Below are 43,491 nucleotides of genomic sequence, written 5' to 3'. Positions count from 1 at the left end.
CCCCCGGCACCCCCGCCCGCACCCGCGTCCGCCTCGCCCTCACCCCCCACCTCGCAGAGGAACTCGGCGGCCCGGAGGGCTACCGCCTCACCACCACCCCCCACTCCGTCACGCTCACTGCCGCCGCGGAACCCGGCCTCTTCCATGCCGCCCAGACCCTGCGTCAGCTCCTCGGCCCCGAGGCCTTCCGCCGCGCCCCCGTCACCCCCCGCCGGGAGTGGCCCGTCCCGGCCGTCACCCTCCACGACAGCCCCCGCTTCCGCTGGCGCGGCCTCATGCTGGACGTGGCCCGGCACTTCATGCCCAAGGACGGCGTCCTGCGCTACCTCGACCTGATGGCCGCGCACAAGCTCAACGTCCTCCACCTCCACCTCACGGACGACCAGGGCTGGCGCATCGAGATCCGCCGCCACCCCCGCCTCACCGAGGTCGGCTCCTGGCGGGCCCGTACCAAATTCGGCCACCGCGCGTCACCCCTGTGGGAGGACAAACCGCACGGCGGTTTCTACACGCAGGACGACATCCGCGAGATCGTCGCGTACGCCGCCGCCCGGCACATCTCCGTCGTCCCCGAGATCGACATACCGGGTCACTCCCAGGCCGCCATCGCCGCGTACCCCGAACTCGGCAACACGGACGTCGTCGACACCTCCTCCCTCGCCGTCTGGGACAACTGGGGCATCTCTCACAACGTACTCGCCCCCACTGACACCACCCTCCGCTTCTACGAAGAGGTGTTCGAGGAGGTCCTGGACCTGTTCCCGCCGGACGCGACCGCGTTCTCAGGGGGCTCAGAGGGCTCAGAGGGCTCAGGGGGCTCAGGGCCCGCGGGGTTCGCGGGGTTCTCGTCCTTCTTCCACATCGGCGGCGACGAGTGCCCCAAGGACCAGTGGCGCGACTCACCCACCGCGCAGGCCCGCATCAAGGAACTGGGCCTGGCCGGCGAGGACGGGCTCCAGGCATGGTTCATCCGGCACTTCGACGCCTGGCTGGCCGCACGCGGCCGCCGCCTCATCGGCTGGGACGAGATCCTGGAGGGCGGCCTCGCACCCGGCGCGGCGGTGTCGTCCTGGCGCGGCTACGAGGGCGGTGTCACGGCCGCGCGCGCGGGCCACGACGTCGTCATGTGCCCGGAGACGGAGGTCTACCTGGACCACCGTCAGGACCCGGGCCCCGACGAGCCCGTGCCCATCGGCTTCGTCCGCACCCTGGAGGACGTCTACCGCTTCGACCCCGTTCCACCGGAGCTCACCCCGGACGAGGCCGGGCACGTCCTCGGCGCCCAGGCCAACGTCTGGACCGAGGTGATGGAGGACCAGGGACGCGTCGACTACCAGGTGTTCCCGCGCCTGGCCGCCTTCGCCGAGGCCGTCTGGTCACCCCTTCCCCCGCCCGCCGCCCGGGACTTCGCCGACTTCACCACCCGCATGAAGTCCCACTACCCCCGCCTGGACGCCCTCGGTATCACCTACCGTCCGCCCCACGGCCCCCACCCCCGCCACACCCGCCCAACCCCACCAAACGACCCCAACCCGCCCCGACCCGTAATGACCGCCCAAACCACGCGCAACCCCCGCCGGGAGGGCGAACACCCCCTAGCGGACCCCCGCATCCGCCCCCCGCGAAGATGTGCCAGAGTTGCCACGTCCGCCCTGTCGGCACGTACCGTACGGCAGCACAGGCAGGACCAGGTGGGGCAGCGGGAAGGGGCAGCCGGTTTGACCACGCACGCACCGCAGACGGCGCAGGCCGTGACGCTGCCCGGGTCACTGGACGAGGCCGTGGCGGCACTCGCCGCCACGCCCGCCGCAGTGCCCGTGGCGGGCGGCACGGACCTCATGGCGGCGGTCAACTCCGGGCAGTTGCGCCCCGCCGCCCTCGTCGGCCTGGGCCGCATCAGCGAGATCCGCGGCTGGCAGTACCAGGACGGCCACGCACTCCTCGGTGCCGGCCTCACCCACGCCCGCATGGGCCGCCCCGACTTCGCCGCGCTCATCCCCGCCCTCGCGGCGGCGGCCCGCGCGGCCGGCCCCCCGCACATCCGCAACGCGGGCACGCTCGGCGGCAACATCGCCTCCGCCGCCCCCACCGGGGACGCGCTGCCCGTACTGGCCGCCCTGGAGGCGACGCTCGTCATCGCCGGACCGGGCGGCGCCCGCCGCGAGATCCCGGTCTCGCACCTCCTCGCCGGCATGGAGATGCTGCGCGGGGGCGAACTCATCGGCTACGTGCGCGTGCCGCTGCTGCACGCCCCCCAGGTCTTCCTCAAGGCCACCGGGCGCACCGGCCCCGGCCGGGCCGTCGCCTCCGTGGCCCTGGTCCTCGATCCCGCCCGGCGCGGGGTGCGCTGCGCGGTGGGCGCCATAGCGCCGATGCCGCTGCGCCCCCTGGACGCCGAGCACTGGGTCGCCCAGCTCATCGACTGGGACAACAACCGCACGATCGTCCCGGAGGCGCTGACCGCCTTCGGGGACTACGTCGCCGCGGCCTGCATCCCCGACGCCGTCCCGGCCGAGGACGGCACGGTGGAGCAGCTGCCGCCCGCCGTACTGCACCTGCGGCGCACCGTCGCCGCGCTGGCCCGACGAGCACTGGGGAGGGCGCTGTCGTGACCGACGACCAGCACGGGGAGGACCCGCGCCCGGAGGCCCCCCGCGGCTCCTGGGAGCGGCTGCCCCAGGGGGACTACGACGACGGTGCCACCACCTTCGTCCAGCTCCCCGAGGGCGGCATCGACGCCCTGCTCGCCTCGCACACCCCGCTCGCCGCGCCCGGTCACGGCTATGTGCCGCCGTCCATCACGCCGACCCCGCAGCAGGGCGATCCCGTCGACGGCGCCGCCCACGGTGCGCCCGGCGGCTGGGGCGTCCCCGCCGGGGGCACGGGCTGGCCCGACGCGGCCCCCGGCACGGACCCGGGGTACCCGCGGCACGCGCAGCCGGCCCACCAGGACCCGTACGGGAACCCGCACCACGATCCCCGTCAGGACCCCCGTCACGATCCCCGCCAGGGTCCGGCGGGCGGTGACACGTCGGGCCACGGGTTCGCCTACCACCCGCAGTCCACCGGGCAGTGGACCTTCGAGGAGCCCGCGCACCCGGGCGCCGCGCCGGGCGACGCCGGCCCCGGTCACGACGTCACCGGCGAGTGGTCGATCCCCGTCGCCGGGGGCGATCTGCCGGACGAGTCGGGCGAGTTCACCACGTCGTCGCTGGTCGAGCAGTGGGGCGGCACCCCGCCGCCGACCCTGCCCGGCGGTGCCGCCGCGCCCTGGGCGCCCCCGGGTTCCGAGGAGCGGCCCGCCGAGGCCCCTGGCGGCCCGTTCGACGGGCCGTACGCGCCGGAGGGTCACGCGAGTACCCCGGAGGCCCCCGAGGCCGCCCAGGGCCCGTCCACGCCCACCGGCCCCGCACGCCCCGGCGCGCACGACCCGTACGCCGGGAACCGCCCCGGCACGGCCCCCTATGCCGCCCACGGGGACCCCGCCCACCCGGACCCGTACGCCGCCGGACCGGAACCGGCCGCCGGTGCCGACGACGGCCGCGCCCCCGTCGAGGAGCACGCCCCGGACGCCGAACCGCCCGCAGCGACCCCCGAGGACGCCCCTGAGGGCGACGAGGCTCCTGAAGAGGCGGATCGGCCCCAGGAGGCGGACCCGCCCCAGGAGCGGCCTTCCGCCGAGGACCCCGCCCCGCAGCCCGGGGACGAGCCCGCACCCCAGGACGCCGACGCGCCCCAGGAGGCGGACGCCCCGGACGGCACCCAGGAGGACGCCGCCCGCGTCGGCGAGGCGCCCACGTCCCTTCCCGACGAGCACCCCCTCGTCTCGTACGTCCTGCGGGTGAACGGCACCGACCGCCCCGTCACCGACGCCTGGATCGGTGAATCGCTGCTCTACGTGCTGCGCGAGCGCCTGGGCCTCGCGGGCGCCAAGGACGGCTGCTCCGAGGGCGAGTGCGGGGCGTGCAACGTCCAGGTGGACGGCCGGCTCGTCGCCTCCTGCCTGGTGCCCTCGGTCACCGCCGCCGGCACCGAGGTGCGCACCGTGGAGGGGCTCGCCGTCGACGGGCAGCCCTCCGACGTGCAGCGGGCGCTCGCCCGGTGCGGGGCCGTGCAGTGCGGCTTCTGCGTGCCCGGCATGGCGATGACCGTGCACGACCTCCTGGAGGGCAACCCGGACCCCACCGACCTGGAGACCCGTCAGGCGCTCTGCGGCAACCTGTGCCGCTGCTCCGGCTACCGGGGCGTACTCGACGCCGTACGGGAGGTCGTCGCCGAGCGCGAGGCCCTCGGCGCGGCCGAGGACGAGGCCGACGGCGGGACGGGCGACGAGGCCGGGCCCGGCGAGCCGCTCATCCCGCACCAGGCGGGCCCCGGCGCGGGCAGCGTCCACCACGATCAGTCGTACGGCCAGGACGGAGGCCAGCGTTGAGCAACGAAGCCGCCACCGCGCCCACCGCGGCGGCCGTACCCGCCCCCGAGCCGCTGCCGCACGGCATCGGTGTGTCCCTGCCGAGCGCCGACGCCCGCGCCAAGACGGAGGGCACCTTCCCGTACGCGGCCGACCTGTGGGCCGAGGGCCTGCTGTGGGCGGCCGTACTGCGCTCCCCGCACCCGCACGCGCGCGTGGTGTCCATCGACACCAGCCACGCGCGCGAGATGCCCGGCGTGCGCGCCGTCCTCACCCACGAGGACGTGCCCGGCACCCCGCTGCACGGCCGGGGCCGCGCCGACCGCCCGGTGTTCGCCTCCGAGGTCGTACGCCACCACGGGGAGCCGCTCGCCGCCGTCGCCGCCGACCACCCGGACACCGCGCGGATGGCCGCCGCCGCCGTCATCGTCGAGTACGAGGTGCTCGACCCGGTCACCGACCCCGAGCAGGCGTTCGAGGCCGAGCCGCTGCACCCGGACGGCAATCTGATCCGGCACATCCCGCTGCGCCACGGCGACCCGGAGGCGGCCGGTGACATCGTCGTCGAGGGCCTGTACCGGATCGGCCGCCAGGACCCCGCCCCCATCGGCGCCGAGGCCGGACTCGCCGTGCCGCGCCCCGACGGCGGCGTCGAGCTGTACCTCGCCTCCACCGACCCGCACGCCGACCGCGACGCGGCCGCCGCCTGCTACGGCCTGCCACCCGATCAGGTGAAGATCGTCGTCACCGGGGTGCCGGGCGCCACCGCCGACCGCGAGGACCAGGGCTTCCAGCTCCCGCTCGGCCTGCTCGCGCTGAAGACCGGCTGCCCGGTCAAACTCACCGCCACGCGCGAGGAGTCCTTCCTCGGCCACGTCCACCGCCACCCCACCCTGCTGCGCTACCGCCACCACGCCGACGGCGAGGGCAGACTCGTCAAGGTCGAGGCGCAGATCCTGCTCGACGCGGGCGCCTACGCCGACACCTCCGCCGAGGCCCTGGCCGCCGCCGTCTCCTTCGCCTGCGGCCCCTACGTCGTCCCGCACGCCTTCATCGAGGGCTGGGCGGTGCGCACCAACAACCCGCCCTCCGGGCATGTACGCGGCGAGGGCGCCATGCAGGTGTGCGCCGCCTACGAGGCCCAGATGGACAAGCTGGCCAAGAAACTCGGCGTCGACCCGGCCGAGCTGCGGCTGCGCAACGTGCTGGCCACCGGCGACGTGCTGCCCACCGGGCAGACCGTGACCTGCCCGGCGCCGGTCGCCGAACTCCTCCAGGCGGTACGGGACTTCCCGCTGCCGCCGCTGCCCAAGGACACCCCCGCCGACGAGTGGCTGCTCCCGGGCGGCCCCGAGGGCGCGGGCGAGCCCGGCGCGATCCGCCGGGGCGTCGGCTACGGCCTGGGCATGGTGCACATGCTCGGCGCGGAGGGCACCGACGAGGTCTCGACCGCCACGGTGAAGGTCCAGGACGGGGTGGCGACCGTGCTGTGCGCGGCCGTCGAGACGGGGCAGGGCTTCAGCACGCTGGCCCGGCAGATCGTCCAGGAGACGCTCGGGATCGACGAGGTGCACGTGGCCCCCGTCGACACCGACCAGCCGCCCGCGGGCGGCGGGGCCCGGGGCCGGCACACCTGGGTGTCGGGCGGGGCGGTGGAACGGGCCGCGAAGATGGTCCGCACCCAGCTCCTCCAACCGCTCGCACACAAGTTCGGCATGTCCACCGAGCTGCTCCAGATCACCGACGGCAAGATCACCTCGTACGACGGCGTCCTGTCGACCACCGTCACCGAGGCGCTGGACGGCAAGGAACTGTGGGCCACCGCCCAGTGCCGCCCGCACCCGACCGAGCCGCTGGACGGCTTCGGCCAGGGCGACGCCTTCGTGGGGCTCGCGTTCTGCGCGATCCGCGCGGTGGTCGACGTCGACATCGAGCTCGGCTCGGTACGGGTGGTCGAACTGGCGCTCGCCCAGGACGTGGGCCGCGTCCTCAACCCGGCGCAGCTCGCCGCGCGCATCGAGGCGGGCGTCACGCAGGGCGTGGGCGTGGCGCTCACGGAGAACCTGCGCACCGCGCGCGGGGTCGTGCGTCACCCGGACCTCACGGGGTACGCGCTGCCGACCGCCCTCGACGTCCCCGACATCAAGATCGTGAAGCTGGTCGAGGAGCGGGACGTGGTGGCCCCGTTCGGCGCCAAGTCGGTCAGCGCGGTGCCGGTGGTGACCTCCCCGGCGGCCGTCGCCTCGGCGGTGCGCGCGGCGACGGGCCGCCCGGTCAACCGCCTGCCGATCCGGCCGCAGGCGGCGGTGGTGACGTCGTGACGGAGCGGGAGGCGGGGTCGGACGCGGTCCCGGACGTCTCGGACGCCCCTTCCGGTGCGGCGCCCGGGGAGCGGTACGAGCCGCCGCCGAGCATGGGCAAGCTGCTGCTGTGGATCCTGGTGTTCGTCCTCGCCGCGGTGGTCGTGGTGGCGGGCGGGGTCTACTTCACCTGAGTCGGCGTCCGCGGTCGGGGCTACTTCGCCTGAGTCGGCGTCTGCGGCCGGGTCTGCTTCACCTGAGCCGGCTGTCCGCGGTCGGGGTCTGCTTCACCTGAGTCGGCGTCCGCGGCCGGGACCCCGGCGACGCTCGGTGCACCCACCCCGGTGTGCCCCAATTCACGTGCCGAATCGGCCTGTTGGGGCCTTCCGGCCGTGCGTTGTGCGGGCCGTTGTCAGTGGGGCGGCGTATGGTTTTTCGTGTCGGGGAGGCCCGCGGGGGATGTGGGCCGCCTCGCCGCTCGACGGCATGCGGCGAGGTGCAGCAGGACACGGGCCACGGTGCACGGGGGAAGCGATGAACACGATCTGCCCGAAGGGGACGGCGGACACGGCGGCGGAGCAGCTGCCGCCGTGGACGGCGGTCCGGGCGCGCACGGAGACGCGCCGGTGGCCGACGGGCCGCCCCGGCCGGCCGGGCGGACTCGCCCTGGACCTTCCGGACCGCTTTCTGGACGACGCGTTCGGCGCGGGCGCGATCGTCCGCTTCGAGGACGTCGACTTCCCGGCCACGCTCACGCACGAACCGACCCGCCGCTTCCTGCGCGAGGTCGGCCTGCCCGAGCGGGGCTACGGCTTCGAACTGGACACGGACGTCCCGCTGCCGACGCTCACGGAACACGCCGAGTACGCGGCGGAGCACGGGCACTTCGGGCCGGCCCCGGCGCCCCGTCAACTCCCGTACCTGGCCGACCGCCTGATACGCCTGGGCACCCTGCTGCCCGGCACGGAGCTGGTCCTCGACGGCGCCACGGGCGAGGTGCGGTGCTGGCGCAGCCCGGACCCCGCCCCGCACCCGCTGACGGCCGACCTGTCCACGCTCATGGTCACCATCTGGCTCCTGCACCGAGACCGCCGCACCTCGGCGGTCCGCCGGGCGTACGCCTGACCCGCCGCCCCGGGCGGGCCCCCGGCGCACACGGCCGTGCGCGGCGCCGGTCAGCCGACGTGGGTCCGGTCCACGCCGTTCAGCAGGGCGCGGACGGTCTCGCGAGCGGCGGGGACGGTGTGACCCGCCTCCAGTTCGACGAGGGCGGCCTCCGAGCCGAGCGCCATGATCAGACGGGTGCTGATCGACGCCGGAGTCAGGCCCATCGCGCGCACGCTCGGCTCCGCGAGGCCGATGAGCCGCGCCACGCGGTCGGTCATCGTGGCCGTGAGTTCGTCCCGCGCTCTCGCCTCGAAGCCGAGTGCCTTGACGCCCGGGTGGGCGAGGCACGCGTCGAGATAGGCGTCGAGCGCGGCGAGGAGGAACTCCCGGCCGGGTGCGAGCCCGGCGGTGGCGGCGGCCACGGCGTTGCCGATCTGCTCGTAGAAGCGCTGGTGGAGGGCGTCGACGAACGCGTTCCGGTCGGGGAAGTACACGTAGAAGGTCCCCTTGGCGACGCCCGCCTGCGCCGCGACGGCCGCCACGCTCAGCCCGCCGAGCCCGTCCCGCTCGGCGACCGCCTCTCCCGCCCTGAGCAGGGACTCCTTGGTGCTGCGGCCCTTCGGGGTCACCGGTGTGGAGTCGGGGCGCGGGTCGTCGGCAGGAGGTGTGGGCACGCCGTCATTGTAGGAGGACGGCACGAACATGACCACTCGGTCAGAAAAACATGACCGCGCGGTCATTAAGGTGCTACCGTCGAGCGGGACCGAAAACGTGGACCGGCGACTCGGATATGCGAACAGCCGTGCGCGAGCAGGGAGTGAGGCGTCATGAGCGGTGAGACGAGCGGTGCGAATGAGGGGACGAACGAGGCCATGAGCGGTGAGACGGTGCTGGTCACCGGCGGCTCGGGATTCCTGGGGGTGCACTGCGTCCTGCGACTGCTCGAAGCCGGGCATCGGGTGCGCACGACCGTCCGCCGGCCCGCGCAGGAAGAGACGGTCCGGGAGATGCTGCGCACGGCCGGCGCCGAGCCGGGGGAGGCGCTCGATGTGGTGGTCGCCGACCTCACGTCCGACGAGGGGTGGGCGGCCGCGGCGAAGGACTGCGCCTACGTCCTGCACGTCGCCTCCCCCTACCCGGCGACCGTGCCGCAGCACGAGGACGAACTGATCGTTCCGGCCCGTGACGGCACCCTGCGCGTGCTGCGCGCCGCGCGCGACGCGGGGGTCCGCAGAACGGTGCTGACCTCGTCCTTCGCGTCGATCAGCTACGGCCATGCCGAATGGGAGCGGACGTACACCGAGCGGGACTGGAGCAACCTCGACGGCGCGCACATCTCGGCGTACGCGAAGTCCAAGACGCTCGCCGAGCGGGCGGCGTGGGACTTCGTGGAGCGCGAGGGGGACGGGCTCGAACTGTCCGTGATCAACCCGGTCGGCGTGCTCGGACCGGTCTTCGGCCCCGACTACTCGACGTCCATCACGCTGGTCCAGCGCCTGCTCGACCGTGATCTGCCGGGCGTGCCCCGCCTGTCCTTCTGCTTCGCCGACGCCCGCGACCTCGCCGACCTCCATCTGCGCGCCATGACCGACCCGGCCGCCCGGGGCGAGCGGTTCCTCGGCTCGTCGGGCGGGCCGATGTGGGTGGCCGACGTCGCCCATGTCCTCCGGGACCGCCTCGGGCCGCCCGCCGCCCGCGTCCCCACCCGCCGCATACCCGACACGCTGGTACGCCTGGCCTCCCGCCTGGACGCCACCCTGCGTGGCTTCGTGCCGGACCTGGGCCTGGTGAGGGGGGCGAACGCCGACAAGGCCCGCGACGTACTGGGCTGGCGCCCCCGCCCGCCGGAGGAGGCGATCGTCGCCACGGCGGAGAGCCTGCTGAGGCTGGGCCTGGTGAAGAGCGCGAAGCCGTAGCGCGCGCACGGCGTCGCCCGGCAGACGGGAATTGTCGGACAGGCCCTGGCGCGCCCCTCGCGGTGAGGCGTGCGCCGGAGGCCGTGGCGGGAATCGAACCCGCGTAATTCCCCGCGGACGGAGTCCGCTGATGGATGCGCGGACGGAGTCCGCTGATGGATGCTGCGCAGGCGAATCCCCTGGGGGTGTGGAGGCCGTGGCGGGGATCGGACCCGCGTAATTCCCTGCGGACGGAGTCCGCTGATGGATGCTGCGCAGGCGAATCCCCGGGGATGTGGAGGCCGTGGCGGGAATCGAACCCGCGTAATTCGCTTTGCAGGCGAATCCCTGAACCACTCGGGCACACGGCCAAGCAGAGGCGGCACGGCTCACTCGTTCCGCCCTGGTGTCTCGACGGTACGGGGACGCGTCGGACGGGCTCAAGGGAACCGGGGGCCGTGCAACGGGACTGCCATGTGCCGTTCACAAAGCGGCGGGAGGGCAGCCCTAGGACCATGGTCGGACGGGAGCACCGCCCTCCGACAGGGGTCATTGTCGGTGACGCCCCTTACTCTGGCCGCATGAGCGCCCTCGACCCGCGCGACGCCGATGTCGCCGACGCCGTACCGACCACCACCCCGCCGCCCCCGCCCGTCGCCGCCGGGGGCGTGCTGAGCGGGCCGTACCGGGCGCTGAGCATCGGCATCGTCTCCGTCGTCCTGCTGATCGCCTTCGAGGCGACGGCGGTGGGGACGGCGATGCCGGTGGCCGCCCGGGAGCTGCACGGGGTGTCGCTGTACGCGTTCGCGTTCTCCGGGTACTTCACCACCAGCCTGTTCGGCATGGTGCTCGCCGGGCAGTGGGCCGACCGGCGCGGTCCGCTCGGCCCGCTGACCACCGGCATCGCCGGCTTCGCGGCCGGGCTGCTGCTGTCCGGGACCGCAGGGGCGATGTGGACGTTCATTCTGGGCCGGGCCGTGCAGGGGCTCGGCGGCGGGCTGGTGATCGTCGCGCTGTACGTGGTCGTGGGGCGGGCGTATCCGGAGCCGTTGCGGCCGGCCATCATGGCGGCGTTCGCGGCGGGGTGGGTGGTGCCGTCGATCGTCGGTCCGCTGGCCGCCGGGGCGGTCACCGAACAGCTCGGCTGGCGCTGGGTGTTCATCGGGATACCCGTGCTGGTGGTACTGCCGCTGGCGCTCGCCCTGCCGCAGATACGCCGCCGGGCGGGCGGCCCGGCCGAGGGCGCGTCGGCGACGGTGGCCGAGTCCAAGGCGTCCGGCCGGCGCCGGCTGCGGCTGGCCCTCGCCATCTCGCTCGGCGCCGGGCTGTTGCAGTACGCCGCGCAGGACCTGCGGTGGCTCTCGCTCCTGCCCGCCCTCGCCGGCGTCGGCCTGCTCGTACCGGCCGCGCGCGGACTGCTGCCGCACGGCACCTGGCGGGCCGCCCGCGGACTGCCCTCCGTGGTGCTGCTGCGCGGGGTCGCGGCCGGCTCCTTCATGGCGGCCGAGTCGTTCGTGCCGCTGATGCTGGTCACCCAGCGGGGCCTGTCGCCGACGCTCGCCGGGTTCTCGCTCGCGGCGGGCGGCGGGACATGGGCGATCGGCTCCTGGGTGCAGTCCCGGCCGCGTCTGGAGCGGTACCGGGAGCGGCTGGTCACGGTGGGGATGGCGCTGGTCGCGGCGGCCGTCGCGACCGCCCCGAGCGTCCTCGTCGACGGCGTGCCCGCCTGGACGGTGGCGGTGGCCTGGGCGTTCGGATGCTTCGGGATGGGGCTGGTGATCTCCTCCACCAGCGTGCTGCTGCTGAAGCTGTCCGCGCCGGAGGAGGCGGGCACGAACAGCGCGGCGCTGCAAATCTCCGACGGGCTCAGCAGTGTGCTGCTGCTGGCCGCCGGGGGAGCGGCCTTCGCCGCCCTCGGCGGCGGCACGGTCGCGCACACGGCCGCCGACGCGACGACGACCGGCGCCCACCCGGCCGCCTTCGCCGCGGTGTTCCTGCCGATGGCGGCGGTGGCCCTGGCGGGGGCGTGGGTGGCGGGGCGGTTGCGGGCGCCGCTGCGCTGACACCATGCGGTACCGCGCGGTACCATGCGGACATGGCCGGACTGAACCTTCGCTTCACCGACGAAGAACTCGACGCCCTCCGCGAACGCGCGGCCGCCGAGGGGCGCAGCATGCAGACCTTCGCTCACGATGCGGTGATCGCAGCCATAAACGAGCACTCACGGCTGTTCAACGAGGCCGCCGATCACGTACTCCGGGCCAGCGCCGAGCTGAACCGGAGGCTCGCCTGATGTACTACCTCACGCTCCCCGAGTTGCTGAACCTCTCGAAGCGGCTCGGGGCCGCCGAGGTGCGCGACTACGGGCTCCTGGACTCCGCCCTGGCACGTCCCCAGTCGAGTGTCTTCGGCCAGGACGCCTACCCGGACGTGTGGCAGAAGGCCGCGGCGCTGATGGAATCCCTCGCCCGCAATCACGCTCTCGTGGACGGGAACAAGCGCACCGCCTGGTACGCGACGTGGGTCTTCCTCCACATGAACGGATATCCACTGGACCCGGACTTCGACGTGGACGAAGCCGAACAGTTCGTACTGGACGTGTCGCAGGGTGCCCTGGACGTACCCAAGATCGCTGCTCAGCTGCCGCAGTTCGCACGCTGAGGTCGCCGTCACTTCCCCTGTGACGCGTGTCGCAGTCGCAGGGGAGGCGGCATCGTTGGCCGGGAGACCGGGCCACGCCCCCGGTAGGGTGGCCCGGTTGCCGTGCCCGCGCCCGACCCCGCCCCGGAGACCGTGACTACCACCCCCGCCCCCGCAGCCTCCTCGCACCACCTCTCGCCCGCCTTTCCCGGCCGTGCCCCCTGGGGCACCGCCGGCAAGCTGCGGGCCTGGCAGCAGGGGGCCATGGACAGGTACATCCAGGAGCAGCCGCGCGACTTCCTCGCCGTCGCCACCCCCGGCGCCGGCAAGACGACCTTCGCGCTCACCCTCGCCTCCTGGCTGCTGCACCACCACGTCGTGCAGCAGGTCACCGTCGTCGCGCCCACCGAGCACCTGAAGAAGCAGTGGGCCGAGGCCGCCGCGCGCATAGGCATCAAGCTCGACCCCGAGTACAGCGCGGGCCCGCTCGGCCGGGAGTACGACGGCGTCGCCGTCACCTACGCGGGCGTCGGCGTACGGCCGATGCTGCACCGCAACCGGGTCGAGCAGCGCAAGACGCTCGTCATCCTCGACGAGATCCACCACGCCGGTGACTCCAAGTCCTGGGGCGAGGCATGCCTGGAGGCGTTCGAACCGGCCACCCGGCGGCTCGCGCTCACCGGTACACCGTTCCGCTCCGACACCAACCCGATCCCCTTCGTCGCGTACGAGGAGGGCCAGGACGGCATCCGGCGCTCGGCCGCCGACTACACCTACGGGTACGGCAACGCGCTCGCCGACGGCGTCGTCCGGCCCGTCATCTTCCTCTCCTACAGCGGCAACATGCGCTGGCGCACCAAGGCGGGCGACGAGATCGAGGCCCGGCTCGGCGAGCCGATGACCAAGGACGCGATCAGCCAGGCCTGGCGCACCGCGCTCGATCCGCGCGGCGAATGGATGCCGAGCGTGCTGCGCGCCGCCGACCAGCGGCTGTCCGAGGTCCGCAAGGGCATTCCGGACGCCGGCGCGCTCGTCATCGCCTCCGACCAGGACTCCGCGCGCGCGTACGCGAAGCTGATCCGCGAGATCACCGGCCACAAGGCGACCCTCGTACTGTCGGACGACGGCGGGGCCTCCGACCGCATCGACGAGTTCAGCCAGAGCGACGACCGGTGGATGGTCGCCGTCCGCATGGTGTCCGAGGGCGTGGACGTGCCCCGGCTCGCGGTCGGCGTGTACGCGACGACGATCTCGACGCCGCTGTTCTTCGCCCAGGCCGTCGGCCGTTTCGTCCGGTCCCGGCGGCGCGGCGAGACCGCCTCCGTCTTCCTGCCGACCGTGCCGGACCTGCTCTCCTTCGCGGGCGAGATGGAGCGCGAGCGCGACCACGTCCTCGACAAGCCGAAGAAGCACGGCGAGGAGGACCCGTACGCCGAGTCCGAGAAGGAGATGGACGAGGCCAACCGGGAGCAGGACGAGGACACCGGCGAACAGGACATGCTGCCGTTCGAGGCGCTGGAGTCCGACGCGGTGTTCGACCGGGTCACGTACAACGGAGCGGACTTCGGGATGCAGGCCCATCCCGGGAGCGAGGAGGAGCAGGACTACCTCGGCATCCCCGGGCTGCTCGAACCCGACCAGGTGGAACTGCTGCTCCAGAAGCGGCAGGCACGGCAGATCGCGCACAGCCGGAAGAAACCGGCCCAGGAGGCGGATCTGCTGGAGATGCCGGCGGAGCGGCGGCCCGTGGTCACCCACAAGGAACTCCTGGAGCTGCGCAAGCAGCTGAACGGGCTGGTCGGCGCGTACGCCCACCAGAGCGGGAAGCCGCACGGCGTCATCCACACCGAACTCCGCCGCGTCTGCGGCGGCCCCCCCAGCGCGGAATGCACGGCCGGCCAACTGACCCAACGCATCACCAAGGTCCGCGAATGGGCGACCCGCATGAAGTAGGGGCCGCCCCGTAAGGGGCGCGGGACGTGTCCTTCGCGCGGCTCCGCCGCGGGGTGCGCGAGCGACCCCCGTGCTCCCGCACCCGCCCACCATCCCCTCGCCCCCGAGCCCTTGGGTGGGCATACGCGGGCAAACCCCGCCCGCCCCCCACTCGCCCCTGCCCGGATTCTGGACGGAGGCTTCCGCTCAGCGAACTCGCTTCGCTACTGTCCCGCTACGCACACGCCCCGTGGCAGTGCCGCCGCGGAGCGCAGCCGTGAAGCGACTCGAGGTCCGGAACCACCGGGCCGCCGGCCGATCGGCGGCCTTCACGCGCGCCACTGACGGGACATCGGTGACGCATCCGCCGGCGCGGAGGCCCGCCGACCTCACCACTGAAGGAGTGGGCGTCGTGACCGCGGAGACATCCCAGACGCTCGATCGGGGCCTGAAGGTCCTGAAACTGCTCGCCGACACCGACCACGGGCTGACCGTCACCGAACTCTCCACCAAACTGGGCGTCAACCGGACCGTCGTGTACCGGCTGCTCGCCACCCTCGAACAGCACTCCCTCGTCCGCCGCGACCTCGGCGGCCGCGCCCGCGTCGGCCTCGGCGTGCTGCGCCTGGGCCGCCAGGTGCACCCGCTGGTACGGGAGGCCGCGCTGCCCGCGCTCCGCGCGCTCGCCGAGGACATAGGCGCCACCGCCCACCTCACCCTCGTCGACGGCACGGAGGCACTGGCCGTCGCCGTCGTCGAGCCGACCTGGACCGACTACCACGTCGCCTACCGCGCCGGCTTCCGCCACCCCCTCGACCGCGGCGCCGCCGGCCGCGCCATCCTCGCCGCCCGCCGCACCCCGCCCGACGACCCCGGCTACACCCTCACGTACGGCGAGCTGGAGGCCGGGGCGAGCGGCGCCGCGGCCCCGCTGATCGGCGTCACCGGCGTCGAGGGCAGCGTCGGCGTGGTCATGCTCGCGGACGCGGTGCCCGAGCGCGTCGGCGCCCGCGTCGTCGACGCCGCCCGCGAGGTCGCCGAAGCCCTGCGCTGAGGCATTCCGGATGCCAGGGGAAGAGGGATGCTCGGGGAAGAGGGATGCTCGGGGAAGAGGGATGCTCGGGGAAGAGGGGTGCTCGGGGAAGAGGGGTGCTCGGGGAAGAGGGGTGCTCGGGAAGAGGGATGCTCGGGAAGAGGGATGGCCGGGCGGGAGGCCGGGCGGCCGTCCGTCGGCGTCACGTTAGATTGACTCCGTGCTCTCTCGCCTCACACGCCCCCGGGCCCTCGCCGTCTGTGCCCTGCCCGTCGTGGCCCTGCTCGCCACGGCGGGCCTCGCGCCGCTGCCGTTCTCCCTGGCGCAGCCCGGGATGACCGCGAACGTCCTCGGCGAGAACAAGGGCGACCCGGTCATCACCATCACCGGCGCGCCCACCCGCCGTACCACCGGGCAGCTGAGGATGACGACGATCGAGGCGACCGGCCCCGACGCGCACATCTCGCTCGGTGACGTGCTCGACGGCTGGTTCCGCACCGACCAGGCGGTCATGCCGCGCGACTCGGTCTACCCCAGCGGCGACAACGTCAAGGAGATCGAGCAGCACAACACCGCCGAGATGAAGGAGTCCCAGGACGACGCCACCAAGGCGGCCCTCGCCTATCTGGGCAAGTCCGCCTCGGACGTCGACGTCACGCTGAAACTCGCCGACGTCGGCGGCCCCAGCGCCGGCCTGCTCTTCACCCTCGGCATCATCGACAAACTCGACGGCGACGGCAGCGGCGGCGACCTCACCGGCGGCCGCACCGTCGCCGGTACGGGCACGATCGACGCCGGCGGCAAGGTCGGCCCCGTCGGCGGAGTCGGCCTCAAGACGCAGGCCGCCCGGCGCGACGGCGCCACCGTCTTCCTGGTGCCCAGGGCCGAGTGCTCCGACGCGAGCGCAGACCTCCCCAAGGGGCTGCGGCTGGTCCCGGTCACCACCCTCAAGGGCGCGGTCTCCGCCCTCGTCGCCCTGGAGAAGGGCAAGGGCTCGGTCCCCAGCTGCTGAACCCTTTCAGCCACCGGAACCGAGCCCCTCGTCACCCGCCGTCAGCGGGTCACAGATTGCCGCGCTTCTCCTGCTCCCGCTCGATCGCCTCGAACAGCGCCTTGAAGTTGCCCTTGCCGAAGCCCATCGAGCCGTGCCGCTCGATGAGTTCGAAGAACACCGTCGGCCGGTCCTGCACCGGCTTGGTGAAGATCTGCAACAGATACCCGTCCTCGTCCCGGTCGACGAGGATCTTCAGCTCGCGCAGGGTCTCCACCGGCACCCGGGTCTCGCCCGCCCACTCGCCGAGCGTGTCGTAGTACGAGTCCGGCGTGTTCAGGAACTCCACCCCGGCCGCCGACATCGTGCGCACCGTCCGCACGATGTCGTTGGTGGCCAGCGCGATGTGCTGGACGCCGGGACCGCCGTAGAACTCCAGATACTCGTCGATCTGCGACTTCTTCTTGCCCATCGCGGGCTCGTTGATCGGGAACTTGACCTTCAGCGTCCCGTCGGCCACCACCTTCGACATCAGCGCGCTGTACTCGGTCGCGATGTCGTCGCCCACGAACTCCTTCATGTTCGTGAAGCCCATGACCTTGTTGTAGAACTCGACCCACTCGTTCATCCGGCCCAGCTCCACGTTGCCGACGCAGTGGTCGACCGCCTGGAACGTGCGCTGGGCCGGCGGCTCGACGATCGGGTCGGCCGCCACGTACCCCGGCAGGTACGGGCCGTCGTACCCGGTCCGCTCGACGAGCGTGTGCCGCGTCTCGCCGTACGTGGCGATCGCCGCGATCACCACCGTGCCGTGCTCGTCCTTCAGCTCGTACGGCTCGGCGACCGAGGTGGCGCCGTGTGCGACGGCGTACGCGTGCGCGGCCCGGGCGTCCGGGACGGTGAGGGCGAGGTCGACGACGCCGTCGCCGTGGTCGTCCACGTGCTGGGTGAGGAAGTGGCCCCAGGTGGAGGACGGCTTGACGACGGAGGTGAAGACGAACCGGGCGGAGCCGTTCTCCAGCACGTAGCTCGCGGTTTCACGGCTGCCGTTCTCCGGTCCGGAGTAGGCGACCAGCCGCATGCCGAAGGCGGTCGAGTAGTAGTGCGCGGCCTGCTTGGCGTTGCCCACGGCGAAGACGACCGCGTCCATTCCCTTGACCGGGAAGGGGTCTGCCTGCCGTGCGGTGTCGGGAGTGTGGTGTGTGGTCTGCGTCATACTCGCAGGCTCTCCCGCATCCGCAAGGTGCGCAATAGTTTGCGTTTCGGCTGGGCACTCTGCCCAGTGAGGGGCCCGTGAAAGCCGTCGATCTGTACAGGATGCCCATGTCCGGGAGGTGGATATGACGATCGACCGCCTGGACGCCCGGCTCATCGTCCTGCTGGCGCGCGAGCCGCGGATCGGGGTGCTGGAGATGTCGCGCCGGCTGGGCGTGGCCCGCGGCACGGCCCAGGCCCGCCTCGACCGGCTGCGGGAGCGGGGGGTCGTACGCGGCTTCGGCCCCGAGGTGGACCCGGCGGCGCTCGGCTATCCGGTGACCGCGTTCGCCACGCTGGAGATCCGCCAGGGCCAGGGCGCGGACGTCCGCACGCACCTGGCCAGCGTCCCCGAGGTACTCGAACTGCACACCACCACGGGCCGCGGCGACATGCTCTGCCGCCTGGTCGCCCGCTCCAACGCGGACCTCCAACGCGTCATCGACCGCGTGGTGGCCCTCGACGGCATAGTCCGCGCCTCCACAGCCATCGTCATGGAGAACCCGGTCCCGCTGCGAATCATCCCCCTGGTGGAACAGGCGGCGAGGGACGCGGAGTAGGGGGGCGCCAGGGGGCGCGGCCCCGCGCGCCCGGGGCGCCAGGGGGGCGCCCCTTAAGGGGCGCGGGGCTGTGTCGTCTGCGCGGCTCCGCCACGACAGCGCGACCACCACCGCGCCCTGAAGGGGCGCGGGGAACTGCGCGACCAGCCCCCACCCACCCGCACCCGACAGCCCACCCCCCCCGGGGTCCAAGGGGCGGAGCCCCTTGAAGGGACGGGAAGGGTAGGGGCGGCGGGGGCGAGAAAAGCCCACCCGAACCCCCGCTCACCGGGGCTTCACACCCCCACCCCCCAATGCCACCCTCGGATCATGAGCCGCACCCACACACCCCCCGACGCAGCGACAGCAACCTCCACCCTCCTCACCCGCCTCCGAACCGCCCTCCCGCCGGAGGCAATCCTCACCGACCCCGACATCACCACCACCTACGCCCACGACATGGCGAGCTTCTGCCCCTCCGGCACCCCCACCGCCGTCGTCCTCCCCCGCACCGTCGAACAGGTCCAGCACACCCTCCGCACCGCCACCGACCTCCGCGTCCCCGTCGTCCCGCAGGGCGCCCGCACCGGCCTCTCCGGCGCGGCCAACGCCACCGACGGCTGCCTCGTCCTGTCACTCGTCCGGATGGACCGCATCCTGGAGATCGACCCCGTCGACCGCATCGCCGTCGTCGAACCCGGCGTCGTCAACGCCGCCCTCTCCCGCGCGGTCGCCGCCCACGGCCTCCACTACCCCCCGGACCCCTCCAGCTGGGAGAGCTGCACCATCGGCGGCAACATCGGCACCGCCTCCGGCGGCCTGTGCTGCGTCAAGTACGGCGTGACCGCCGAGTACGTCCTCGGCCTGGACGTCGTCCTCGCCGACGGCCGCCTGCTGCACACCGGCCGCCGCACCGCGAAGGGCGTCGCCGGCTACGACCTCACCCGCCTCTTCGTCGGCTCCGAGGGCTCGCTCGGCGTCGTCGTACGGGCCGTGCTGGCACTGAAGCCGAAGCCGCCGGAGCAGCTCGCGCTCGCCGCCGAGTTCTCCTCCTCGGCCGCCGCGAGCGACGCCGTGTGCCGGATCATGGAGAGCGGCCACGTCCCCTCCCTCCTCGAACTGATGGACGCCACGACGGTCCGGGCGGTCAACGCGATGACCCGCATGGGCCTGCCCGAGTCGACGCGCGCCCTGCTGCTCGCCGCGTTCGACACCCCCGACCCGGCGGCCGACCTCGCCGCCGTCGGCGCACTGTGCGAGGCGGCGGGCGCCACCGCCGTCGTCCCGGCGGAGGACGCCGCCGAGTCCGAACTCCTGCTCCAGGCGCGGCGCATGGCGCTCCCCGCGCTGGAGGCGGCGACCGGCACGACGATGATCGACGACGTGTGCGTCCCCCGCTCCCGGCTCGGCGACATGATCGAGGGCGTCGAACGCATCGCGGAACGGCACCGGCTGACGATCGGCGTCTGCGCCCACGCGGGCGACGGCAACACCCACCCCGTGGTCTGCTTCGACGCCGCCGACCCCGACGAGACGCGGCGGGCCCGCGCCTCGTTCGACGAGATCATGGCGCTCGGCCTGGACCTCGGCGGCACGATCACCGGGGAGCACGGGGTGGGCGTACTGAAGAAGGAGTGGCTGGCCCGCGAACTCGGCCCGGTCGGAGTGGAGATGCAGCGCGGGATCAAGCAGGTGTTCGACCCCCTGGGCATCCTGAACCCGGGCAAGCTGTTCTGAGTGCCCGGGCTCGGGCCGGTGGCGCTGAAGGCATGGGTTCAGGTCAACAGCTGGGACAGGTCGTCGTCCAGCCCGAGCCGGTCGCCCTCCGACCCCGGCGGCACGATCCGCAGGGTCCGCTCCAGCCACGCGGCGACGGGGGCGGCGGGGGCCTGGAGCAGGGCGTCGCCGTCGGGGGAGGTGAGCGCGAGCATCAGGGTGCGGGCCGCGAGCCGGCCGTCGGTCTCCGTCTTCACCGGCCACACCCGTACGTCGCCGTGGCCGGAGGGACGGAAGACCCCGTCGATGAGGATGTCCCGGGCGAAGGTCCAGTGGATCGGATGGACGGAGTCGATGTGAAAGGTGAGGTGGACGGCGTACGGGTCCTCGGTGCGGTAGGCGAACAGGGCGGCCACGGGGACGCTCCGCTCGGGGGAGAGGACCAGTCTCAGCTCCAGTTCCCGCTCGACCTCGGTGATGTGTTCGTGCTGCCCCATGCGGCGCTCCCCTTCTTGCCGTTCTTCCCGTCGCTTCCCGCGCGTGTCTGTCGTACGCGTGCCCGCGGTGGGTCCGCGTACGGGGGAGAGCACCCGGGCGTGGGAAGCATTACGCGAGTCGGGGGAAAAAATTCCGACCGATGTGGTCCAGGTGTGAGAAGGGCGTGTGCGGTGTCGCCCGTAAAGGGCCGGGTCCACCCGGACCGGGGTGTCATGTGCGCCGATTCTGATAGAGATGTGGAGCCCCCGATGACCCCTCGAGCAGATACGGGACGACGGACATGAGTGCCCCCACCCCGGCCCCCGGCGACGACAGGCCCCGCGAGGGGTATTACCCGGACCCGTCCATCCCCGGCTACGTCCGGTACTGGAACGGTGCGACGTGGGTGCCGGGCACCAGCCGCCCGGCCCCGACGGACGGCGGCCCGCTCGCGCCCCCACCGGGCGTGCGGCCGGCGGCTCCGGCACCGTCTGTGCCCGCGCCCGCGGCTCCGGCGCAGGTGGAGGAGACGGGACCGCACTTCTTCGACGAGGAGGAGGCGGGCGGCGGCGGGTCGGCGGCCGGCCCCACGGCCGAAGCCGCGCAGCCGCAGCCGACCTCGCAGCCGCAGCCGTCCTCGCAGCCGCAGGCCGCCGACGGTCCCGGTGCCGCCGACGCGCAGCACGGGCGGCGGCCGGAGCCGGCCTCGGCGTGGGGCGCCGACCGCGCCCAGCAGTCCGGCTTCGGCGGCGACCGGGACCGCCAGGTCTCGTGGGGCGCGCCGGGGGCCGCCGATCCGCGCGTCCCGCACACGTCCGCGCCGCAGGCCCAGCCGGACGGCCGGGCGGCGCGCACGGACGATACGGCGACGATCCCGCCCGCGGAACCGGAGCCGCGGCCGGGCGCGGACGCGCGGCCCGAGGGCACGATGGTGTTCCGCCGTCAGGTGAGGACGGGGGAGACGCCGGGCGGCGGCGCCGACCCGGCGTCGGCCGCGCGCCAGGCGCTCGGCCTGGACCCGAACGCACCGGCGGGACGGGTACCGCAACAGGGCCCGGTGGCGGCACCGGCACCCCCACCACAGCAGACGACACCGGCGGCGCCCGCCGCGCGGGCAGCCACCCCGCCCGCCGCGCAGCCGCCCGCGGCGGCGGTACCCGCACAGAGCCAGAGCGCGCCCCCGCCCTCCCCCGTGACCACGGGCCCCGGCGGCGGACAGCCCTCCTGGGCACAGCAGGTGCACCAACTGGCCGGTGGAGCCGGCGGGCCCGGTGGAGCCGACGGGGAGCCGGTGGCGCCGTGGAAGCCGGTGGTCGAGGACCCGTTCCAGGCACTCGTCCGCAACCAGGCCGCGGCCAGACCCGCGGGCCTGGGCAAGCGACTGCTGGCCCGGCTGATCGACACGGTGGTCGTCGGCGCGATCACGGCCACGGCGGCGGTACCCCTCGGAGCGAAGGCACTCGACCACGTCAACGACAAGATCGACGCGGCGAAGCAGTCCGGCGAGACGGTGACGGTCTGGCTGCTCGACGGCACGACGTCGGTGTACGCCGGGATCGTGCTGGCGGTACTGCTGATCGCCGGCGCGCTGTACGAGGCGCTGCCGACGGCGAAGTGGGGCCGCACGCTGGGCAAGAAGCTGTGCGGGCTTCAGGTCCGGGACATCGAGGCCCACGAACCGCCGAGCTTCGCCGCGGCACTGCGCCGCTGGCTGGTCTACAGCGTGCCGGGCCTGCTGGCGATCGGCGTCGTGGGCGTCGCCTGGTGCCTCTTCGACCGCCCCTGGCGCCAGTGCTGGCACGACAAGGCGTCCCACACGTTCGTGGCGGCGTGAGTCGCGCCGAGGGGCCTCCTGATGCTCCATGGCTTTCTCACCCATGGTCGCTCGGGAGGCCCCATTCACCCCCGCCGTTTCACTCCGTGATGGTGATTGAATCAACCCCGTACCGCTGGGCGAGTCGGCGCTTCGTCTTCGCCACCACTCCCTCCCCGGTGAGATAGGCGCCGTCCGCTTCGCCGAGGTCCTCGAACACGGCGTCGGGAAAACGCGACTGAAGGTAACTCATACAGCCCCGTACGGAACCTCCGATGAGGGAAAGGGTCCACCCGGCTCCGGTGCCCATGCCCACAAGCGAGATGATGCCGTCCTTGAGGCTGGTGCTACCTGATCCGCCGGTGCCGGTGGAGTCGCTGTGAATCATGAATGCCGTCTCGCCGTCGAATCCGCACACGGCGACGCACGGTGCAAGGTCGTAGGTGTAGAGGACCTTGTCACGACTCCGGGTGGTTTTTCCGCGTGTGTTTCCTTGTCGAACGAATTTGCCCTTGAAGGTCAGCTTCTCGCGCTCGGAGGAGGAGCGAGAGGACCGCTGAACCGCTGATGGCGCCCCGCTCGCGGGAGCGGCGTTCCACTGACCGTTCTTCATGGCGGTGGCCACCGCGGCGTTCCCCGCGGACCGCTGCAGGGTGGATAAGGAAGCCGCGGTGGGATGCGACAGGGTCGGCGCCGCATCCGCGACGGTGGTGGTCCCGGACCGCGAGATGCTGTGACCGGGCCGCCGCGTCGACCTTCCGTGGGTTTCCTTCTCCCCAGCCTTCTCGTCTTGTCTTCGCATACTTCCTCTTTCATGTACCGCGTGGGCACGGCGTTCGAGGAGCCCGCTGTTCCATCGAGCAAGCCCAAGGTGTAGCGCGGAACTGTAATCGACCTCACGTAACGGTGCGATCAGCGGCCGCGGTCCGCCCAGTTCTCGGACGACGAGGGACGAGGACGTCTTCGCTCCGTACCCCGGACGGGCCCCCGCCGGATGCGCCGCTTCGCCCCGCGCGGTCGACTCGTGGCCATGAGCACCGAACCGCCGCCGCCCCCCGACGACGACCCGCTCCGAAAACCCCCGTACGGTAACCCACCCCCACCCGGCGGCAGCCCCTACGACCAGCCCGGGGGAAGCCCGTACGACACCCCCGGCCAAGGACCCCCGGGTCACCCGGGCTACCCGGGGGACCCTGGGGACCCATACGGGTCGTACGGCGGTGGCCCCTACGGACCCGCCCCCGACCCCCTCGCCGGTATGCCGCCGCTCGCCGACAGCGGCAGGCGCGTGCTCGCGCGCCTCATCGACCTCGTCCTCGTCGGCATCGTCGTCTGGCTGCTCTCCTACGCCTTCCACACCACCCAGTACGACTACGACATGGACGGCGGCACCGTCGACTACGGCGCGTCGATCGGGCAGTCCGTCATCGCCGCCGTGCTCTACATGGCGTACGACACCGTGCTGATCAGCCGCACCGGCCAGACCCTCGGCAAGAGGTGGCTCCACCTCAGGGTCGCGGATCTCGGCAACGGCGCCACGCCCTCCGTGTCCGCCAACCTCATGCGCGCGGCCGTGCTGTGGCTGCCCTTCGCGTTCTGCTGCGCGTGCGTCTGGACGGCGATCTCGGGTGGCTGGAGCTTCTTCGACCGCCCGTACAAACAGGGCCTGCACGACAAGGCGGCCAAAACGGTGGTGGTCAGCACCGACAGATGACACCCACGGCGCATCTCACGGCGCATCTCACGGCTTGGCCGGCTCCCGCACCGCACCGGCTCCCGCACCCACGGCCTCGGGGGACCCGCCGGCCCTCCTGGAGGACGGCGACGACGACGCCGGCACCGGCACCGTGACCGCCACGAGCAGTCCCAGCACCATCGCCGCGACCGCGATCAGGGCGATCGCGAGCACCGAACTCGCCTGCGACAGCAGCAGCATGGCGAGTGTGGAGAAGATCACGGTGCAGGATCCGTAGACGAGCTGTGCGGTGGTCGGACGAGGCATGGTCAGTCCTCGGGGTGGTTCTCCCCCCGGTGCCTCTCGCGCTGGGGGAGAGATGGCGGACAACGGTCGTGGTGGTGGCGGGGCGGCGGAGCGGAGGAGGACGCACCGCCGGGCACGCGGTAAATCGCAGGGCGACAACGGTGTCAGTCTGATGATCGGTCACCGGTACGGCGTTCCGCCCCTCGACTTCCGCCCGTCGACTCCCTTCCGCTGGCATGCCCCGGGGGAACGTGCGGTAAGCGTGCCCTCACCCCGGGGGCCGGTGCACGGGGGGCGCACGGAGTCATGGACTATGCCAACACGCCGATGCCACGCGCCCGTCGACGGCGAACGGTCACCCACAGGGCACCCGTCCGTATAGCGGACGTAACCTCCGCATAATGCAATTGACCTGTCCAAGTCAAGGACTGTTTTTTCCGGGCAACGTCCGGTCAAATGTTCGTCACTTGACTACACGCGTATACCGCGCGCGGACCCTCGACGGGAACCCCGTCCCCAAAGGCCCCCCTCCGCGCACCGGACGCGTCAGGGGAGGACATCAAGTGATACGCAGACCCTGGACGTATCGAGCGGCGACGACCCTCGTCGCGCTCGCGACCGCGACCGCGACGTACTCCACGTTCGCCGTCGCCCAGGCCGCCGACAAGGCACCGGCCCCGGCCGTCGACCGGCACGACCCGCAGCCGGTGAACGCCCGTGCGCACGACCTCGACGGGCCCATGAGCAAGACCCAGAAGGCTCAGCGCGCCGAGGCGCTCGACCAGGTCATGTCCGGCGACGCCAAGGTCAAGGACCGGGACGGCTCGCAGGTCGTGCAGTTGCACGGCCGCAAGGGCGACAGCAAGTACGTCGAGCTGGGCCGGGAGAAGACCGACAAGATCTTCACCATCCTGGTCGAGTTCGGCGACAAGGTCGACAGCCGCTACGGCGGCACCGCCGGCCCGCTGCACAACCAGATCGCCGCGCCGGACCGCCGCAAGGACAACAGCACCGCCTGGCAGGCCGACTACAACCAGCAGCACTTCCAGGACCTGTACTTCGGCACCGGCAAGAACACCGAGTCGCTGAAGAAGTACTACGAGAAGCAGTCCTCGGGCCGCTACTCGGTCGACGGCGAGGTCACCGACTGGGTCAAGGTCCCCTACAACGAGGCCCGTTACGGCTCCAACTCCTGCGACCAGTGCGCCTGGAACGCGGTCCAGGACGGCGTCAACGCCTGGGTCGCCGACCAGGAGGCGCAGGGCCGCAGCGCCGCCGACATCAAGGCGGACCTCGCCCAGTACGACCAGTGGGACCGCTACGACTACGACGGCGACGGCGACTTCAACGAGCCCGACGGCTACATCGACCACTTCCAGCTCGTGCACGCCGGCGAGGACGAGTCCGCCGGCGGCGGCGCGCAGGGCGAGGACGCCATCTGGGCCCACCGCTGGTACGCCTTCGGCACCGACGCCGGCGCCACCGGCCCGGCGGACAACAAGCTCGGCGGCACCCAGGTCGGCGACACCGGCATCTGGGTCGGCGACTACACCATCCAGCCGGAGAACGGCGGACTCGGCGTCTTCGCCCACGAGTACGGCCACGACCTCGGCCTGCCGGACGAGTACGACACCAACGGCGGCGACAACTCCACCGGTTTCTGGACCCTGATGTCCTCCGGTTCCTGGCTCGGCACCGGCAAGCAGGCCATCGGTGACCTGCCCGGCGACATGAACGCCTGGGACAAGCTCCAGCTCGGCTGGCTGGACTACGCGACCGCCAAGGCCGCCACCAAGTCCCGGCACACCCTGGGCCTGGCCGAGTACAACACCAGGAACAAGCAGGCCCTGGTGGTCACGCTGCCCGAGAAGGCGGTCAAGACCGAGGTCGTCCCGCCCGCGCAGGGCTCGACCCAGTGGTGGAGCGGCCAGGGCAACGACCTGCGCAACTCGCTGACCCGCAGCGTCGACCTCACCGGCAAGTCCGCCGCGTCCCTCACCCTCGACGGCTGGTGGGACATCGAGAACGGCTACGACTACCTGTACACCGAGGTCTCCACCGACGGCTCCAACTGGACCGCCCTGGACGGCACCCTGGCCGACGGCACCGCCATCCCGCGGGACGCCAGCGACAAGCCGGCCCTCACCGGCTCCGTGGACGCCTACCAGAAGCTGACCTTCCCGCTGGACTCCTACGCCGGCCAGAAGATCCAGCTCCGCTTCCGCTACCAGACCGACGGCGGCGTGGCCCAGAAGGGCTTCGCGGCCGACGAGATCGCGGTCACGGCCGACGGCGCCACCGTCTTCTCCGACGACGCCGAGTCCGCGGACGCCGCCTGGACCGCCGACGGTTTCTCCCGCATCGGCGCGGACTTCACCAAGGACTACGCGCAGTACTACATCGCCGAGAACCGCCAGTACGTGTCGTACGACACCACGCTGAAGACCGGCCCGTACAACTTCGGCTTCTCGACGACCCGTCCGGACTGGGTGGAGCACTACCCGTACCAGAACGGTCTGCTGATCTGGAAGTGGGACACCTCCCAGCCCGACAACAACACCACGCAGCACGCGGGCACCGGCCTGATCCTCCCGGTCGACGCCCACCCGAAGGCGCTGAAGTGGAACGACGGCACCCTGATGCGCAACCGCGTCCAGTCGTACGACTCCACGTTCACCACCGCCCGCACCGACGCGCTCACGCTGCACTCCGCGGACAAGGCGACGCGGATTCCCTCCCAGAAGGGCGTGCGTGTGTTCGACGACGGGGCGAGCACGTACTACGACACCGCCAACCCGACCGGCGGCGTCAAGATCACTGACACCCACACGACGATCCGGATCGTCCGGGCCCCGCACGACGGCTCGACGATCACGGTCGAGGTGGGGCGCTCCCACAAGTAAACGGGCGTTAGTGCAGGTCAGAGCGTGATCGGCCGCGACCCCCTGGCGGGTCGCGGCCGATCGTGTTTAGGTGCGTGCTGTGAGCTGCTTATTGACGCCGGTCTTCGTGGAGGTGTGACTGCATGGCCGCAGGAGGTTTCTGCAAGCTGCCGAACGGCCATGTGGTCGTGGCGCTGAACCTGCCGAGTCCGGCGGAGACGCCGGGGGCGGCCTCCGGGGCGATGCCGCCGGGCGGGGTGCGGGTGCTGGTGCACGCGGTGAACCGGGCGCGGGCGCTGACGCGGTTGCGGAATCTGGGGATGCGGGCGGTGTATCTGCGGGGGAACGCGGCGCCGCCGACGCCGGACGAGATCACGGCGGTGCTGCACCATCCGGATGGGCTGGTGTGGCGTACGACACCGGGGGTCGGGCCCGCGACCCCCGAACTCTGGCACCCCATCCGCGCGCTCTTGCGCCGCCCGGCGGCCCGCTTGTAACCGGGGGGCTCCGCCTCTCGCGCAGTTCCCCGCGCCCCTTGCAAGCCGGGGGCGCCCGGGGGTCTGAGCTGCGCGGGGAACTGCGCGACCAGCCACGACGCACCCGCACCCGCCAACGAACCCACCCACCCCCATCCCCCCAGGGTCCAAGGGGCGGAGCCCCTTCAAGGGAGGGGCAGGGGCGGCGGGGGCGAAGAAAACCCGCGTTACGCCACCACCGGCTTGCCCGTCAGGGTGACGCCCGCCGCGCGCAGCTCATCCAGCGCCCGCTCGGTCGTCTCGGCGGCGACCCCCGCCGTCAGATCGAGCAGCACCTGCGTACGGAACCCCTCCCGCGCCGCGTCCAGCGCCGTCGCCCGCACACAGTGATCCGTGGCGATCCCCACCACGTCCACCTCGGCGACCTCCCGCTCCCGCAACCACTCCGCGAGCCCCACCCCGTTCTCGTCCGTCCCCTCGAACCCGCTGTACGCCGCCGCGTACGCCCCCTTCTCGAACACGGCGTCGATCGCCCCCGAGGCGACCGCCGGAGCGAAGTTCGGGTGGAAGCCCACCCCCTCCGTACCCGCCACACAGTGCGCGGGCCAGGAGTGGACGAAGTCGGGGTTGTCGGCGAAGTGGCCCCCGGGTGCGATGTGGTGGTCGCGGGTGGCCACCACGTGCCGGTACCCGGCCGGAGCCGGGGCCTGGGCGATCAGCTCGGTGATCGCGGCGGCCACGTCGGCCCCGCCGGCCACCGCGAGGCTGCCGCCCTCACAGAAGTCGTTCTGCACGTCTACGACGATCAGCGCGCGGCGCATGGTCGGTGTCCTTCGGGTCGACGGGATTGTTCCGAGCGTAGAGACTCAGGGGCCGCAGGGGGAGGGGGCGGGCCCCTCACACGTACGCGGCCGACCCCTCACACATACGTGGCCGGCTTCCACACGTACGCGGCCGGCCCCTCACACGTATTCGGTCGGGATGACCGCTTCCCCGCGCGAGAGCTGCGTCGCCGACAGCGGCAGCCCCGCCCGCGCGGCCGCGTGCCGGTCCCGCACGGCGTCCAGCGGCTCGCGCCCGACGACCTGCCCGCCCCTGACCAGCTCCACCAGCAGCTGCCGGTCGGCCAGCTCGGCCGGGACGGGCCCGGTGCCGATCACCTCGGCCTCGGCCACCCCGTACGCGTCCAGGCGCCGCGCGGCCCACTTGCGGCCGCCGATGGACGTCTTGCCACCGCTGGACTTCTTCGCCACCGGCACCAGCGGCGCCTTCGGGTCGTCCGACTCGGCGCGCGCGACCAGCTTGTAGACCATCGACGCCGTCGGATGGCCCGAGCCGGTCACCAGCTGGGTGCCGACGCCGTACCCGTCCACGGGGGCGGCGGCGAGCGAGGCGATGGCGTACTCGTCCAGGTCCGAGGTGACGATGATCTTCGTGTCGTGGGCGCCCAGCTCGTCGAGCTGCTGCCGCACCCGGTGGGCGACGAGGAGCAGGTCGCCGGAGTCGATGCGCACCGCGCCCAGCTCGGGCCCGGCGACCTCCACCGCCAGCCGTACGGCCTCGGTGACGTCGTAGGTGTCCACGAGCAGCGTGGTGCCCCGGCCGAGGGAGTCGACCTGGGCGCGGAAGGCGTCGCGCTCGTTGTCGTGGAGCAGGGTGAAGGCGTGCGCGGAGGTGCCGACGGTCGGAATGTCGTACCGGAAGCCGGCCGCGAGGTCGGAGGTGGTGGCGAAGCCGCCGACGTACGCGGCGCGCGAGGCGGCCACGGCGGCGAGCTCGTGGGTGCGCCGGGCGCCCATCTCGATCAGTGGGCGGTCCCCGGCGGCCGAGGCCATCCGGGAGGCGGCGGCGGCGATCGCGGAGTCGTGGTTGAGGATGGAGAGGATCACCGTCTCGAGGAGCACGCACTCGCCGAAGGAGCCCTCCACGCGCATGATCGGCGAGCCGGGGAAGTACACCTCGCCCTCGGGGTAGCCCCAGACGTCACCGGCGAAGCGGTAGCCGGCCAGCCAGTCGAGGGTCTTCTCGTCCACGATCCGGCGCTCGCGCAGAAAGCGCAGGACGTCCGCGTCGAAGCGGAAGTTCTCCACCGCGTCCAGGACGCGGCCGGTGCCCGCCACGACGCCGTAGCGGCGCCCCTCGGGCAGCCGCCGGGTGAAGACCTCGAACACCGACCGCCGGTCCGCGGTGCCGGCCTCCAGTGCGGCCTGCAACATCGTCAACTCGTAGTGATCCGTGAAGAGCGCCGTCGAGGGAACGTCCACCGGCAGCCCTAGGTCCGCTGTGTTCACCGAAGCTCTCCTTGCCATGATGCGTCGGGCACCCCGGCAGCGGCCGGGGGTCCGGGGGTTGTCCCCCGGGATATGCGGCATGGTGGATGATCGTACCTCCATCTCGTCAGACTGACGATTTGAGGTCGGGGTCGCTCTCGTCACGTCCCGTCCGGGCCCGTTTATGCGAGTGACCCCCTGGGGTGGCAGCATGGGGCGTGTGACGGCTGCCGCACCCCTAGAGATCGAAAAGACCGAGTCGGCGGAGGAGACGTTCGCCGTACCCGAGCCCGACCTGCCCTGGGTGACGATCGTCCACAACGACCCGGTCAACCTCATGAGCTATGTGACGTACGTCTTCCAGACGTACTTCGGCTACTCCAAGGACAAGGCCACCAAACTCATGCTCGACGTCCACCACAAGGGCCGGGCGGTGGTCTCCAGCGGGTCCCGCGAGGAGATGGAACGCGACGTGCAGGCCATGCACGGCTACGGTCTGTGGGCCACGCTGCAACAGGACCGCAAGTAGCCGCCGGACGGCCGCTGCTCCTTCTCCCCCTACTGCACGCTCCAGCGAACGGACCCTGACGGACTCCATGCCCGGACACTTCGAACCGCTCCCCGGCGGCGGCGCGACCGTCGCGCTCGACGAGGTCGAGATCTCCATCATCCGGTCGCTGGCGGTCCAGCTCCTGGAACTGATCGGGCCCGGGCCGGCCGAGGACGACTCGGCGGACCCGCTCGCCGAACTGTTCGCCGAGGGGCCGAGCGAGCCGCCGTCCGACCCGGTGCTCAGACGGCTCTTCCCGGACGCGTACGGCGACCCGGAGGGCGAGCCGGCCTCCGCCGCGGAGGCGGAGGAACGGCGGGCGTACTCGTCGGAGTTCCGGCGGTTCACCGAGAACGACCTGCGGGCGGGCAAGCGGGACAACGCACTGGTGATCGTGCGGACGCTCGACCGGCTGACGGTGGCGCGGGGGCGGGCGGTGCTGGAGCTGACACCGGAGGAGTCGCAGCAGTGGCTGCGCGCGCTGAACGATCTGCGGCTGGCGATCGGGGCGCGGCTGGAGATCGCGGACGAGGACGACGCGGAGGTTCTCTACCGGCTGTCCGACGAGGACCCGCGCAAGCCGATGGTGATGGCGTACCTGTGGCTGGGCGGCCTCCAGGAAACGCTGGTCACGACGCTGCTCCCGTAAGGGCGGCCCGCCCCTGTCGGGGCCCCGGCACACCCACCCCGGACCCCCACCCGAACCCCACCGCGTTCGCTCAGCGGTCGCTCAAATCCGCATAACGATCCCGTCAACCACCCCGCCCGTTTCGCCCGCCCCCACCCCCGTTACGCCCGTTCTCCCTGTGCACCGCGCCACATCCACCCCCCTCGATCACAATCGCAACCGTGATAGATCTTCACGACCGCCCGGCAGGCCCACCCACGCCCGCCGGGGGCGCCACCCGCCCGGCAGACCGCCGGCACGGCACCGCTCCATCGCATCCGGGGGGGATCGAGACCCGATCCACGGCCGACGCCAGGCCGTGATCGACATGGAGAAAGGCGCACCACACATGACCTCTGCGCAGGTCGGCAAGAGGCACGGCGAAGACGATCGCGGCCGCGACGGAAAGACGGCGGCGGAGACGGCGCCGGGGGCGACGCCCCCCGACGGCACCCCCGAGGAGGGCTACCAGCGCGGCCTCGGCAGCCGCCAGGTCCAGATGATCGCCATCGGCGGCGCGATCGGAGTCGGCCTCTTCCTCAAGGCGGGCGCCAACATCGAGAAGGCCGGCCCCAGCCTCATCCTGATGTACGCGCTCGCCGGCACGGTCATCTTCTTCATCATGCGGGCCCTGGGCGAGCTCCTCCTCTACCGTCCCGTCTCCGGCTCCTTCGCCGATTACGCCCGCGAATTCCTGGGCCCCTTCTTCGGCTACTTCACCGGCTGGACGTACTGGCTGATGTGGGTGGTCACCGGCATGGCCGAGCTGACCGCCGCCGCCATCTACGTCAACTACTGGTGGCCCCAGATCCCCCAGTGGGTGACGGCCCTGGTCTTCCTCGTCGTCCTCTTCGTGGCCAACCTGATCTCGGTGAAACTCTTCGGCGAGATCGAGTTCTGGTTCTCGATGGTGAAGGTCACCGCGCTCATCGGCATGATCGTGATCGGCGTCGGCGTCCTCACGTTCGGCTTCAGCTCCGCCGGCGACACCGCCGCCGTCTCCAACCTCTGGGAGTTCGACGGCTTCTTCCCCAAGGGCATCGGCTCCTCCCTGATGACCCTCCAGGGCGTGATGTTCGCCTATCTCGCCGTCGAACTGGTCGGCGTCACCGCGGGCGAGTCGGAGAACCCGGAGAAGACGCTGCCCAAGGCGATCAACACCCTGCCCTGGCGCATCGCGCTCTTCTACGTGGGCGCCCTCGCCGTGATCCTCTCCGTGGTGAAGTGGACCGAGTTCGGGGCGGACGTCAGCCCCTTCGTGAAGGCGTTCGCCGTCATCGGCATCCCGGCCGGCGCCGGCATCGTCAACTTCGTCGTGCTCACCGCCGCGCTGTCCTCGTGCAACTCCGGCATGTACTCCACCGGCCGCATGCTGCGCACCCTCGCCGACAACGGCGAGGCGCCCCGCGTGTTCCAGCGGCTGTCCAGCACCCGCACGCCCGCGCTCGGCATCACCGTCTCCACCGCCTTCATGGCCATCGGCGTGGTCCTCAACTACGTCGTCCCGGAAAAGGCGTTCGGCTACGTCACCTCCGTCGCCACCGCCGCCGGCATCTGGACCTGGCTGATGATCCTCGTCAGCCATGTCCGCTACCGCCGGGCCGTGGACGCCGGCCGGCTGCCCGCCTCCTCCTTCCCGGCGCCGGGCGGCGCGACGTTCTCCTACGTCGCCATCGCGTTCCTGCTCTTCGTCACCGGCCTGATCGCCTACGACAAGGACTCCAGGATCTGTCTGTACGTGATGGCCGTCTGGGCGGTCGCCCTCGGCATCGGCTGGGCGGTCCTCAAGGCCCGCAGCCCCGAGGTCACCGCGCGCCGCGAACCGGAGCCGGCGACCGAGCGCGTGGGCTGAGCGCCCGGGCCGAGCCGCCCCGCCCCGCCCCACTCCGCTCCGCGGTGACGGCGGCACCCGGCCACCGTCCGGCATGTGGGCCGTCGCGTACCACCCCTCGGTACGCGGCGGCCCGTTGCCTATGCTGGCCGCATGCTGACCCTCACCCAGGAGCTCTACGACCGGATCGTGGCCCACGCCCGCCAGGACCACCCCGACGAGGCATGCGGCGTGGTCGCCGGACCCGCCGGCTCCGGTCGCCCCGAGCGGTTCGTCCCCATGCTGAACGCGGCCCGCTCGCCCACGTTCTACGAGTTCGACTCCGGCGACCTGCTCAAGCTCTACCGCGAGATGGACGACCGCGACGAGGAGCCGGTGATCGTCTACCACTCGCACACCGCCACCGAGGCCTACCCCTCGCGCACCGACATCTCCTACGCCAACGAGCCGCACGCGCACTACGTCCTGGTCTCCACCGCGGACACCGACGACGCCGGCGAGTTCCAGTTCCGCTCGTTCCGCATCGTGGAAGGAGAGGTCACCGAGGAGGAGGTCCAGGTCGTCACGGCGTACTGAGACCACTCACGCACCCGGCGAACCGACCGCACACCCGCACACCCGGCGAACCGACCGCAGACCCGGCGGACACCGTCCCCGATCTCACCAATCTCACCCCTCGGTTGAATATCGTCCGAACTCTGGGATCACACTCCGGGCAACAGGGCGGGAATCGATACGATGACCGCATGGTTCTGAACGACGTGAGCGACAAGACGCCGAGCACGCTGCTCGTGGCGCGGCTGCACGTCGATCTGTGCAGGCTGAACAGCGCCATCTGTTGACGTTCCCTGCCGCCGTACGGCCGTGAGCCCGCGGCGCGGCACCGCTGCGCGCCCACCGACCCCACTCATCCGACAGGAGCCGCCACCATGGCCATCGAGGTCCGCATCCCGACCATCCTCCGCACGTACACCGACGGCCAGAAGGCCGTGGAGGCCAACGGGGACACCCTCGCCGCCCTCTTCACCGACCTCGATGCCCGCCACCCGGGCATCCAGGCCCGCATCGTGGACGGCGAGCAGCTGCGCCGCTTCGTCAACGTGTATCTGAACGACGAGGACGTCCGCTTCCTCGACGGCATCAACACCAAGGTCACCGACGGCGACAACGTGACGATCCTGCCGGCCGTGGCCGGCGGCATGCGCTGATCGGCCGCCGAGCCGATGCGCTACGACTCCCCGCTGGCCGCGGTGGGCAACACCCCTCTGGTGCGCCTGCCGCGGCTCTCGCCGTCCGCCGACGTCCGTATCTGGGCCAAGCTCGAGGACCGCAACCCGACGGGTTCGGTCAAGGACCGGCCCGCCCTGCACATGATCGAGCAGGCCGAGAAGGACGGCCGGCTCACCCCCGGCTGCACCATCCTGGAGCCGACCTCCGGCAACACCGGCATCTCGCTCGCCATGGCGGCCAAGCTCAAGGGCTACCGCATGGTGTGCGTGATGCCGGAGAACACCTCCCAGGAGCGCCGGGACCTGCTCGGCATGTGGGGCGCGGAGATCATCTCCTCCCCGGCGGCCGGCGGCTCCAACACCGCGGTCCGCGTCGCCAAGGAACTCTCCGCCGAGCACCCCGACTGGGTCATGCTCTACCAGTACGGCAACCCCGACAACGCGGGCGCCCACTACGCCACCACCGGCCCCGAGATCCTCGCCGACCTGCCCTCCGTCACGCACTTCGTCGCCGGGCTCGGCACCACCGGCACGCTGATGGGCGTCGGCCGCTTCCTGCGCGAGCAGAAGCCGGACGTCAGGATCGTCGCCGCCGAGCCGCGCTACGACGACCTCGTCTACGGCCTGCGCAACCTCGACGAGGGGTTCGTACCGGAGCTGTACGACGCCTCCGTGCTCACCACGCGCTACTCGGTCGGCTCCGCCGACGCGGTCACCCGCACCCGCGAGCTGCTCCAGCAGGAGGGCATCTTCGCGGGCGTCTCCACGGGCGCGGCGCTGCACGCGGCGATCGGCGTCGGCAAGAAGGCGGTGACCGCGGGCGAGCCCGCCGACATCGTCTTCGTCGTGGCCGACGGCGGCTGGAAGTACCTCTCGACGGGCGTCTACACCGCCGAGACGACGGAGGCGGCCATCGAAACCCTGCACGGCCAGCTCTGGGCGTAGGGGCTCGCGCGGCGGCCCGCCGACCGCGCCCACGTCACCACACACGGCCTCGCGGCCCCTTGCGCAGGGGCGCGAGGCTGTTCGCTGTGCTCAGCCCGCCAGATACCGCACCTGGTCCCACAGCGCCGGGTCCACCGCGCCGACCCTGCGGCGGAAGTCCCACAGGGGGACGTCGCGCAGTTCGTCCGTCTCCAGGAAGCGCGGGTGGTCCCGCGGGTCGCCCACCGTGCCCGGCGGGAGCGGGATCACGCCGGTGCGCTCCTCGCGGTACCGGCTCGTGATGCGGGCCACCACCGCCCGGTCCCCGCGCACCGCCAGCACCAGGCAGGGCAGGTCGCCCTCCGCGCCGTCGTCGGGGGGCACGTCCGCCCACCAGATCTCCGCCGGGCGGGGCCGCTCGCCGGCCGCCCCGCGGCTCCCGGGCCGCGCGCTCCGCGGCGGACGGCGCCGGCCCCGGCGCCCCCACCCGTCCACCAGTGCCGCGACGAAGGCCAGCAGCACCACCGCCACGAGCGCCAGCCACCAGGACGTGTCCATGCACACGACAGTACGACGCCGGCGCCGTCCCCGCCCGGCCGTCAGCCCCGTGCCGCGGTTCCAGCCGAACGCGTGACACCACAGGTGAGTTCGCCCACAACAGCCCCTGGCGGAGGAGCGGCCCACCCTTTCGCGCCTTACGCTCGACGGACCGCACGACCCCCCTTCCGTCCCCCTGCCCGCACGCCACGCCACGCGGAGGTTCCGGCTCCATGAAGCTCACCGTCGTCGGCTGCTCGGGGTCGTTCCCGTCCGTGGAATCGGCCTGTTCGAGCTACCTCGTAGAGGCCGACGGCTTCCGGCTGCTCCTCGACATGGGCAACGGCGCCCTGGGCGAGTTGCAGCGCCACTGCGGTCTCTACGACCTCGACGCGATCTTCCTCAGTCATCTGCACGCCGATCACTGCATCGACATGTGCGCGTACTTCGTCGCGCGCTACTACCGGCACGACGGCGGCCGCTGCGCCCCCCTCCCGGTCTACGGCCCCGAGGGCACCGAACAGCGGCTGACCACGGCGTACGCCGACACCCCGTCCGCCTCCTCGATGAGCGAGGTGTTCGACTTCCACACGGTCAAGCCGGGCACGTTCGACATCGGCCCCTTCACCGTGCACACCGAGCGGGTGCGGCACCCGGTGGAGGCGTACGGCATCCGCGTCGAGCACGGCGGGCGCTCGCTGACGTACTCCGGGGACACCGGTGTCAGCGAGACGCTGGACGAACTCGCCCACGACACGGACCTGTTCCTGTGCGAGGCGGCGTTCACGCACGGCAAGGAGAACATCCCGGACCTGCACCTCAACGGCCGCGAGGCCGGCCAGAGCGCGGCCCGGGCCGGCGCCCGCCGCCTGGTCCTCACCCACATCCCCCCGTGGACGGACCCCCACGTCAACCTCACCGACGCCCGCGAGGTCTTCCCCGGCCCGACGGAACTGGCGGCGCCGGGCGCGACGTACGAGATCTGACGGCCGGCCGGCTCCGTACACGGACGGGCCCCGGAACCCTGCGACAGGGTTCCGGGGCCCGCGTCATGCCGTACGCGTACGGCGTCGTCGTGCCGTGGGGCCGGGCCTCACGCCTTGGTGAGGTCCTCGACCTCCTCCTCGGGCTCGCGGCCCGGGGTCTTGAGGTCGAACTTGACGATGGCGAACCGGAAGACGACGTAGTAGATCACCGCGAACACCAGACCGATCGGGATGATCAGCCATGGTTTGGTGGCCAGGTTCCAGTTGAGCGCGTAGTCGATGAAGCCCGCGGAGAACGTGAAGCCCGTGTGGACGCCGAGCGCCCAGGTGATCGCCATGGACAGGGCGGTCAGCACCGCGTGGATCACGTACAGCACCGGGGCGATGAACATGAACGCGAACTCGATCGGCTCGGTCACACCGGTTACGAACGAGGTCAGGGCGAGCGAGACCATCATGCCCATCACGGCCTTGCGGCGCTCGGGACGGGCGGCGTGCGCCATGGCGAGCGCGGCGGCCGGCAGGCCGAACATCATGATCGGGAAGAAGCCCGACATGAACTGTCCGGCGGTCGGGTCACCGGCGAAGAAGCGGTTGAGGTCACCGTGGATGACCGCGCCCGTCGCGTCCTTGTAGTCACCGATCTGGAACCAGGAGACGGTGTTCACGAACTGGTGCATGCCCACCGGGATCAGCGCACGGTTGATCAGACCGAACAGGCCCGCGCCGACGGCGCCGAGACCGGTGATCCACTCGCCGAAGTTGGAGATGCCCTCACCGATCGGCTTCCAGATCAGGCCGAAGAAGACGCCCATGATCGTGCCGACGAAGGCCATGATGATCGGCACCAGCCGGCGGCCGTTGAAGAAGCCGAGCCAGTCCACCAGCTTCTTGCGGTGGTAACGCTGCCACAGCACGGCGGCCAGCAGACCCATCAGGATGCCGCCGAGCACCCCGGGGTTGTTGTACGTCGCCGCGACGTCCGCGCCCTTGGTGACCTTGGCCTCGGTCACCGGGAATGCCTTCAGCACGTTGCTGTAGACCAGGAAGCCGACCAGCGCGGCGAGCGCGGTCGAACCGTCCGACTTCTTGGCGAAGCCGATCGCGACGCCGATGCAGAACAGCATCGGCAGGTTGTCGAAGAGGGCGCCGCCCGCCGTGGCGAACACCGCCGTCACCTTGTCGGGCAGATGCAGCTTGTCGTGCACGTCCGGCTGGCCCAGTCGCAGCAGGATGCCGGCCGCCGGCAGCACGGCGATCGGGAGCTGTAGGCTGCGACCGACCTTCTGCAGGCCCTGGAACAGGCCCGATCCCCGCTTCTTCGCTGGGGCCGCCGTCGCGGTGGCGGTGGTCATACGTCCTCCATCGGTGGTGGTCTACACCACTCAGTGGTGTAGACCTGTTGTAGCAGATGAGGTCCGCATAAGGAACCCGCGATTTCCGCTGCCGGAATGTCACGCTCCGTACGGCTCCCTTGGGCCGTCGCCCGCTACCCGGGTCGGCTACCGTGGTCCGCGTGGTGTAGACCAGTACGCCGCATCAGCGCCAGCGCACGCAGGGAGTGGACATGGCCACCAAGGCTGAGAAGATCGTCGCCGGGCTCGGCGGGATCGAGAACATCGAGGAGATCGAGGGCTGCATCACGCGGCTGCGGACCGAGGTGCACGACCCGTCGCTGGTCAACGAGGCGGCGCTGAAGGCGGCGGGGGCGCACGGGGTGGTGAAGATGGGGTCGGCGATCCAGGTCGTGATCGGAACGGACGCGGACCCGATCGCGGCGGAGATCGAAGACCTGATGTGAGTGGCGCGGGAGGGGCAGGGGCGGGGCGGTGTTCTCGCCCCCTCCGCCCCGCCCTTCCCGTCCCTCGGGGGCTCCGCCCCCGGACCCCCGTCGCGCGGTTCCCCGCGCCCCTTCGAGCGGCCCGGTCCCGCTAGGCTCCTCCCATGTCTCGTATCGACGGCCGTGCGGCCGAGCAGCTTCGTCCCGTTTCCCTTGAGCGCGGCTGGAGCAAGCACGCCGAGGGGTCCGTGCTCGTCGCCTTCGGCGACACCAGGGTGCTGTGCACCGCCTCCGTCACCGAGGGCGTGCCGCGCTGGCGCAAGGGCAGTGGCGAGGGGTGGGTGACCGCCGAGTACTCGATGCTCCCGCGCGCCACCAACACCCGCGGCGACCGCGAGTCGGTCCGCGGCCGGATCGGCGGCCGTACGCACGAGATCTCCCGGCTCATCGGCCGCTCCCTGCGCGCGGTCGTCGACTACAAGGCGCTCGGCGAGAACACCATCGTCCTGGACTGCGACGTCCTCCAGGCCGACGGCGGCACCCGCACCGCCGCGATCACCGGCGCGTACGTCGCGCTGGCCGACGCTATCACCTGGGCCCAGCACACCAAGAAGCTGATCAAGCCCAGCCGCAAGCCGCTCACCGGCACCGTCTCCGCCGTCTCCGTCGGCATCGTCGGCGGCGTCCCGCTGCTCGACCTCTGCTACGAGGAGGACGTCCGCGCCGACACCGACATGAACGTGGTCTGCACCGGTGACGGCCGCTTCGTCGAGGTCCAGGGCACGGCGGAGGCCGAGCCGTTCGACCGCAAGGAGCTCAACGCGCTGCTGGACCTCGCGGTCGCCGGGTGCGACGAGCTGGCCGCCGCCCAGCGCGCGGCCCTGGAGGCAACCGCCGACTGAGCGGGCGCGTTCTTAACGGTATGGGCGTACGGTCTTCCGGCCGTGCGCCCGGCCACGCAGGTGTGGGCATGCTCAGGCATGTACGCACTCATGTTCACGGGGAGGACCTTCCATGGCCGCGCGCCGCCACCGCCGCCGTACCGCAGCGTTCGCCGTTGCCGCCGTACTCGTCGCCGTACCGGCCGCGGTCGGCTGCGACGCGGTGAACAAGGCGCTGGACTGCGTCCAGACCGCCGACGCCATCGCCGACAGCGTCACCGACCTCCAGCAGGCCGTGGAGAACGCGGCGAACGACCCGACGCAGACCGACCAGTCGCTCGACGCGATAGAGAAGAACCTGGACAAGATCGGCGACAAGACGGACGACGCGGACGTCAACAAGGCGGTCGACGATCTGCGCGACGCCGTGTCGAACGTCCGCACGGCCGTCCGCAACGGCGACGAGACACCCGACGTCAGCCCGGTGACGGACGCGGCGGGCGAACTGACGAAGGTCTGCACGCCGTGACACCGCGCTGCGGGTGAGCGGACGGGGGCGGGCCTGCGCGGCGCTCCCCGGGCACCGGCGATACTGGGCGCATGACCCGCCTGATCCTCGCCACCCGTAACGCCGGGAAGATCACCGAGCTGCGCGCGATTCTCGCCGATGCCGGGATTCCGCACGAGCTCGTCGGTGCCGACGCCTTTCCCGAGGTGCCCGACGTCAAGGAGACCGGCGTCACCTTCGCCGAGAACGCGCTGCTCAAGGCGCATGCCCTGGCCCGCGCCACCGGGCTGCCCGCGGTCGCCGACGACTCCGGGCTGTGCGTGGACGTCCTCGGCGGCGCCCCCGGCATCTTCTCCGCCCGCTGGGCCGGCCGGCACGGCGACGACCAGGCCAACCTGGATCTCCTCCTGGCCCAGCTCGGCGACATCGACGACCCCCACCGCGGCGCCCACTTCGCCTGCGCCGCCGCCCTCGCGCTGCCCGACGGCACCGAACGCGTGGTCGAGGGCCAACTCCGCGGCACCCTCCGCCACGCCCCCGCCGGCACCAACGGCTTCGGCTACGACCCGATCCTCCAGCCCGACGCCGACACCCGCACCTGCGCCGAACTGACGGCCGACGAGAAGAACGCCATCAGCCACCGCGGCCAGGCCTTCCGCGCCCTGGTCCCGGCGGTACGGGAACTGCTGGGCTGACGCTGTCGTGAAAGAGGGAGCGGACACCACGTCGTGGTGTCCGCTCCCTCTTCGGTGCGCCCGGTCGGACTTGAACCGACAACATCTAGTATCTAAGACTAGCCTCTCTGCCCATTGGAGTACGGGCGCCCGCACCGTGCCCACTCTACTGGCTGGGCCGGCCGGGGGTGGGCGAAGGGCCACTACGTACTTCTGCGGCGACCGCCCCGGCACCATGTCCTGGTGACCGCATGGCAGTTGGGGCACAGGAACCGCAGATTCGGGCGCCGGTCGTCGCTCCAGTCGCCGTTGACATGGTCGATCTCCAACGTCATGGGACGCCCGTGCCATTCGGGCGGCGTTCCGCACTCGTCGCACCGTTCGGGCACAGCCGCCTCAAGGAGGGCCCGGCGCAGCAGGGCGGTCTTTGTGCGCCGTTTGCCGTCGTGTTGCACCAGAACGTCGACAGCTCTCTTGCGAGGGGTTGGACCGGGTTTTCCACGCTGGTGAGCTTGCCCCAGGAAGTGCGAGGTGTCGATGTCGAATTCCGCGACCCATTCATGGAACCGCTTGCGGACCGAGGCGGTGTCGGACAACCGCAGTTCCCGTAGCGTGCCCGCGATCGATGACGCTGCTGTCACGGCCGTGAGAAGTTCGCTTCGGGACGGCTTCGGGCATGAGCGGGGTCCTCGTTCGAATCGCGTGAAGTGGCTGACGTCGATGCCGAAATGTTCGAACCTTCGAAACAAGTGGCGGCGGAGCTGGTGGTATGAGCGCACACCGAGGTAAGTGATGACCTCGTCGATGTTCGAGCAGTTCTCTGCCGCCTCCGTGAGGATCTCTTTCGTGTAGCGTGCCGTCTGTTTCACGCTGCCCGTCCCTTTTTCCTGCCTCGGTACGTGTCAGTGGCCGAATGACAGTTGGGGCAGAGCAGCCGCAGGTTCTCCGGGCGGTTGTTGCGCCAATCGCCGTCCACGTGGTCCACCTCCAGTGGCAGGGGGCGGCCGCGCCAGACCGGCTCGGTTCCGCACGCGGCGCACCGCTCGTCCGCGCCCAGCTCGATCATGGCTCGCTTGAGCCGCTCACCGGGCACACGCCGGGCATGGGGAGAGATCTGTTCGATCAGCAACTGTCCGGGGGCTCGGCGCTGTTTCGGGATGTCGGCTCGGGCTTCCCTGCGGAAGTGAGAGGTGTCGATCCCGTAGGCCTGGATTCGGCGGCTGATGTTCGTGTGGTGGCCGCCCACAACGTCGATCCCCAGGTGTCGCAGCACACCGTTGACACTTGTGGACGCGGCCACGGCGGGTTCAAGGATCTCTCTGGTCCATCGCGTTCCCGTTTCGCGTTCGAAGTGGGACGTGTCCACTCCGAGTGTGCGCATCCGATCGTGCAGATAACGACGCGAGCGGCCCTTGGGATCGACTCCCAGCATCACCAGTGCTTCGGAAAGCGTCCTGGACGATGCTGCCGCATCAGCCAGGACTTCCCGCGTATATCGGCTCACCGGCATGACTCCCCCCCTTTCGATCACCTGTGGCGGACTCGTACGAAATAGCGACTCGTATGGAGTAACGATCTGTGCGCCTGGCGGTTACGCGAGCAGGGTGCGGATGCGGTGGTAAGCGAAGTCGAGAGAGCCGTGAGCCGCATGGCGAAGGGGCCGGCGACGTTTGTCGCCGGCCCCTTCGCTGGGTCTGCTACAGATACAGCCCCGTCGAATCCTCCGAGCCCTCGAAGCGGTCGGCGGCCACCGCGTGGAGGTCGCGTTCGCGCATGAGGACGTAGGCGGTGCCGCGGACCTCGACCTCGGCGCGGTCCTCGGGGTCGTACAGGACGCGGTCGCCCGGCTCCACCGTGCGGACGTTCTGTCCGACCGCGACGACCTCGGCCCAGGCGAGGCGCCGGCCGACGGCCGCCGTCGCGGGGATCAGGATGCCGCCGCCCGAGCGGCGCTCGCCCTCGGCGGTGTCCTGCCGTACCAGCACCCGGTCGTGCAGCATCCGGATGGGCAGCTTGTCGTGGTTGTCGTCGTGGGTCTTCTCGCTCACGCCACGAACCTACCTGCCCGGCGCCCGGGAGTCCGCAGTCGGGTCAGTGCTTGCGCCGGCGGCGGGCCGCCGGGGACGAGTCCCGGCGCAGACCGAGGGCGAGCAGGCCGACGACCCCTGCCACCACCAGCGCGGCCGGCACGATGCGCTCCAGGCGCGGCGCGCCCTCCTCGTCGACGAACTGGGCCTTCACGTCGCTGACGGCCCGGTTCACCCCGACGTAGGCGCGGCCGAGGGTGTGGTCGACCTGCGCGGCGACCTTCGCCTTCGCGTCGCCGACGATCGTCTTGGGGTGGACCCGGACGCCGATCTCGTCGAGTGTCTCGGCCAGGGTTTCGCGGCGGCGCCTGATGTCCGCCTCGATCTGTGCCGGAGTCCTGGTGTCCGGCGTGCTCGGCGTGTCCGCCACCGCGTTTCCTCCGTGGTCGTCGCGAAGTGTGCTGGTCGACAGTCTGTCAGCTTCCGGGCGAACGCACCCCACGGCACCCCCGATGGGCGGACGGCCGGGGCGGACGGGAGGCGATTAGGCTCGGAGGCGCACGACCTGTCACACCACACCTTCCACCCCATCTGCCCCGCCCCCAGTGAGGTATCCATGAGCGAGCGACTCCAGCCCGGCGACCCCGCCCCCGCCTTCACCCTGCCGGACGCCGACGGCAACGAGGTCTCCCTCGCCGACCACAAGGGCCGCAAGGTCATCGTCTACTTCTACCCCGCCGCCCTGACCCCCGGCTGCACCAAGCAGGCCTGCGACTTCACGGACAACCTGGAACTCCTCGCCGGCGCCGGCTACGACGTCATCGGCATCTCGCCCGACAAGCCGGAGAAGCTGGCGAAGTTCCGCGAGCAGGAGTCCCTCAAGGTCACTCTCCTCGCCGACCCCGACAAGCGGGTCCTGGAGGCGTACGGCGCCTTCGGCGAGAAGAAGCTCTACGGCAAGACGGTCGTCGGCGTCCTCCGGTCGACGGTTGTCGTGGACGAGGAGGGGAAGGTCGAACGCGCCCTGTACAACGTCAAGGCGACGGGCCACGTGGCGAAGATCATCAAGGATCTGGCGATCTGAGCGATCTGAGTCCGGTCCTTCAGGGCGTTCAGGGGGTTCAGCGGATTCAGGGGGCCGGGGCGAAGCCCGCGGGGAGGGGAAAGCGTAGGGGGGTGG

43 protein-coding genes, 2 tRNA genes and 2 pseudogenes are annotated in these 43,491 nt (G+C 71.8%); 32 read left to right on the top strand and 15 right to left on the bottom strand.

Translation table 11 applies throughout. The annotated features are described in order from the left end of the window. The 6 genes and pseudogenes from IO29_RS39730 to IO29_RS27755 form a co-directional block, all read left to right on the top strand. Nucleotides 1-1,511, top strand: a pseudogene (locus IO29_RS39730) (beta-N-acetylhexosaminidase); the annotation flags it as partial. A 36-nt stretch (nucleotides 1,512-1,547) separates the two neighbouring features. Next, nucleotides 1,548-2,612 (top strand): FAD binding domain-containing protein, encoded by a 1,065-nt coding sequence (locus IO29_RS39725; RefSeq protein WP_234316394.1) that lies wholly within the window; start codon nucleotides 1,548-1,550, stop codon nucleotides 2,610-2,612. Then, nucleotides 2,609-4,432 carry a 2Fe-2S iron-sulfur cluster-binding protein gene (locus IO29_RS27765; protein WP_030383393.1) on the top strand — a complete coding sequence of 608 codons (1,824 nt, stop codon included), beginning with the start codon at nucleotides 2,609-2,611 and terminating at the stop codon, nucleotides 4,430-4,432. Before IO29_RS39725 ends, IO29_RS27765 begins: the two co-directional genes overlap by 4 nt. Then, nucleotides 4,429-6,732 (top strand): xanthine dehydrogenase family protein molybdopterin-binding subunit, encoded by a 2,304-nt coding sequence (locus IO29_RS27760; protein WP_030383394.1) that lies wholly within the window; start codon nucleotides 4,429-4,431, stop codon nucleotides 6,730-6,732. Before IO29_RS27765 ends, IO29_RS27760 begins: the two co-directional genes overlap by 4 nt. Next, on the top strand, nucleotides 6,729-6,905 hold the full coding sequence (locus IO29_RS38670) for a hypothetical protein (RefSeq protein ID WP_158709351.1): 177 nt from the start codon (nucleotides 6,729-6,731) through the stop codon (nucleotides 6,903-6,905). Before IO29_RS27760 ends, IO29_RS38670 begins: the two co-directional genes overlap by 4 nt. 340 nt (nucleotides 6,906-7,245) lie before the next feature. Next, the gene (locus IO29_RS27755) at nucleotides 7,246-7,836 is read left to right on the top strand and encodes an SUKH-4 family immunity protein (protein ID WP_030383395.1); all 591 of its coding nucleotides are present in this window, start codon (nucleotides 7,246-7,248) and stop codon (nucleotides 7,834-7,836) included. Nucleotides 7,837-7,886: 50 nt separating this feature from the next. On the opposite strand, the gene IO29_RS37080 is transcribed toward IO29_RS27755, so the two are convergent. Further along, nucleotides 7,887-8,492 carry a TetR/AcrR family transcriptional regulator gene (locus tag IO29_RS37080; RefSeq protein ID WP_158709350.1) on the bottom strand — a complete coding sequence of 202 codons (606 nt, stop codon included), beginning with the start codon at nucleotides 8,490-8,492 and terminating at the stop codon, nucleotides 7,887-7,889. A gap of 153 nt (nucleotides 8,493-8,645) precedes the next feature. Here IO29_RS37080 and IO29_RS27745 point away from each other — a divergent pair, with 153 nt between their 5' ends. Further along, nucleotides 8,646-9,734 carry an SDR family oxidoreductase gene (locus IO29_RS27745; RefSeq protein ID WP_234307710.1) on the top strand — a complete coding sequence of 363 codons (1,089 nt, stop codon included), beginning with the start codon at nucleotides 8,646-8,648 and terminating at the stop codon, nucleotides 9,732-9,734. A gap of 275 nt (nucleotides 9,735-10,009) precedes the next feature. On the opposite strand, the gene IO29_RS27740 is transcribed toward IO29_RS27745, so the two are convergent. Then, nucleotides 10,010-10,084 (bottom strand) — tRNA-Cys (locus tag IO29_RS27740). Nucleotides 10,085-10,294: 210 nt separating this feature from the next. On the opposite strand from IO29_RS27740, the gene IO29_RS27735 reads away from it, so the two are divergent. From IO29_RS27735 to IO29_RS27710, 6 genes are all read left to right on the top strand, one after another. After that, nucleotides 10,295-11,776, top strand: a complete 1,482-nt coding sequence (locus tag IO29_RS27735) for an MFS transporter (protein WP_030383398.1) — start codon at nucleotides 10,295-10,297, stop codon at nucleotides 11,774-11,776. A gap of 32 nt (nucleotides 11,777-11,808) precedes the next feature. Next, complete coding sequence (locus IO29_RS27730) at nucleotides 11,809-12,006, top strand: hypothetical protein (RefSeq protein ID WP_030383399.1); 198 nt, start codon at nucleotides 11,809-11,811, stop codon at nucleotides 12,004-12,006. Continuing rightward, a complete protein-coding gene (locus IO29_RS27725; RefSeq protein WP_030383400.1) occupies nucleotides 12,006-12,374 on the top strand; it encodes a type II toxin-antitoxin system death-on-curing family toxin in 369 nt (122 codons plus the stop codon). Before IO29_RS27730 ends, IO29_RS27725 begins: the two co-directional genes overlap by 1 nt. Nucleotides 12,375-12,506: 132 nt before the next feature. Further along, entirely contained in the window at nucleotides 12,507-14,306 is a 1,800-nt protein-coding gene (locus IO29_RS27720) for a DEAD/DEAH box helicase (protein ID WP_030383401.1), read from the top strand. Nucleotides 14,307-14,697: 391 nt separating this feature from the next. Continuing rightward, on the top strand, nucleotides 14,698-15,339 hold the full coding sequence (locus tag IO29_RS27715) for an IclR family transcriptional regulator (RefSeq protein ID WP_030383402.1): 642 nt from the start codon (nucleotides 14,698-14,700) through the stop codon (nucleotides 15,337-15,339). Nucleotides 15,340-15,538: 199 nt separating this feature from the next. Then, complete coding sequence (locus IO29_RS27710) at nucleotides 15,539-16,330, top strand: S16 family serine protease (RefSeq protein ID WP_030383403.1); 792 nt, start codon at nucleotides 15,539-15,541, stop codon at nucleotides 16,328-16,330. 49 nt (nucleotides 16,331-16,379) lie between these two features. Here the strand turns inward: IO29_RS27710 and hppD are convergent, their stop codons facing one another. Beyond that, on the bottom strand, nucleotides 16,380-17,525 hold the full coding sequence (gene hppD, locus IO29_RS27705; RefSeq protein ID WP_030383404.1) for a 4-hydroxyphenylpyruvate dioxygenase: 1,146 nt from the start codon (nucleotides 17,523-17,525) through the stop codon (nucleotides 16,380-16,382). Between the two features lie 124 nt (nucleotides 17,526-17,649). Between hppD and IO29_RS27700 the strand changes: the two genes are divergently transcribed. Together IO29_RS27700 and IO29_RS27695 are read left to right on the top strand one after the other, a co-directional pair. Next, nucleotides 17,650-18,123, top strand: a complete 474-nt coding sequence (locus tag IO29_RS27700; protein WP_030383405.1) for an Lrp/AsnC family transcriptional regulator — start codon at nucleotides 17,650-17,652, stop codon at nucleotides 18,121-18,123. 309 nt (nucleotides 18,124-18,432) lie between these two features. Continuing rightward, entirely contained in the window at nucleotides 18,433-19,839 is a 1,407-nt protein-coding gene (locus tag IO29_RS27695) for an FAD-binding oxidoreductase (protein WP_030382804.1), read from the top strand. A 38-nt stretch (nucleotides 19,840-19,877) separates the two neighbouring features. Here IO29_RS27695 and IO29_RS27690 read toward each other — a convergent pair whose 3' ends face one another. Further along, a complete protein-coding gene (locus IO29_RS27690) occupies nucleotides 19,878-20,315 on the bottom strand; it encodes an SsgA family sporulation/cell division regulator (protein ID WP_030382803.1) in 438 nt (145 codons plus the stop codon). Between the two features lie 281 nt (nucleotides 20,316-20,596). Between IO29_RS27690 and IO29_RS27685 the strand changes: the two genes are divergently transcribed. Further along, the gene (locus IO29_RS27685) at nucleotides 20,597-22,129 is read left to right on the top strand and encodes an RDD family protein (protein ID WP_030382802.1); all 1,533 of its coding nucleotides are present in this window, start codon (nucleotides 20,597-20,599) and stop codon (nucleotides 22,127-22,129) included. A 79-nt stretch (nucleotides 22,130-22,208) separates the two neighbouring features. Here IO29_RS27685 and IO29_RS38665 read toward each other — a convergent pair whose 3' ends face one another. Then, nucleotides 22,209-22,733, bottom strand: a complete 525-nt coding sequence (locus tag IO29_RS38665) for a hypothetical protein (protein ID WP_158709349.1) — start codon at nucleotides 22,731-22,733, stop codon at nucleotides 22,209-22,211. Between the two features lie 405 nt (nucleotides 22,734-23,138). Between IO29_RS38665 and IO29_RS27675 the strand changes: the two genes are divergently transcribed. Further along, the gene (locus tag IO29_RS27675) at nucleotides 23,139-23,822 is read left to right on the top strand and encodes an RDD family protein (protein ID WP_078618531.1); all 684 of its coding nucleotides are present in this window, start codon (nucleotides 23,139-23,141) and stop codon (nucleotides 23,820-23,822) included. Between the two features lie 27 nt (nucleotides 23,823-23,849). Here IO29_RS27675 and IO29_RS37075 read toward each other — a convergent pair whose 3' ends face one another. Continuing rightward, on the bottom strand, nucleotides 23,850-24,110 hold the full coding sequence (locus IO29_RS37075) for a hypothetical protein (protein ID WP_078618530.1): 261 nt from the start codon (nucleotides 24,108-24,110) through the stop codon (nucleotides 23,850-23,852). 542 nt (nucleotides 24,111-24,652) lie between these two features. Between IO29_RS37075 and IO29_RS27665 the strand changes: the two genes are divergently transcribed. Then, nucleotides 24,653-26,992, top strand: coding sequence for an immune inhibitor A domain-containing protein (locus IO29_RS27665; RefSeq protein ID WP_030382798.1), 2,340 nt, complete (start codon nucleotides 24,653-24,655; stop codon nucleotides 26,990-26,992). 122 nt (nucleotides 26,993-27,114) lie between these two features. After that, nucleotides 27,115-27,468, top strand: a complete 354-nt coding sequence (locus tag IO29_RS27660; RefSeq protein WP_030382797.1) for a hypothetical protein — start codon at nucleotides 27,115-27,117, stop codon at nucleotides 27,466-27,468. A 206-nt stretch (nucleotides 27,469-27,674) separates the two neighbouring features. On the opposite strand, the gene IO29_RS27655 is transcribed toward IO29_RS27660, so the two are convergent. Beyond that, entirely contained in the window at nucleotides 27,675-28,268 is a 594-nt protein-coding gene (locus IO29_RS27655) for an isochorismatase family protein (protein WP_030382796.1), read from the bottom strand. 141 nt (nucleotides 28,269-28,409) lie between these two features. Further along, the gene (locus IO29_RS27650) at nucleotides 28,410-29,738 is read right to left on the bottom strand and encodes a nicotinate phosphoribosyltransferase (RefSeq protein ID WP_030382795.1); all 1,329 of its coding nucleotides are present in this window, start codon (nucleotides 29,736-29,738) and stop codon (nucleotides 28,410-28,412) included. 190 nt (nucleotides 29,739-29,928) lie between these two features. Here IO29_RS27650 and clpS point away from each other — a divergent pair, with 190 nt between their 5' ends. The 7 genes from clpS to IO29_RS27620 all read left to right on the top strand — a co-directional run bounded on the left by clpS (nucleotide 29,929) and on the right by IO29_RS27620 (nucleotide 34,939). Next, nucleotides 29,929-30,246 carry an ATP-dependent Clp protease adapter ClpS gene (gene clpS / locus IO29_RS27645; protein ID WP_030382794.1) on the top strand — a complete coding sequence of 106 codons (318 nt, stop codon included), beginning with the start codon at nucleotides 29,929-29,931 and terminating at the stop codon, nucleotides 30,244-30,246. 67 nt (nucleotides 30,247-30,313) lie between these two features. Then, nucleotides 30,314-30,916 (top strand): DUF2017 domain-containing protein, encoded by a 603-nt coding sequence (locus IO29_RS27640; RefSeq protein ID WP_030382793.1) that lies wholly within the window; start codon nucleotides 30,314-30,316, stop codon nucleotides 30,914-30,916. A 367-nt stretch (nucleotides 30,917-31,283) separates the two neighbouring features. Next, a complete protein-coding gene (locus tag IO29_RS27635) occupies nucleotides 31,284-32,786 on the top strand; it encodes an amino acid permease (protein ID WP_030382792.1) in 1,503 nt (500 codons plus the stop codon). A gap of 132 nt (nucleotides 32,787-32,918) precedes the next feature. Next, nucleotides 32,919-33,341, top strand: coding sequence for a M67 family metallopeptidase (locus tag IO29_RS27630; protein ID WP_030382791.1), 423 nt, complete (start codon nucleotides 32,919-32,921; stop codon nucleotides 33,339-33,341). 170 nt (nucleotides 33,342-33,511) lie between these two features. Then, nucleotides 33,512-33,607, top strand: coding sequence for a putative leader peptide (locus IO29_RS40255; RefSeq protein ID WP_324608187.1), 96 nt, complete (start codon nucleotides 33,512-33,514; stop codon nucleotides 33,605-33,607). A gap of 87 nt (nucleotides 33,608-33,694) precedes the next feature. Then, a complete protein-coding gene (locus IO29_RS27625) occupies nucleotides 33,695-33,973 on the top strand; it encodes a MoaD/ThiS family protein (protein WP_030382790.1) in 279 nt (92 codons plus the stop codon). Between the two features lie 15 nt (nucleotides 33,974-33,988). After that, a complete protein-coding gene (locus tag IO29_RS27620) occupies nucleotides 33,989-34,939 on the top strand; it encodes a PLP-dependent cysteine synthase family protein (protein WP_030382789.1) in 951 nt (316 codons plus the stop codon). A gap of 90 nt (nucleotides 34,940-35,029) precedes the next feature. Here IO29_RS27620 and IO29_RS27615 read toward each other — a convergent pair whose 3' ends face one another. Then, a complete protein-coding gene (locus IO29_RS27615) occupies nucleotides 35,030-35,476 on the bottom strand; it encodes a type II toxin-antitoxin system PemK/MazF family toxin (RefSeq protein WP_030382788.1) in 447 nt (148 codons plus the stop codon). 212 nt (nucleotides 35,477-35,688) lie between these two features. On the opposite strand from IO29_RS27615, the gene IO29_RS27610 reads away from it, so the two are divergent. Beyond that, nucleotides 35,689-36,441 carry an MBL fold metallo-hydrolase gene (locus tag IO29_RS27610; protein ID WP_030382787.1) on the top strand — a complete coding sequence of 251 codons (753 nt, stop codon included), beginning with the start codon at nucleotides 35,689-35,691 and terminating at the stop codon, nucleotides 36,439-36,441. A gap of 107 nt (nucleotides 36,442-36,548) precedes the next feature. Here IO29_RS27610 and IO29_RS27605 read toward each other — a convergent pair whose 3' ends face one another. Next, the gene (locus tag IO29_RS27605; RefSeq protein WP_030382786.1) at nucleotides 36,549-37,796 is read right to left on the bottom strand and encodes a PTS transporter subunit EIIC; all 1,248 of its coding nucleotides are present in this window, start codon (nucleotides 37,794-37,796) and stop codon (nucleotides 36,549-36,551) included. Between the two features lie 191 nt (nucleotides 37,797-37,987). Between IO29_RS27605 and IO29_RS27600 the strand changes: the two are divergent. The 4 genes and pseudogenes from IO29_RS27600 to rdgB all read left to right on the top strand — a co-directional run. After that, nucleotides 37,988-38,242: pseudogene (locus tag IO29_RS27600) on the top strand (glucose PTS transporter subunit EIIB); the annotation flags it as partial. Between the two features lie 143 nt (nucleotides 38,243-38,385). Next, on the top strand, nucleotides 38,386-39,123 hold the full coding sequence (gene rph / locus IO29_RS27595) for a ribonuclease PH (RefSeq protein ID WP_030382784.1): 738 nt from the start codon (nucleotides 38,386-38,388) through the stop codon (nucleotides 39,121-39,123). A 112-nt stretch (nucleotides 39,124-39,235) separates the two neighbouring features. Then, entirely contained in the window at nucleotides 39,236-39,631 is a 396-nt protein-coding gene (locus tag IO29_RS27590) for a prefoldin domain-containing protein (protein ID WP_030382783.1), read from the top strand. A gap of 71 nt (nucleotides 39,632-39,702) precedes the next feature. Continuing rightward, complete coding sequence (gene rdgB / locus IO29_RS27585; protein ID WP_030382782.1) at nucleotides 39,703-40,305, top strand: RdgB/HAM1 family non-canonical purine NTP pyrophosphatase; 603 nt, start codon at nucleotides 39,703-39,705, stop codon at nucleotides 40,303-40,305. Between the two features lie 55 nt (nucleotides 40,306-40,360). Here rdgB and IO29_RS27580 read toward each other — a convergent pair. The 5 genes from IO29_RS27580 to IO29_RS27565 all read right to left on the bottom strand — a co-directional run bounded on the left by IO29_RS27580 (nucleotide 40,361) and on the right by IO29_RS27565 (nucleotide 42,741). Then, a tRNA-Leu gene (locus IO29_RS27580) sits at nucleotides 40,361-40,434 on the bottom strand. A 53-nt stretch (nucleotides 40,435-40,487) separates the two neighbouring features. After that, on the bottom strand, nucleotides 40,488-41,153 hold the full coding sequence (locus IO29_RS37070) for an HNH endonuclease (RefSeq protein ID WP_078618528.1): 666 nt from the start codon (nucleotides 41,151-41,153) through the stop codon (nucleotides 40,488-40,490). Continuing rightward, a complete protein-coding gene (locus tag IO29_RS27575; protein ID WP_037840608.1) occupies nucleotides 41,150-41,794 on the bottom strand; it encodes an HNH endonuclease signature motif containing protein in 645 nt (214 codons plus the stop codon). Before IO29_RS27575 ends, IO29_RS37070 begins: the two co-directional genes overlap by 4 nt. Nucleotides 41,795-41,981: 187 nt before the next feature. Continuing rightward, the gene (locus tag IO29_RS27570; protein ID WP_051707732.1) at nucleotides 41,982-42,284 is read right to left on the bottom strand and encodes a GroES family chaperonin; all 303 of its coding nucleotides are present in this window, start codon (nucleotides 42,282-42,284) and stop codon (nucleotides 41,982-41,984) included. Nucleotides 42,285-42,375: 91 nt separating this feature from the next. Next, complete coding sequence (locus IO29_RS27565; RefSeq protein ID WP_030382780.1) at nucleotides 42,376-42,741, bottom strand: DUF3618 domain-containing protein; 366 nt, start codon at nucleotides 42,739-42,741, stop codon at nucleotides 42,376-42,378. A gap of 186 nt (nucleotides 42,742-42,927) precedes the next feature. On the opposite strand from IO29_RS27565, the gene bcp reads away from it, so the two are divergent. Next, nucleotides 42,928-43,395 (top strand): thioredoxin-dependent thiol peroxidase, encoded by a 468-nt coding sequence (gene bcp / locus IO29_RS27560; RefSeq protein WP_030382779.1) that lies wholly within the window; start codon nucleotides 42,928-42,930, stop codon nucleotides 43,393-43,395. Nucleotides 43,396-43,491: the final 96 nt, after the last annotated feature.

It is taken from the genome of Streptomyces sp. NRRL F-6676 (assembly GCF_000725625.1).
Lineage (GTDB): Bacteria > Actinomycetota > Actinomycetes > Streptomycetales > Streptomycetaceae > Streptomyces.
Note: the sequence above shows the minus strand (reverse complement) of the source record. Positions and strands in the feature narration are given on the sequence as shown.

Coding starts and splice junctions, on each gene's coding strand:
- IO29_RS39725 (WP_234316394.1), top strand. CDS start 1,548: ATGACCGCCCAAACCACGCGCAACCCCCGCCGGGAGGGCGAACACCCC.
- IO29_RS27755 (WP_030383395.1), top strand. CDS start 7,246: ATGAACACGATCTGCCCGAAGGGGACGGCGGACACGGCGGCGGAGCAG.
- IO29_RS27745 (WP_234307710.1), top strand. CDS start 8,646: ATGAGCGGTGAGACGAGCGGTGCGAATGAGGGGACGAACGAGGCCATG.
- IO29_RS27735 (WP_030383398.1), top strand. CDS start 10,295: ATGAGCGCCCTCGACCCGCGCGACGCCGATGTCGCCGACGCCGTACCG.
- IO29_RS27730 (WP_030383399.1), top strand. CDS start 11,809: ATGGCCGGACTGAACCTTCGCTTCACCGACGAAGAACTCGACGCCCTC.
- IO29_RS27725 (WP_030383400.1), top strand. CDS start 12,006: ATGTACTACCTCACGCTCCCCGAGTTGCTGAACCTCTCGAAGCGGCTC.
- hppD (WP_030383404.1), bottom strand. CDS start 17,525: ATGACGCAGACCACACACCACACTCCCGACACCGCACGGCAGGCAGAC.
- IO29_RS27700 (WP_030383405.1), top strand. CDS start 17,650: ATGACGATCGACCGCCTGGACGCCCGGCTCATCGTCCTGCTGGCGCGC.
- IO29_RS27695 (WP_030382804.1), top strand. CDS start 18,433: ATGAGCCGCACCCACACACCCCCCGACGCAGCGACAGCAACCTCCACC.
- IO29_RS27690 (WP_030382803.1), bottom strand. CDS start 20,315: ATGGGGCAGCACGAACACATCACCGAGGTCGAGCGGGAACTGGAGCTG.
- IO29_RS27685 (WP_030382802.1), top strand. CDS start 20,597: ATGAGTGCCCCCACCCCGGCCCCCGGCGACGACAGGCCCCGCGAGGGG.
- IO29_RS27675 (WP_078618531.1), top strand. CDS start 23,139: ATGAGCACCGAACCGCCGCCGCCCCCCGACGACGACCCGCTCCGAAAA.
- IO29_RS37075 (WP_078618530.1), bottom strand. CDS start 24,110: ATGCCTCGTCCGACCACCGCACAGCTCGTCTACGGATCCTGCACCGTG.
- IO29_RS27660 (WP_030382797.1), top strand. CDS start 27,115: ATGGCCGCAGGAGGTTTCTGCAAGCTGCCGAACGGCCATGTGGTCGTG.
- IO29_RS27655 (WP_030382796.1), bottom strand. CDS start 28,268: ATGCGCCGCGCGCTGATCGTCGTAGACGTGCAGAACGACTTCTGTGAG.
- clpS (WP_030382794.1), top strand. CDS start 29,929: ATGGGGCGTGTGACGGCTGCCGCACCCCTAGAGATCGAAAAGACCGAG.
- IO29_RS27640 (WP_030382793.1), top strand. CDS start 30,314: ATGCCCGGACACTTCGAACCGCTCCCCGGCGGCGGCGCGACCGTCGCG.
- IO29_RS27635 (WP_030382792.1), top strand. CDS start 31,284: ATGACCTCTGCGCAGGTCGGCAAGAGGCACGGCGAAGACGATCGCGGC.
- IO29_RS27630 (WP_030382791.1), top strand. CDS start 32,919: ATGCTGACCCTCACCCAGGAGCTCTACGACCGGATCGTGGCCCACGCC.
- IO29_RS40255 (WP_324608187.1), top strand. CDS start 33,512: ATGGTTCTGAACGACGTGAGCGACAAGACGCCGAGCACGCTGCTCGTG.
- IO29_RS27625 (WP_030382790.1), top strand. CDS start 33,695: ATGGCCATCGAGGTCCGCATCCCGACCATCCTCCGCACGTACACCGAC.
- IO29_RS27620 (WP_030382789.1), top strand. CDS start 33,989: ATGCGCTACGACTCCCCGCTGGCCGCGGTGGGCAACACCCCTCTGGTG.
- IO29_RS27615 (WP_030382788.1), bottom strand. CDS start 35,476: ATGGACACGTCCTGGTGGCTGGCGCTCGTGGCGGTGGTGCTGCTGGCC.
- IO29_RS27610 (WP_030382787.1), top strand. CDS start 35,689: ATGAAGCTCACCGTCGTCGGCTGCTCGGGGTCGTTCCCGTCCGTGGAA.
- IO29_RS27605 (WP_030382786.1), bottom strand. CDS start 37,796: ATGACCACCGCCACCGCGACGGCGGCCCCAGCGAAGAAGCGGGGATCG.
- rph (WP_030382784.1), top strand. CDS start 38,386: ATGTCTCGTATCGACGGCCGTGCGGCCGAGCAGCTTCGTCCCGTTTCC.
- IO29_RS27590 (WP_030382783.1), top strand. CDS start 39,236: ATGGCCGCGCGCCGCCACCGCCGCCGTACCGCAGCGTTCGCCGTTGCC.
- rdgB (WP_030382782.1), top strand. CDS start 39,703: ATGACCCGCCTGATCCTCGCCACCCGTAACGCCGGGAAGATCACCGAG.
- IO29_RS27575 (WP_037840608.1), bottom strand. CDS start 41,794: ATGCCGGTGAGCCGATATACGCGGGAAGTCCTGGCTGATGCGGCAGCA.
- IO29_RS27570 (WP_051707732.1), bottom strand. CDS start 42,284: ATGCTGCACGACCGGGTGCTGGTACGGCAGGACACCGCCGAGGGCGAG.
- bcp (WP_030382779.1), top strand. CDS start 42,928: ATGAGCGAGCGACTCCAGCCCGGCGACCCCGCCCCCGCCTTCACCCTG.